This is a genomic window from Streptomyces sp. NPDC006997, from assembly GCF_040635175.1.
Taxonomy (GTDB): Bacteria; Actinomycetota; Actinomycetes; order Streptomycetales; family Streptomycetaceae; genus Streptomyces.
Genome location: NZ_JBEYHH010000048.1, coordinates 1 through 44,727 on the forward strand (window position 1 = coordinate 1; position 44,727 = coordinate 44,727).

Genomic DNA, 44,727 nt, shown 5'->3' on the forward strand with positions numbered 1-44,727 from the left:
GTCAAGGTCGGCGGCTTCCGGATCGAACTCGGCGAGATCGAGGCGGCGCTGGCCGCCTGTGACGGCGTACGCGCCGCCGTGGCCGCCGCGCCCGGAGACCGGCACCACCGCCGCCTCGTCGGCTACGTCGTCCCCGACCAGGCAGGGGACCAGGAGGAGTTGCTGGCCCGTGTCCGTGCCCACGCCGAGCAGCACCTCCCCGCCTACATGGTCCCCCCACTCCTGCGCACCATCGACGCCGTCCCCCTGTCCGCCAACGGCAAGGTCGACCGCGCCGCCCTCCCCGACCCCACCACCCCCGGCACACACGTGCCGGAACCCGCCGCCCTCGGCCCCACCGCCGCCACGCTGGCCACGCTGGCCGCGGAGATCATCGGTATCGACGGGATCGACCCGCACGCCGACTTCTTCACCCTCGGCGGCGACTCGATCATGGGCGTGCAGCTGGTGTCCCGGGCCGGGGCACAGGGCATGGACGTCACCGCGGCGGACCTGTTCCGGCACCGTACGATCGCGGACCTGGCCGCCGTCGTCGACGAGCGGGCGGCCGGGACGGCGGCGGCCGGGGAGGACGAGACGCTGCCGCTCACGCCGTACCAGCGGCACCTGTTCGAGCTGGCGGCCCCCGAGGCGCCGACGACCGCGCACCGGTTCACCCTCCCCGTCGCTCCCGACTTCGCGCCCGAGCGGGCCGAGGAGATCCTCGCGCTGCTGCGGCGTCGGCACCCGGGGCTGCGGATGCGGTTCGCCGAGGGGCCGGACGGCTGGTACCAGAGCGAGGTCGGCGCGGCGGACGAGACGGGCGCCGCGGCGGCGTACGTACCGCTGATCGACCTGTCCGCCCTGCCGCCCGAGCGGCGGGCGTCGGCCATGGAGCAGCTCGGCGACGACATGCGGGACGAACTCGATCCGGCGGCCGGGCTCACCGTCAAGGCGGCCCTGTTCGACCTCGGCCCCGGCGACCGTCGGCTGACGTGGCTGTCCCACGCGCTCGTCACCGACCTGCGCGGTGTGCAGCTGCTGCTGAGCGACTTCTCCACGGCGGCCGAGCTGCTGCGCGACGGTCGTCCCGTCGACCTGCTGCCGCCGACGCGGCCCTTCGCGTGGTGGGTGCGCGCGTTCCCCACCGTGCCCGCCAGCGGGGAGACGGCGACCCCGGCGGACGGGCCCGTGCACCGGTTCGCCACCGTGCTGGAGCGCGACGCGGCCGAACGGCTGCTCGGCGCGGCGGCGTCGGCGTACCGGCTGACCGGCCGTGAGGTCGCGCTCGCCGCCCTCGCCCGTGCCGCGTTCGAGGCCACCGGCCGGCACGCTCACGGCTTCGCCGTGGAGGACGACGCCCGGCCGCTGAACCTGGGTGACCTGGACGTCAGCGGGAGCGTCGGCGCGTTCTCCCGTGTCCTGCCGGTGACGGTCGAACGCCACGCGCCCGGCAAGACCGCGGCGCTGCTGACGGCTGCCAAGGAACGGCTCCGTGCCGCCGTCCGCGACGACAGTCTCCGCCCCGACGGCCCCGACCCGGCCCTCCTGCTCCTGCGGGACCTGGACGAGCTGGCGGAACTGCCGCGCCTCGGGCACCCCTTCGTCCCCGACGGGCCGGTGGCGCCGCCGGTGTGGGACCCGGGCACGGCACCCGGCCATCCACTCGTCGTCACGACCTACCGCCTCGACGGCCGGTGGTACGTCGACTGGGCCTGCCGGGGGGACGCGGCGCGCGCCCTGGCCGAGGACCTGGCCGCCCGTGTCGACGACGCACTGCGTGACATCGCCGAGCACTGCGCGGCGGCGGACAGCGGCGCGGTCAGCCCCAGCGACTTCCCGCTGGCCGACCTCGACCAGACCGCGCTCTCCGCCCTGGCCGCCGCCCTGGACGGCGACGACGACTTCTCCCCGAACGACGGCAGCGACCGCGAGGTGAACCGATGAGGCTCGACGGCATCGAGGACGTGTACGAACTCTCCTCCGTCCAGGAGGGACTGCTCTTCCACAACCTGTTCACCCCCGGCGCGGGGGTGTACCTGGAGCAGATCACCCTCACCCTGCACGGCAGCCTCGACGTGGCCGCCTTCCGCCGCTCCTGGCAGACCATCGTCGACCGGCACCCGATCCTGCGCACCAGCTTCCACTGGGAGGGCGTCGGCAAGGCGCTCCAGGTGGTCCACCGCACGGTGGCGCTGGACATGCCCGAACTCGACTGGCGCGACGCCACGGCCGAGGAGCAGCGGGCCCGCTACGAGCGGTTCGCGCTGGACGACCGGATGCGCGGCTTCGCCTTCGACAAGGCCCCCCTGATGCGCACCGCCCTGCTGCGCACCGCCGACGACACCTGGACGTTCTTCTGGAGCTTCTCCCACCTGCTGCTGGACGGCTGGTCGTTCGGCCTGTGCTTCTTCGAGCTGACCCAGCTCTACAACGGGCTCGCCCAGGGGCGGCACCCCACGCTGGAGCGGCCCCGCGCCTACCGGGACTACGTCGCCTGGTGGAAGCGGCGCAGCACCGAGCAGGCGGAGAAGTTCTGGACCCGCCACCTCGCCGGGTACGAGCCGCCGCGCCGCTCCCTGGAACTGGGCAGTGTCGACCGCCGCCCGCCCGGCCCCGGCGAGCCCAGCCACGGCATGTTGCCCGACCGCGACCTGGTCGCCCTGGTGCCGCGCCTCGGCGAGGTGGCCCGCGAGCACGGGCTGACCGTGAACACCATCGCGCAGGGCGCCTGGGCGCTGCTGCTCAGCCGCTACCTCGACCGCGACGACGTCATCGCCGGGTCCACCGGCACCCAGCGCCCGGCCGGGCTGCCGGGGGCCGAGCAGATCATGGGCCCGATGCTGGCCACCATGCCGGTGCGCGCCCACGTGGACCCCGACGCGGAGCTCATCGGCTGGCTGCGCGCCCTCCAGCAGGAGATGGCGGAGGCCAGGGAGAACGCCGACATCGCCCTGCCCGAACTGCGCCGCCTCGCCCACCTGCCGGGCAGCGTCCCCCTGTTCGACATGGACCTGGCCTACGAGAACGTGCCCGTGCCGGACATGACGCTGCACGGCGTCCGGATCGGCGAGTCCACCTACGACGGCCGACCGCACTTCCCGATCACCATGATCATCATGCCGGGGGAGCGGCTGCCCGTGCCGCGACTGGTCTACGACCGCACCCGCTTCCCCGACCGCGCCGCGCAGCGGCTCATCGACCACTTCTACACCGCCCTGACGGCCATCATCGACGACCCGCACCGCCGCCTCGGCGACATCCCCGTACTGCCGGACGCCGAACGCGCGCAGCTCGACGGGTTCACCGCCACCGAACCCGTGCCGGTGCCGGGCACCCTGCACGAGACGTTCGCCGAGCGGGCCCGCAGCCACCCCGACAAGGTCGCCGTCGTGTGCGGCGCCGACCAGCTCACCTACGGCGAACTCGACCGTCGCGCCAACCGCCTCGCCCACCGCCTCACCGGCCTCGGCGCGGGCCCCGGCGCCACCGTCGGCCTGGCCATGGAGCGGTCCACGGACATGCTCGTCGCCGTCCTCGGCGTCCTCAAGGCGGGCGCGGCCTACGTCCCGCTCGACCTGACCCACCCCGCCGAACGCCTCGCCTACACCCTGCGCGACGCCGAGGTCAGCGCCCTCGTCACACATGCCGCGGGCCGCGACCGCGCCCCCGTCTTCGACGGCCCCCACGTCGACCTCGACGCCGACGCCGCCACCCTCGGCGCGCTGGGCGACGAGCCGCCCGCCCAGCGCGCCGACGCCGACTCACCCGCGTACGTCATCTACACCTCCGGCTCCACCGGCCGTCCCAAAGGCGTGGTGGTGACCCACCGCAACGTGGCCCGGCTGGTCGCCGGGGCGGGGACCCGCTTCGACTTCCGGGCGGACGACGTGTGGAGCATGTTCCACTCCTACGCCTTCGACGTCTCCGTCTTCGAGACCTGGGGCGCCTTCCACCACGGCGCCCGCCTGGTCGTCGTACCCCGGGACGACGCCCGCTCCCCGCAGGCCCTGCACGCCCTGCTGCGCGAGCACGGCGTCACCGTGTTCAGCCAGACACCGTCGGCGTTCCGCCCGTACATGACCGTCGCGCTCGACGCCGCCGACGACGGGCAGCCCCCGCTGCGGTACGTCGTCTTCGCCGGTGAGCCGCTGGACGCGCCCGTGCTGGCGCCCTGGGCCGAGCGGTTCGGCCTGGACCGGCCGCGGCTGGTCAACATGTACGGCATCACCGAGGTCACCGTGCACTGCACCTACCACGAGGTCACCGGGGCCGACCTCACCGGCGGCATCCCCAACAACATCGGCCGACCGCTGCCCGACGTCCGCGTGCACGTCCTGGACCGGTACGGCAGGCCCGCGCCGATCGGGGTGGGCGGCGAGATGTACGTGGGCGGGCCCGCCGTCGCCCGGGGCTACCTCGGCCTGCCCGAGCTGACCACCGAGCGGTTCCTGCCCGACCCGTTCTCCACCGACCCGGACGCCCGCCTCTACCGCTCCGGCGACCTGGCCCGCTACCTGGAGAACGGCGACCTGGAGTTCCTCGGCCGGGCCGACCAGCAGGTCAAGATCCGCGGCTACCGGGTGGAGCCCGGCGAGATCGAGACCGTCCTGCGGGAGGACGACGCCGTACGGGACGTGGTCGTGATCGCCCGCGAGGACACCCCCGGCGACCGGCGCCTGGTCGCCTACGTCGTCACCGACGGCGAGGAGGACCCGGCCGCCCGGCTGCGGGACCGGGTGCGGGCGCGGCTGCCCGAGCACATGGTGCCCTCGGCGGTGGTCCGGCTCGACGCGCTGCCGCTGACCGTCAACGGCAAGACCGACCGCGCCGCCCTGCCGACGCCCGACGGGGCCCGCCCCGACCTCGGCTCCGCCTACGTGGCACCCCGCGACGAGCGGGAGGAGGCCATTGCCCGGGTGTGGTCCGAGGTGCTGGGCGTGGCCCGGGTCGGCGTGCACGACGACTTCTTCGCGCTCGGCGGGCACTCCCTGCTGGCCACCCGCGTCGCCTTCGGCGCCTCCGCCGCCCTCGGTGTCGAGGTGCCCGTCCGGCTGGTCTTCGACCGGCCCACCGTGGCGGCCATGGCGGCGGACCTCCCCGACACCGCCCCCTCGGCCGCCACGGGCGCGGAGACCGCCCCCATCACCCGGCGCGCCCGCGGCACCGCGGCCGGAGGGGGCACGGCATGACCCAGGACCTGTCCGCCGCCGTCGGCACCGATCTGCTGCCCTGCTCCTCCGGGCAGCACCGGCTGTGGCTGCTCGAACAACTGGAGCCGGGCAGCGCCGCCGCGCACGTCGAGCACGTCGCCGTCCGGATGCGCGGCCCGCTCGACCCGGACGCCCTGCACCGGGCCGTGAACACGCTGGTGGAGCGGCACGAGACCCTCCGCACCGCCCTCGTCGACGTCGACGGGGAGCCCGTGCAGGCCATCGCGCCCCGGCTGACCGTGCCGCTCACCCGGCTCGACCTCACCGAACGCCCCGACGACCTCGACGCCGTACTGCGCGAGCGGGTGCTCGGCCCGTTCACCCTGGACCGCGCCCCGCTGTTCCGGACCGCCCTGGCCACCCTCGGCCCCCACGACCACGCCTTCGTCGTCGCCTTCCACCACGCCGTGTACGACCAGTGGTCCGGCAGCGTCTTCCTGCGCGACCTGCTCACCTGCTACCAGGGCGGCCAGCTCCCCGAACTGCCCATCCAGTACGGCGACTTCGCCGCCTGGCAGCGGGAGCGCGCCGACGACGGCCGGGAACGGGCGGAACTCGACCACTGGGCCCGACGGTTGTGGGACCTGCCCGTCCTCGACCTGCCCACCGACCGGCCCCGGCCCCCCGTACGCGCCCACCGCGGGGCGACCGTCACCGGCGAACTCCCGGCCGACGTGGTGCGCGCCCTGGGCGAGCTGAGCAGGGCGCACGGCGCCACCCCGTTCATGACCGCGCTGGCCGCGTTCGGCGCCGTCCTGCACCGCTGGAGCGGCCAGGAGGACATCCCGGTCGGCACCCCGGTCGCCGGACGCGACCGGCCCGAGGTGCAGGACCTCGTCGGGTTCTTCGTCAACAACCTCGTCCTCCGCACCGACCTGGCCGGTGACCCGTCCTTCGACCGCCTCGTGGAACGGGTCCGCGGCACCTGCCTGGACGCCTACGCGCACGCCGCCGTCCCCTTCGAACGGCTGGTGGAGCACCTCGCGCCCGGCCGGGACCTGTCCCGCAGCCCGCTGTTCCAGGTGATGTTCGTCTTCGGCAACGTCCCCATGCCCGCCACCGACGAGCCCGGTCTGCCGCGCCTGGAGATGCTGCGCACCGACACCGGCGCCGCCAAGTTCGACCTGTTCTTCGCGCTCGTACCGCAGGGCGACGTGATGCGCGCCGTCCTGGAGTACGACACCGACCTGTTCGACCGCTCCACCGCCGAACGGCTCCTCGACCACTACGGCCGACTGCTCGCCGCCGCCGTACGCCGGCCGGAGCTGCGGCTGTCCGAACTGCCGCTCGCCTCCCCGGAGGAGGAGACGCGGCTGCGGGAGTGGGGGACCGGGCCGGTGCGGGCCCTGCCCGAGGCGGGCGTCCTGGAGCGGATCACCGCCGACGCCGACCAGGTGGCCGTCAGCTCCGGGTCCGAGCACCTCACCTACGGCCAACTGCGCGCCCGCGCCGACGAGATCGCCGCCCGGCTCGGCGCGACCGGCGTCACCCCCGGCTCCCGCGTCGCCGTCGCCCTGCCCCGCGGCCCCGAACTCGTCGCCGCCCTCCTCGGCGTCCTGCGCGCGGGCGCCGCCTACGTCCCCCTCGACCCCGCCCACCCGGCCGCCCGCACCCGCCTCGTCCTCGACGACGCCGCCCCGTGCGCCCTGCTGACCACCAGCGCGCTGCACGCAGGGCTCCCGGCCGACGGCATCCCGGCGGTCCTGCTCCTCGACGCCCCCGCCGGTCCACCCCCGCGCGTCGGACCGCCCGGCTTCCCCCGCCCCGACGACCCCGCGTACGTCGTCTACACCTCCGGCTCCACCGGCCGCCCCAAGGGCGTCGTCGTCCCGCACCGGGCGCTGACCAACCTCCTGCTCGCCACCGCCGACACCCCCGGGCTGCGGGCGGACGACGTGCTGGCCGCCGTCACCACCGTGTCCTTCGACATCGCCGCCCTGGAACTCTTCCTGCCCCTGGTCACCGGCGCCCGCGTGGAGATCGTCCCCGCCGACGAGGCCGCCGACGGCGAGCGGCTCGCCGCCCGACTGAACGCGTCCGGCGCCACCGTCCTCCAGGCCACGCCCAGCACCTTCCGGCTGCTCCTCGACGCGGGCTGGCACCCCGGCGGGCGGCGGTTCACGGTGCTGTGCGGCGGCGAGGCCCTGCCGTCCGACCTCGCGGCGGCGCTGACCGGGACCGGGGCCGACGTGTGGAACATGTACGGGCCCAGCGAGACGACCGTCTGGTCCACCACCCACCGGGTGCGCGGCGACGAGGACCCCGTCCCGCTCGGCCGACCCCTCGCCAACACCGTCGTCCGCGTCGCCGGACCCGACGGCGGGCCCCGCCCGCTCGGCGCCACCGGCGAACTGTGGATCGGCGGCGCCGGACTCGCCGACGGCTACCTCGGGCGGCCCGAGCTGACCGCCGAGCGGTTCGTCGACCGCGCGGACGGCCGCTGGTACCGCACCGGCGACCTCGCCCGGTACCGGGCCGACGGGCGGCTGGAGTTCCTGGGCCGCGGCGACTTCCAGGTCAAGCTGCGCGGCTTCCGCATCGAACTGGGCGAGATCGAGTCCGTACTCGCCGGGCACCCGGCGGTCCGGGAGGCCGTCGTCCAGGTACGCGAGGACGTCCCCGGCGACCCCAGGCTGGCCGCCTACCTGGTCCTCCACCAGGAGCCCCGCGAGGACACCGTCGCCGCCGTCCGCGCGCACGCCGCCGCCGCGCTCCCCGCGCCCATGGTCCCCGCCTCCCTCACCGTCCTGGACGCCCTCCCGCTGACCGCCAACCGCAAGGTGGACCGCGCCGCGCTGCCGGCCCCCGGCGCCACCGCCGTACCGCACCGGTCCGCCGTACCGCCGCGCACCCACGCCGAACGGGAGGTCGCGCGGGTGTGGTGCGACGTCCTCGGCCTCGACACCGTCAGCGTCCACGACGACTTCTTCGCGCTCGGCGGGCACTCCCTGCTCGCCGCCCGCGCCGCCGCCCGGCTGCGCGCCCGGTGCGGCATCGACCTGCCCGCCCGCGCCGTCTTCCAGCACCCCGTGCTGGCCGACCTGGCCGCCGCGCTGCCCACCCCGGACGAGGACACCGCCGCCACCGCCGCCGTACCCGCCCTCGACCGCGTCCCGGAGACGTCCGGCCCGCACGCCGGGGCGTGTCTGCTGCCCGCCTCGTTCCAGCAGCGCCGGGTGTGGTTCCTGCACCAGCTCGACCCGGACAGCGCCGCCGCGTACGTCATGCACGGCGCCCAGCGCCTCGACGGCCCGCTCGACGCCGACGCGCTGCGCGCGGCCACCGAAGTGCTCGCCCGCCGCCACGAGACGCTGCGCACCTCGTTCACCGTCCGCGGCGACGAACCGGTCCAGGTCGTCCACCCCGACCCCGTACCGCTGTTCGAGCTGGTCGACCTCACCGACCGGCCCGACGACGCTCCGCGCGTCCTGCGCGAGCGGGCCACCGCCCCCTTCGACCTCGCCGCGCCGCCCCTCGCCCGCGTCACCCTGCTGCGGCTCGCCCCCGACCGGCACGTCCTCCAGCTCGTCGTCCACCACGCGGTCTGCGACCGCCTCACCGTCGACGTCCTCACCCGCGAACTGGCCGCCGCCTACACCGGCGAGCAGGCCCCGCTGCCGGAACTCCCCGTCCAGTACGGCGACTACGCCGCCTGGCAGCAGCACTGGCTCGCGAGCCCCGAACCGGCCCGGCAGACCGAGCACTGGCGCGAGCGGCTGGCCGGGCTGCCCGTCCTCGACCTGCCCACCGACGCGCCCCGGCCCGCCGCCCCCCGCCACACCGGCGCGACCGCCACCCACGACCTGCCGCCCGACCTCGTCCGACGCCTCACCGCACTGGCCGAACGGCACGACGCGACGCTGTTCATGGTGCTGCTCACCGGCTACGCGGTCCTGCTGTCCCGCTGGAGCGGCCAGGACGACTTCGCCGTCGGCACGCCCATCGACAGCCGGACCCGCCCGGAGCTGGAGAACCTGGTCGGCTACCTCACCAACAACCTGGTGCTGCGCACCCGCCTCGACGGCGACCCCACCGTCGCGGAGCTGCTGGCCCGCGTCCGGGAGACCTGCCTGGACGCCTACGCGCACGCCGACGTGCCGTTCGAGAAACTCGTCGAGGAACTGCGGCCCGACCGGGACCTGGCCCGCAGCCCCCTGTTCCAGGCGATGTTCATCGCCGTCCACCTCGACGCGCCCGGCCTCGCCCTGCCCGGCGTGCGCGCCGAACCGCTGCCCCCGGCCGCGGAGTCCGCGAAGTACGAACTCACCTTCACCACCTACCCGCACGACGGCGGCCAGCGCGTCGTCGCCGAGTACCGCAGCGACCTGTTCCAGGCCGCCACCGTCGAGCGGATGCTGCGCCAGTACGCCACCGTCCTGGACGCCCTGTGCGACGCCGACCGGCCCGTGGCCGCCCTCGACGCGCTCCCCGCCGACGAGCACGCGCTGCTCTCCGCCTGGGGCACCGGACCGGCGCTGGACATCCCCGGGACGTCGCTGCCCGGCCTGCTCGCGCCGTCCTTCGCCGCGCACGCCGACCGCGTCGCCGTCAGCGACGGCGCCCAGCGCCTGACGTACGCCGAACTCGACGCCCGCGCCCACCGGCTGGCCCGCGCCCTGCGCGCCGAGGGCGCAGGTCCCGGCACCTTCGTGGCCCTGTTCCTGGAACGCCGCCCCGACCTGCTGGTGGCCCTGCTCGGCGTGCTGCGCTCCGGCGCCGCCTACGTGCCGATGGAGGTCAACTTCCCGCCGGAGCGCCTGCGGTACCTGCTGGAGGACTCCGGCGCCGGCATCGTCCTCACCCACGACCACCTCGCCGACGCGCTGCCGAAGACCACGGCCCGCGTCCTGCGCCTGGACACCGACTGGCCCGCCGTCGCCCGCCAGCCCGCCGACCCGCTGCCCGACGGCCCCGGACCCGACGACCTCGCGTACGTCATCTACACCTCCGGCTCCACCGGCCGCCCCAAGGGCGTCGCCCTGCCGCACCGGCCCGTGGTCAACTTCCTGCTCAGCATGGCGGACGAACCCGGCGTCCGCGCCGAGGACGTGGTCGCCGCGGCCAACACCGTCTCCTGCGACATGCCCGTCCTCGACCTCTACCTGCCGCTGCTGTGCGGCGCCCGTATCGAGACCGTCCCGCTGGCCGACGTACTCGACGGCGAACGGCTCAGCGAGCGGCTGCGCGCGGCGGGCGTCACCTACCTCCAGGGCACGCCCACCACCTGGCGCCTGCTCCAGGAGACCGGCTGGACGCCGCCGCCCGGCTTCACCGCCCTCGCGGGCGCCGAGAAGGTCCCCGCCGACCTCGCGCACCGGCTCACCGGCGCGGGCGCCACCGTCTGGCACCTGTACGGGCCCACCGAGACCACCGTCTGGTCCACCGTCCACCGCGTCGGCCCCGGCGACGACCCGCTGCCGCTCGGCCACCCCGTCGCCAACACCGACCTGCTGGTCCTCGACACCGCCCGCCGCCGCACCCCGGTCGGCGTCCCCGGCGAGCTGTACATCGGCGGCGACGGACTCGCCGCGGGCTACCTGCACCGACCCGACCTGACCCGGCAGCGCTTCGTGCCCGACCCGCGCGACCCCGGCCGCCGCCTGTACCGCACCGGCGACCTGGTCCGCTACACGCCCGACGGGACCCTGCGGTTCCTCGGCCGCACCGACTTCCAGGTCAAACTGCGCGGCTTCCGCATCGAACTCGGCGAGATCGAGGCCCTGCTGCGCGAGCACCCCGACGTTCGCGACGCCGTGGTGACCGTACGCGAGGACACCCCCGGCGACCCGCGCCTGGTCGGCTACGTCGTCCTCGAACGGCCCGTACCGCACGAGGCGCTCCTCACGGACCTCGACGAGCGCGCCCGCACCCGGCTGCCCGCCCACATGGTGCCCGCCGCCCTGCTGGTCCTGGACGAACTCCCGCTCACCCTCAACCGCAACAAGGTCGACCGCTCCCGGCTGCCCGCCCCCGGCGCCCGCCAGCGCACCGGCCGCGGCGGCTACGTCGCCCCGCGCGACGCCCGCGAACACGCGGTCGCCGCCGTCTGGGCCGACCTGCTCGACCTCGACCGGGTCGGCGTCCACGACGACTTCTTCGCCCTCGGCGGCCACTCCCTGCTCGCCACCCGCCTGGTCACGGCGCTACGCTCGACCACCGGCGGTCCCTTCACCGTCCGGTCGGTGTTCGAACGGCCCACCGTCGCGGCCCAGGCGGAACTCCTCGCCGAGGGCGCCCACGTACCGCGCCCCCCCATCCCCGTACTCGACCGCGACCCCGGCCCGTACAGCCTCCTGCCCGCCTCCGCCCAGCAGCGCCGCGTCTGGTTCCTCGACCGGCTCGCCCCGCACAGCGCGGGCGCCTACCTCATGCGCGGCGCGCTGCGGCTGCGCGGCCGACTCGACGTGGCGGCGCTCCAGGGCGCCGTGGACCTGCTCGTCGAACGGCACGAGACGCTCCGCACCGGCCTGGTGACCGTCGACGGCGCGCCCGCGCAGCGCGTCTACCGGCGCGCCGACCTGCCGCTGCGGCACGTCGACCTCACGGCCGTCCCCGCCGACCGGCGCGAGGACGAGCTGCGCGCCCTGCTGCGGCAGGAGGCGGAACGGCCCCTCCCGCTCGACCGCGCGCCGCTCGCCCGGATCACCCTGGTGCGGCTGTCGGAGCGGGAGCACGTCCTCGCCGTCGTCACCCACCACGCCGTGTCCGACCGGCTGTCCACCGAGATCATGGTGCGCGAACTGGCCGCCGCCTACGCCGCCCTGGCCCGCGACGCCGTCCCGGAGCTGCCCGCCCCGCCGCTCCAGTACGGCGACTACGCGGGCTGGCAGGAGCAGCGCCTGACCGGCGCCCACCTGGACGCGCGGGTCGCCCACTGGAAGCGGCGGCTCGACGGGGTGCCCCCGCTGGACCTGCCCACCGACCGGCCCCGGCCCGCCCGGCAGACCTACCGGGGCGCCACCCGCTCCACCGCGCTGCCCCGCGCCCTCGCCGACGCGCTCGGCCAGCTCGCGGCCACCGAGGACGCCACGCCGTTCATGGCCCTGCTCACGGCGTACGGCGCCCTGCTGCACCGGCTCTCCGGACAGCCGGACTTCGCCGTCGGCACCCCCGACTCCGGCCGCACCCACCCCCAACTGGAAAACGTCCTCGGCTACTTCGCCAACACCCTCGCCCTGCGCTGCGACGCCTCCGACCGGCCCTCGTTCCGCACCCTGCTGCGCCGTCTGCGCGACACCTGCCTGGACGCCTACGACCACGCCGAGGTGCCCTTCGAACGGCTCGTGGAGGAGCTGCGACCCGCCCGCGACCCGTCGCGCAGCCCGCTGTTCCAGACGCTGTTCATCCTGATGCCGCTCCCGGCACCCGCCCTGGACCTGCCGGGCGTGACCGCCGAGCAGGTCGACATGCCGGGCGGCGGCGCCAAGTTCGACCTGACGCTGATCGTGCAGCCGGGCGCGGACGGCGCCGACGACCGGCTGCACCTGGAGTACAACGCCGACCTGTTCGACGAGGCCACCGCCGAACGCCTCCTCGACCGGTTCCTCACCCTCGCCGCGTCCGCCACCGCCCACCCCGACGAACCGCTCGCCGACCTGGCGCTGCTGTCGACGGCGGAGGAGGAGGCCCTGGACTACTGGGGCACCGGGGCGCCTCCCACACCACCCGGCCCGAGCGTCGTACGACGGTTCGCGGCACAGGCGGCCCGCGCCCCCGGGCGCCTCGCCGTCCGGTGCGCCGAACAGGCCCTCACCTACGGCGAGTTGAACACCGCCGCCGACCAGCTGGCCCACCGGCTGCGGGCCCGCGGCGCCGGACCCGGCAGCCGGATCGTGCTCGCCACCGAGCGGTCCGTGGACCTGTTCGTCGCCCTGCTCGGCATCCTCAAGGCGGGCGCGGCCTACGTCCCCGTCGACCCGACCCAGCCCACCGAACGCGTCCGCACCCTGCTCGCCTCCAGCGCGGCCGACCTGCTGGTCACCACCACCGCGACCGCCGCCCACCTCCCGGACGGCACCCCGCCCACCGTCCTGCTCGACGCCACCGACCCCCCCGACCCCACCCCCGTACCGGACCAGGACCCGGCACCCGACCCCGCCCCGCACGACCTGGCCTACGTCATCCACACCTCCGGCTCCACCGGCCGCCCCAAGGGCGTCGAGATCACCCACGGCGCCCTCAGCCGACTCCTCGACAACCTCGCCGGGCTCGACTGGACCGGCCCGGACGACCGGATGGCCGCCCCCACCACCTGCGCGTTCGACCTGTCCGTACCCGACCTGTTCCTGCCCCTGGTCACCGGCGCCGCGATCGAGGTCATCCCACCGGCCGAGACCCGCGACGGAGCCGCCTTCGCACGGCGCCTGCGGGACACCGGCGTCACCGTCATGCAGGCCACCCCCACCACCTGGCAGCTGCTCCTCGACGCGGGCTGGCACCCGCCCGCCCGGTTCACCGCCGTCTGCGGCGGCGAGCGCGTCCCCGCGGACCTCGCGCACCGCCTGCGGGACGCCGGGGCGACCGTCTGGCACATGTACGGCCCCACCGAGGCCACCGTCTGGGCCACCGCCCACCGCGTCACCGGCACCGAGACCCGGCTGCCCCTGGGCCACCCGCTGCCCGGCGTACGGCTCCGGGTCGCCGACCGCGACGGACGCCGCGTCCCGGCCGGGGTCACCGGCGAACTCCTGCTCGCCGGACCGCAGCTGGCGCGTGGATACCACGCCGACGAGGAGCAGACCCGGCGCCGCTTCGTCACCCGGAACGGCCACCGCTGGTACCGCACCGGCGACCTCGTGCGGCACCGCGCGGACGGCGCCCTGGAGTTCGTCGGCCGCGACGACACGCAGATCAAGCTGCGCGGCCACCGCGTCGAACCCGGCGAGATCGAGGCCGACCTGACCGGGCACCCCGACGTCGCGCAGGCCGTCGTCACGCCGTTCGAACCGGTCCCCGGCGACCAGCGGCTCGTCGCCTACCTCGTCCCGGCCGCGCCCGGGGCCCTCACCGACGGCGGCCGGGACGTCCTGCGGGCCGCCGCCACGCGGCTGCCGTCGTACATGGTGCCCGCGACAGCGGTGGTCCTGGACCGGCTGCCGCTCACCGCCCACCGCAAGGTCGACCGCGCCGCCCTGCCCGCCCCCGGCGGACCCGCACGCCCCGCCGGGGACACCGGACCCGCCACCCCCACCGAGCGGCGGCTGACGGCCCTGTTCGCGGAGGCCCTCGGCCTCGGCGCGGTCGGCGTCCACGACGACTTCTTCGCGCTCGGCGGGCACTCCCTGCTCGCCGCCCGGCTGCACGACCGCCTCCAGCGGGAGTGGCCCGCCGCCCCCGGCGTCCGCGCCCTGTTCGAGCACCCGACCCCGGCCGCCCTGGCCGCCGTACTCGACACCCCCGGGCACCCGACCGCCGAGGACGCGCGCCCGGACACCGACGTCACCCTCGACGACGACATCCGCCCCACCGCCTCCGGCGCGGAGGTCTGGCCGCCCCGCGAGATCCTGCTCACCGGCGCCACCGGCTTCCTCGGCGCCTTCCTCCTCGCCCGGCTGCTCACCGACACCACGGCGACCGTGCACTGCCTGGTCCGCGCCGCCGACCCGGAGGCGGCCCGGCAGCGGCTCGTGGACCACCTCACCGCGCTCGGACTGTGGGACGCCGCCTGGGCCGACCGCATCACCCCCGTCCCCGGCGACCTCGCCGCGCCCCGGCTCGGGCTCGCACCCCACCGGTTCCAGGCGCTGGCCGCCCGCGCCGACCTCGTCGTGCACGGCGGCGCCGTCGTCAACTACGCGCTGCCCTACGGGGACCTGCGCGCCGCCAACGTGCACGGCACCCGCGAACTCCTGCGGCTGGCCTGCGCCGAGCGGACCACTCCCTTCCACCTGGTCTCCAGCCGGGCGGTGTTCGGGCGGGCCCGCGGCGGCGCCCCGCTGCTGGAGACCGGACTGCCGTCCACACCGCCGTACGACGACAACGGCTACAGCCAGTCCAAGTGGACCAGCGAGCGGCTGGCCCGGGAGGCCGCGCTGCGCGGACTGCCCGTCGCCGTGCACCGGCCCGGACGCGTCGCCGGGGACAGCCGGACCGGACGGTGGCAGAGCCAGGACGTCGCCTGCCACCTGATGCGGGCCTGCGCCCTCACCGGCCTGGTCCCCGACACCGCCCTCGCCACCGACCTGGTCCCGGTCGACCTCCTCGCGGGCGCGATCACCGCGCTCGCGCTGCGCCGCGACGCCCTCGGCGAGACCTTCCACTACGCCCCGGCCGCCAAGACACCGCTGCGGCTGCTCGCCGACGCGCTGCCGCTGGCCGGACACCCCGCCCGCCTGGTACCGCCCGACCGGTGGCTCACCGCCGTACGGGACCTGGCCGCCCGGCACCCGGCCGACGCGGGACTCGCCCTGGTCGTCCAGGAGTACGCCCCGCTCGCCCACCCCGACGCGGACAGCTTCCGCGAACCGGTCCACGACCACGCCACCACCACCCGGCTGCTCGGCGCGGACGCCGCCTTCCCCGCGGTCGACGTCCCGCTGCTGGCCCGCTACCTGCGGGCGATGACCGACCCCACGACGTAACGGAGAACACGTGCCCACCCCACCGAGCCCCACCAGGCCCGTCCTGATCGCCGGAGCAGGCATCGGAGGACTCACCGCCGCCCTGGCCCTGCGGCGGCGCGGCGTGCCCGTCGCCGTCTACGAGCGGCGCCAGGCCGGCGAGATCGTCATGGCCGGCAGCGGACTGACCATCTGGAGCAACGCCACCACCGCCCTCGGCACCCTCGGCCTCACCGACACCCTCCTGGCCCGCGGCGAGAAGGTACTCGGCGGCGTCAGCGTCGACGCCCGCGAACGCCCCATCTACCGGATGCGCACCGCCCGGCACACCTGGCCGGGCAGCGTCCCCTCCGTCAGCATCAGCCGCGGCGACCTCATCGACCTGCTGATGGAGGCGTGCGAGACCGCCGGGGTCCCCGTGCACCTGAACCGTCGCTGCGTGGGCTACGAACAGGGCCCGGACGGCGTCGTCCTCAAACTCGACGACGGGCAGGCGGTGCAGGGCAGCGTGCTGGTCGGCGCCGACGGCATCCGCTCCGCGATCCTCGCCCAACTGCACGGCGAACCCCCGGAGCCGCTCTACACCGGCCGCTCCACCTACCGCGGCATCAGCCCCACCCCCGAGGGACTCGCCCCCGGCACCGTCTACATGTTCCACCACGCGCCGACCCGGGTCGGCGGCGGCGCCTGGCACGTCGGCGGCGGCCGGGTCGCCTGGACGCTGAGCCGCGCCGCCGACCCCGGGGAACGCGAGGAGCAGAGCGTGCTCAGGGAACGCGCCCTCGACCTCGCCCGCCCGCTGCCCGGGCTGCCCAGCAGACTGGTCGCCGCCACCGCCGCGCCCGCGGTGATCCGCACCGACATCTTCTACCACCAGTGGCGGGAGCGCTGGGGCGACGGCCGGGTCACCCTCCTCGGCGACGCCGCCCACGCCATGCCCACCGACCTCGGGCAGGGCGCCTGCCAGGCCATCGAGGACGCCGTGGTGCTCGCGGCCGCGCTCGCCGCCCACGACGACCCGGTGAGGGCCCTGCGCGTCTACGAGGAGCGGCGGCTGCCCCGGGTGCGCTGGGTGCGCGAGCAGGTCATGCGGCTGGTCCGCTGGCCGCAGATCGACAACCGGGCGCTGAAGTGGCTGGTGACGAAGGTCGTCGCACCGGCCGTGATCGCCGTGAAGCAGCGTTCCCTCTGGCGCGAGCTGCAGCGCCCGCCGCTGCCGTGGGACGGCGCGCCCGGCTCCGGGGAGGCACGGTGACCGACCGCCAGGACATCCCGCGCCCGGCGACCTGGCTCACCGAGGCCGAGCGGGCGTGGCGCGCGCGGGTCGCCGCCGTCGCCGAGAAGTCCGTCGCGCCCCGGGCCGCCGCCATGGACCGCGCCGCGGCCCTCGCCCCCGACCTCGTCGGGGAGCTGCGGGCCGCCGGGCTCATGGCGATCCACGTGCCCGAACGCTACGGCGGTCGCGGCGGCGGCCTCTTCGACGTCATCGTGGCCATCGAGGAACTCGCCCAGGCCGACCCCGCCGTGGCCGTCTTCGTCGACGTACAGAACGCCCTGGTCACGCAGGCCCTCCTCAGCCACGGCAGCGGCGACCAGAAGCGCACCCACCTGACCGCGCTGGCCGGGGGCGGCGTCGGCGCCTTCGCCCTGTCGGAGGAGCTGGCCGGGAGCGACGCGCTCGCCCTGGCCACCACCGCCCGCCCCGAGGGCGACGGCTTCGTCCTGGACGGCACCAAACGCTGGATCACCAACGCCGCCGAGGCCGACCTGTTCCTGGTCCTGGCCCGGGTGCCCGAACGCGGGCTGACCGCGTTCCTCGTCGACCGCCGCGCCGACGGCCTCACCGTCGGCGACCGCACCGCCAAGATGGGCATCCGCGCCACCTCCACCTGCGAGGTGCGCCTGGACGGCGTACACCTCTCCCGGCGTGACGTCCTCGGCGCGGTCGGCCGGGGCGACGTGGTCGCCGTACAGACCCTCGACGTCGGCAAGCTGGGCATCGCCGCCCAACTGGTCGGGCTCGCCCAGGGCGCGCTCACCGCCGCCGTGGCGCACGCCCGCGACCGCGTCCAGTTCGGCCAGCCGATCGGCGCCTACCAGGGGGTGCGCTTCCCGCTCGCCCGGGTCAGCGCCGAACTGGAGGCCGCGCGCACGCAGCTGTACAGCGCCACCCGGCTGGCCGAGCACGGGGCGGGGGGCGGCGAACTGACCCGCGCGGCGGCCGTCGCCAAGTACCTGGCGTCCGAGGTCGCCGAACGCGCCGCGTCGCTCGCCGTGGAGACCCTCGGCGGGCAGGGCTACGCCGAGGCCGGGGGAGTGGAGAAGCTGTACCGGGACGCCAAGGTCGGCAAGATCTACGAGGGCACCAGCAACATGCAGTTCCGGGCGATCGCGGCGCACCTGCTGCGCGGCGTCCCCGAACACACCGCCCGCGCGTCACACCCCGGGGACGACCCCGACGGCGCCGCGCACCCCGGGGTGTGACGCCGTGCGCCTGTTCTGCCTCCCCTACGCGGGCGGCTCCGCGCCGGTCGTGTACCGCGACTGGACGGCCCTCCCGCCCGGCGGCACCGAGGTGTGGCCGCTGGAACTGCCCGGCCGGGGCGCCCGGATGGCACAGACCCCGTGCACATCCGTCGACGCGCTCGTGGACGACCTCGTGCCCACCGTGCTGTCCGCCCTCGACGGCGGCCCGTACGCCCTGTTCGGGCACAGCCTCGGCGGCCTGCTCGCCTTCGAACTCGCCCGCCGCCTGGAACACGTCCACGGACGGCCCCCCGCGCACCTGCTGGTGTCCGGCTTCGAGGCACCCGACGCGCCCACCGAACCGGACCGCGACCACCTGCTGCCCGACGACGCCTTCCGCGCCCGGCTGCGGGAACTCGCGGGCACCCCGCAGGAGGTCCTCGACAACGACGACCTGATGGAGCTGCTCATCCCGGTCCTGCGGGCCGACTTCACCGCCTCCAACACCTACCGCCTCACCTCCCCGCGGTCCACCCTGACCTGCCCGCTCACCGTCTTCGGCGGACTCGACGACCCCGAGGCGCCCCCGCACACCCTGCGCGCCTGGCGGCACCGCACCCGCGGCCCCTTCCGGCTCCACCTGCTGCCCGGCGACCACTTCTTCCTGCACACCGAGAGCGTTCCGCTCACCCGGGCGGTCAGCGCCGCCCTGGGGACGGACGAGGCGGTCGTCGACCGACGCCGCGAAAGGAGGGCCTGATGCGCCCCTGGCTCTACAACACCCTCTACCGGCTGGGCATCGCCCCCTGGGACACCGGCGTACGGCCCCACCTCGTCGACCTCGTCGAGTCCGGCCGGATCAAGCCGGAGGGCGGCGGCCGGGTCCTCGACCTGGGCTGCGGCACCGGCGCGGAGTCCGTGTACCTGGCCGGGCGGGGCTTCGACGTCGTCGGCGTCGACTACGCCCGCGTCGCCCTGGACCGGGCCCGGGCGCGCGCCCGGCAGGAGGGCGCCGAGGACCGGTGCCGCTTCGTGCGGGCCGACATCACGTCGTACCCGCTGCCCGGCGTCGACGGCACCTTCGACGTCATCCTCGACTTCGGCGCCCTCGACGACATGACCGGCCAGCCCCGCGCCGACATGGCCCGCCTCATCCACCGGTACGCCCATCCGGGCACGGTGTTCGTGCTGTGGTGCTTCTACGCCCGCAAGGAGGACGTGCCGCGGGTGAAGTTCGCCGGCGTGTCGCAGCTGCACAGCATGATCGAACCCGGTGAGGAGCAGCGGCTGTTCGGCGACGGGTTCGCCGTCGAGCGGGTCGAGTCGCCGGAGCACACCGCGTGCTTCGTGATGACGAAGAGGTGACCGGCGCGGCGGGCGGCCGACGCGAACGCGCCCTCACCCTGGGCGTCGTCTGCTCGGCCCTGTTCCTCGCCCTGCTCGACAGCACGGTCGTCGGCCTGGCGCTGCCCACCGTCCGCCGTGACCTGGGCGCCGACCTGACCGGCCTCCAGTGGGTCGTCGCGGGGTACGTCTGCCCGTACGCGGCGCTGCTGCTGACCGGCGGGTTCCTGGGCGACCGGTACGGGCGGCGGCGGGTGTTCCTGGCGGGCATGGCCGTGTTCACCGCCGGGTCCCTGCTGTGCGCGGCGGCCGGGTCGGTGGCGGCGCTGGCCGCCGGGCGCGCCGTGCAGGGCGTCGGCGCGGCGGCGGTCACCCCGCAGACCCTGGCCCTGCTCAGCCAGGTGTTCCCGGGCGAACGGGAACGCGCGAAGGCGCTGAGCACCTGGTCCGCGGTGTCCGGCCTCGCGCTGCTGCTCGGCCCGGTGGCGGGCGGCTCGTCCGCCGAACTCCTCGGCTGGCGCAGCGTGTTCCTGCTCAACGTGCCGGTCGGTGTGTTCGCCCTCGCCGTCGGCCGCTGGCTGCCGGGGCCGGTCACGGCGGGCCCCGGACGCCCCCTGGACGGCAGGGGCCAGCTCCTGATCGCGGCGGGCCTCGGCGCGGCCACCTACGGGCTGGTGGAGGGCCCGCGGGCGGGCTGGTCGGCGCCGCCCGTGGCCGCCGCGCTGGCCCTGTCCGCCGCGGCGGCGCTCACCCTGCTGCGGGCGGAGCGGCGCACCACGCACCCGGCGCTGCGCCTGGACTTCTTCCGCGGGCGCGTCTTCACCGGCGCCACCAGCGTGACCTTCCTGATGGCCATCGCCCTCAACGCCGCCTACCTGGTGCTCAGTCTGCGGTTGCAGGTGCTCGACGGGGCCTCGCCCGGCCGGGCCGGGGTACGGCTGCTGCCGACCATGGCGGCCATCGTGGTCGGCGCCGTCGTCGCCGGACGCCTGGCCCGGCGTCCGGTGCCGTGGCGCCCGGTCGCCGCCGGGACCGCGCTGGCCGGGGCGGCGCTGCTGTCCGTGGCCGCCCTGGCGTCCGGGCACCCGTACGCCGTGTGGTGGCCCGGCGCGGCCCTCATGGGGCTCGGCATGGGCCTGGTGATGTCCCCCAACAACGCGGCCATGCTCGGCGGCGTCCGCCCCGAGGACACCGCCCAGGCGGCGGCGATGGGCGGCGTCGCGCAGCAGGTCGGCGCGCTGCTGGGTGTCGCCTCCCTGGGCGCCGTACTCGCCCCCGCCGCCCTGACCGGGCAGTCCTCCCTGACCACCGCGGCCCGCGCGGAGCTGACCGCCGGCCTGCGGCACGGCCTGCTGTTGGCCGGGCTGTGCTGCCTGCTGGCCACGACGGCGACGCTGCTGCTGACCCGGGGCGGACGGCGGGCCCCACGGCCCGACCCCGTGCCGGACCCGACGGACGTCGCCGATCACGCCTGACCGGTGTACACCCGCGTCACGCGCTCACCGATCCGCACGACGACCTCGTTGGCGATGGTGTCCAGCCGCCGCACCCACTCCGCCAGCGTCGGCTCCCCGTCGCACCCCGGGCCGAACAGCACCACCTCGTCACCGGGCGCCGCCGGGGTGTCGCCGAGGTCCACCACGAACTGGTCCATGCACACCCGCCCGGCGATCCGGTGCCGGGCCCCCGACACCCACACCGGCACGGTGTTGCCCGCCGCCCGCGGCACACCGTCGGCGTACCCCAGCGGCACCACCGCGAGACGGGTGCGGCGCGCGGTGCGGTAGGTGTGGCCGTACGACACCCCCTGGCCCGCGGGCACCCGCTCCACCTGGGCGATCCGCGCCCGCAGCGACATCGCGGGCCGCAGGTCGGCGTCGGTCAGCGGGTCCCCGGGCCACAGCCCGTACAGCGCGATGCCGGGGCGTACCAGGTCGAAGCAGGCGTCCGGCAGGGCGAGGGTGGCCGCGGAGCTGGCGAGGTGGCGGACGGCGCCGCGGACCCCGGCGCGCTCGGCGAACCGCACCGCGTCCCGGAACAGGTCGAGCTGGGTCAGACAGCGCCGGTCCCGGGGATCGTCGGCCGAGCCGAGGTGGGACCAGAGCCCCGCCACCCGCAGCGTGCCGTCCGCCTCGCCCTTGAGCGCGGCGTCGACCAGCGCGGGCCACTCGGCGAGCGGGCAGCCGCCCCGGCCGAGCCCGGTGTCCGCCTTCAGGTGCACCCGGGCGGTCGCACCGCGCCGCGCCGCCGCCCGGGCGATCTCCGCCAGGCGCGCCGGATCACCGGCGGACAGGTCGACGTCCCGCGCGATGGCCCCCTCCCAGTCGGCGCCCGGGCCGTTGAGCCAGGACAGCACCGGCGCCCCGATCCCGGCCGCGCGCAGCCGCAGCGCCTCGCCGACGGTGGCCGTGCCGAGCCAGCCGGCCCCCGCGGCGAGGGCGGCGCGGGCGACCGGTACGGCGCCGTGCCCGTACCCGTCGGCCTTGACCACCGCCATCACCTCGGCCCGACCCGCCGCACGGCGCAGCACCTCCGTGTTGTGACGGACGGCGCCGAGACTGACCTGGGCGCGGGCCGCTGGTACGTCACTCACGCGCGGCAACGGTAGGGCGCCCCGGGGCCCGCGGGCAGCCCCGGCCGCCCGGTCGGTCGGCCTGCCCGGTCGGGCACCCCGGGCGGGGCGTGCCCCCAGGTGCCCGGCGGCAGGTGAGAGCGCTTCCAGCCGTTCGCGGGCCGTGAAGTAGGGTGACGGCGCGAAGGGAGCGTGGGCGGTGCAGGAGCGGGTCACCATGGCGGACGTCGCCCGCGCGGCCGGTGTCTCGTCCGCCACGGTCTCCTACGTGCTGTCCGGCAAGCGGCCGGTCGCCCCGGAGACCCGCGCCGCCGTCGAGGCCGCCATCGCCGAGCTGGGCTTCACCGTGAACAGCGCCGCGCGCAGTCTGCGCACGGGCCGGTCCGCCCTGGTCGCGCTGATCGTGCCCGACATCGTCAACCCGTTCTTCGCCCAGCTCGCCGCGACGCTCCAGGAGGAGCTGCGCGGCCTGGGCATCCACGTCGTCGTCTGCAACACGCGGGCGCGCCGCGACGAGGAGCGGGCCCTGCTGGCCGAGGCGGTGCAGCAGCGGTTCGCCGGGGTGGTCATCACCCCGTTCCGTCTGCTGCCCCGGGACTTCGAGGCGGTGACCCGCGCGGGGCTCCCCGTCGTCGTCAGCGCGGACGTGCCGTTCGGCCCGGTCGACCAGGTGATGCCGGAGGCGCGGACGGCGACCCGGCAGGCCCTGGAGCGGGTGACCGCGGCACGCCGCCGCCGTATCGCCATGATCGCGGGCCCGCGCGACGCGACGGGCGGCGACCCGCGCCTGGAGCTGCTCAGGACGCTCGCCCTCCAGTTCGGCACGTCCCTGCCCCGTCACCTGGTGGTCCGCGGCGAGCACACCCGGGAGGCGGGCGCCGCCGGGTTCGCCGAGCTGATGAACCGGCGCTACCGTCCGGACGCCGTGTTCTGCGGCAACGACGTGATCGCCGTCGGCGCCATGGACAAGGCGCGGGAGCTGGGCGTCGACATCCCCGGCGACGTGGCACTCGTCGGCCACGACGACGCCGTCTTCGCCTCCCTGGTCCGGCCCCAGCTGACGACCGTCCGCTACCCGGCGGAGGAGGTCGGCCGGGCCGCCGCCCGGCTGCTGGGCGAGCGGTTCGAGGGCCGCGCCGTGCACCGGACGGTGCGCGTACGGGCGGAGTTCGTCGCCCGGGGCTCGGCCTGAGGGCTGTGGCGTAATCGATTCCGTAACGCGGCGTCAGCGGCCCACCCAACCCCGTACAGCAAATAACTCCCAGCTCGCAGCGGGGATTTGAGATTCTCACCCACTCCCCGCCCGCATCACGAAGCGACATAGAAACCAGTCGATCCTGTCGAATCCGTTGACTTCTGAGGATTCCTGTTGTGAAGGTTGCCGCCATCGCTCCACCGGAGCGGACCCTCGGCGCAAGGAGCAGTCACATGGCGATGCGCGATCGCACTTCCGTGCCCAGACGCTGCGTGATCGGCGGGGCGGTCCTGGCCCTCACCGTGGCGACCGGCTGCGGTGGCGGCGGCACGGAGGACGGCGCGGCGGACACGTCCTGTGAGCGGGCCTCGGGCAAGGTCACCCTGCAGTACTGGTCCTGGGTTCCCGGGATGCAACAGGCGGTGGACGCCTGGAACAGCGACCACCCGGACATCCAGGTCAAGTTGAGGACGACCCCGGCGGGCAACGCGGGCACCTACCAGAACCTGTCCAACGCCCTGAAGGCCGACAAGGCCCCCGACCTCGGCCAGATCGAGTACGACTCCCTCGCCAGCTTCCGGCTGAAGAACGGCCTGCGCGACATCGCCGAGTGCCCCGGAGTCACCGGCGCCGAGCCGGAGTTCGCCGACTGGACCTGGTCCCAGGTCGACTTCGGCGCCGACGGCGAGGACGGCGTCTGGGCGATCCCGCAGGACACCGGCCCGATGGCGCTGTTCTACCGCAAGGACGTCTTCGACCGGCTCGGCCTCAAGGCGCCCACCACCTGGCAGGAGTACGAGGCCGACGCCCGCGTGCTCAGGAAGGCGGGCAAGTACATCACCCACTTCTCCCAGACCGACCCCAACTGGTTCACCGGTCTGCTCTGGCAGAACGAGGCCACCCTCTTCGAACGCGACGGCGACACCTGGAAGGTCACCGTCGACCGCCCCGAGAGCCGCCAGGTCGCCGACTACTGGCAGAGGCTCATCGACGACAAGCTCGTCGCCACCGACCTCCAGGGCTTCTCACCCGCGCTCTACAAGGCGTGGAACTCCGGCGAGGTGGTCACCTGGGTCAGCGCCGCCTGGGGCTACAGCACCATCCGCGACAACGCCAAGTCGACCGCGGGCAAGTGGGCGGTGGCCCCCATGCCGCAGTGGCGGGAGGGCGAACAGCGGGCCGGGAACTGGGGCGGCTCCACCACCGCCGTCCTCGCGGGCAGCGAACACCCCGCCGAAGCGGCCGAGTTCGCGTTGTGGCTGAACACCGACGCCGAGGCGCTGGAGATCCTCAACCGCGAGGGCGGCCTCTACCCGGCGGCCAAGGCGGGCCTCGACCTGCCCGCGCTGGCCGAGCCGGTCGACTTCTACGGCGGGCAGAAGGTCTTCGACGTCTTCGCGCGGGCGTCCGCCCACGTGGACACCGACTTCACCTGGGGCCCGACCATGACCGACACCTACCGCTACCTCAGCGACGGCACCGCGGAGGCCACCGGCGGCCGGACCACCCTCGGCGAGGTCCTCAAGCGCACCGGCGAGCAGAGCGCCGACTCCCTGCGCGAGCAGTCCCTCGACGTCACCGGCGGCTGACCGGCCGCCCACGCTCCCCGCACCCCCGCCAGCGTCCTGGCGGGGGCCGACCCCCCCCACCGTCGAAGGCAGCCCGTGACAGCCACCCCCGCCCCGCCCACCCCGGTGCCCCGCCGCCCGCGCCGACTCCTCACCCCCTACGGCTTCCTCCTCCCGTTCCTCATCCCGTTCGTCCTGTTCACCCTGGTGCCGGTCGGCTACGCGTTCTGGCAGAGCCTGCACAGGACCGAACGCACCGGCGGCACCTTCGGACGCACCCACTCCGTCTTCGCGGGCTTCGAGCAGTACGCCGACGTCGTCCGGGAGCCGTTCTTCGCCGACAGCCTGCTGCGCGTCGGCGGGTTCGCGCTGGTGCAGATCCCGGTGATGCTGCTGCTCGCCCTGGTCCTCGCCCTGCTCCTGGACTCGGCCGTCGCCCGCCTCAAACGGTTCTTCCGGCTGGTCTACTTCGTGCCGTACGGCATCCCCGGCGTCGTCGCCGCCCTGATGTGGGCCTTCCTCTACGACCCCCGGCTCTCCCCGCTCGTGGACCTGCTCAAGTCGGCCGGGGCGGACATCGACCCGCTCGGGCCCGGCCTGGTGCTGTGGTCCATCGGCAACGTCGTCACCTGGACCTACACCGGCTACAACATGCTGATCCTCTACTCCGCGCTGCAAGCCCTGCCGACCGACGTCACCGAGGCGGCCCGCGTCGACGGCGCGGGCGGCTGGACCGTCGCCTGGCGCGTCAAGGTCCCGCTGATCCGGCCCGCGCTGGTCCTCACCGGCGTGTTCTCCGTCATCGGCACCTTCCAGCTGTTCACCGAACCGCAGGTGTTCCGCTCCATCTCCACCAGTGTGACCAGCACCTACACCCCCAACATCGCGGCGTACTCGCTCACCGCGGGCGACCACTACAGCCAGGCGGCGGCGCTGTCCGTGCTGCTCGCCACCGTCACGTTCGTGCTGTCGTTCGCGTTCCTGCGCCTGACCGCGAGGAGGCAGCGATGAGTCTGCTCACCCGGACCGAGGGCGCCCACGCGGTCGCCCCCGTACGCCGCCGCCCACCCGCGCGGGGACGGCTGTCCACCGTCCTCGCGGTGGCGTTCCTGGCCGCGACCGCCTGCTACATGCTGCTGCCGGTCTACTGGCTGCTGGTCTCGGCGACCAAGAGCCAGAGCGACCTGGTCTCCACGCCGGGCCTGCTGCCCGCCGACTGGCACCTCGGCGACAACCTCACCGCGCTCTTCGACCAGCAGGACGGCGTCTTCGGCCGCTGGCTCCTCAACAGCCTGCTCTACGCCGGAGCGGGCGCGGCCGTCGCCACCCTGCTGGCCGCCGCGGCCGGATACGCCCTCGCCGTCTACGCGTTCCGGGGGCGCGAGGCGGTGTTCTCCGTCATCCTCGGCGGCGTCCTGGTGCCCGCCACCGCGCTCGCCCTGCCGCTGTTCCTCCTCTTCGCCGAGGTCGACGCCACCAACACCTTCTGGTCGGTGTTCCTGCCCAGCGTCGTCAGTCCCTTCGGCGTCTACCTCTCCCGCATCTTCGCCACGGCCTCCGTCCCCACCGAGGTCATCGAGGCGGCACGGATGGACGGCGCGGGGGAGGTGCGCATCTTCCGCACCCTCGCCCTGCCGATGATGGCGCCCGCGCTGGTGACGGTCTTCCTGTTCCAGTTCGTCGTCATCTGGAACAACTTCCTGCTGCCGCTGGTCATGCTCCAGGACGACGACCTGTACCCCGTCACGCTCGGCCTGTTCACCTGGCAGTCCCAGACCAGCCGCCTGCCCGAACTCCAGACCCTCACCATCGTGGGCGCGCTGGTCTCCGTCGTGCCCATCGTGCTGACCTTCCTGCTGCTCCAGCGGTACTGGCGCGCCGGACTCGCCGCGGGGGCCGTGAAGTCGTAGCCCCTCCCCGCGACCCCGTCACCCCCGGCCCAGGGTGCTCTCCCGCGCCACCAGCCGGTAGTCCGCCGCCACCTCCCGCACGCTGCCGCGCTGGCGCACCGAGTGCCGTACGCCGCCGAGCTGGGCGTCCAGCATGTCCACGGCCACCCGGGCGATCTGCGCCTTGTCGGGGGAGACGGTCGTCAGGGTGGGGGTGCTGTAGCGGCCGTCCTCGATGTCGTCGAACCCGGCGACGGCGACGTCGCCGGGCACGTCGAGCCCCGAGGACAGCGCGGTGCGCAGCGCGCCCAGGGCCAGCAGGTCGTTGAAGCAGAACACGGCCCGCGGCGGCTCGGGCAGCTCCAGCAGCCACCGCATGACCTGGGCGCCGTCGGCGCGGTGGTACGACGCCGTCGGCGGCGCGAGCTGGTCGTCGTACGCGATGCCCGCCGCCCGCAGCGCGTCACGGTAACCGGCGAGCCGCAGGTGGGCGGTGTTGGCGCTGGGGTTGTCCTGGCGGCCTATGGCGGCGATCCGGGTGTGGCCGCGGGCGATCAGGTGCTCGGTGACCTCCCGGGCGGCGCGCTGGTTGTCGATGGCGACGTGGTGGGTCGGGCCGTCCAGCACCCGCTCGCCGAGCAGGACCAGCGCCGTGGTGTCGGTACGGGCGGCCAACTCCTCGCGGCCCACGGTGATGGGACTGAAGATCAGCCCGTCGATGCGCTGCTCCCGTACGCCGTCCAGGACCTCCCGCTCCCGCTCCGGCAGCCCGTCGGTCTGCTCGATCAGGACGGTCCAGCCGCGCTCGGTGGCCGCCGCGATGACGAAGCGGCTGATCTCCGCGAAGTACGGGGCGTCCAGCTCGGGCAGGGCCAGCGCGATGACGCCGGTGCGTCCCTGGCGGAGGTTGCGGGCCGAGAGGTTGGGCCGGTACTCCAGCTCGGCCAGCGCGCGTTCCACCTTCTCACGGGTCGGCGGCGACACGTACGTGTAGCCGTTGACAACGTTGGACACCGTCTTCACGGACACGCCGGCCAACGCCGCGACGTCCTTGAGACTCGCCCCCACCTGCTCACCTCCACCGCACCCCGCGGGTGCTCCTGCCCCGATGACACGTCTCACCGTCGCACACGGCACCACGGCCCGCGGACGAGCCCGCGCCACGGCACCGCGGGAAACATTTTCGGAAGAACCTTGCCGCTCCCTATTTACGACGCTGTTTCAACGATGTAATCGTATCGGGCAACGACGGCCCGTGCCTCCCCGGCCACCCGAGCGGCCGTCAAGGGCGTGTTGCGCACGTCCCGTCGTCCGCCCGCTCGGCAGGCGGGACTCGGGCAACAGGCCCGTCACCCCTCCGCGCGATGGCGCGCGTTCCCCTGTCGCCAGCAGGGGCGCGCGCCACCGTGCGGGCGAACCGAAACCCAGGGAGCGCAGCTTCATGCCCACGGCCCGTCTCACCCTGGATCCGGCCTTCCGGGTCGGATCCGTCGACCGACGACTGTTCGGCTCGTTCGTCGAGCACATGGGCAGATGCGTCTACACCGGGATCTACGAGCCCGGCCACCCCACCGCCGACGCCGACGGCTTCCGCACCGACGTCCTGGACCTGGTCCGCGAACTCGGCGTCACCGTCGTGCGCTACCCCGGCGGCAACTTCGTCTCCAACTACCGCTGGGAGGACGGCGTCGGCCCGCGCGAGTCCCGCCCCCGCCGCCTGGACCTGGCCTGGCGCAGCGTGGAGTCGAACGCCTTCGGCCTCAACGAGTTCATGGCCTGGGCCGCCAAGGCGGGCGTCGAGCCGATGATGGCCGTCAACCTCGGCACCCGCGGCACCGCCGAGGCGCTCGACCTGCTGGAGTACACCAACTACCCCTCCGACACCACCCTGTCCGAGCTGCGCCGCTCACACGGCGTGCACAAGCCGCACGACGTGCGCCTGTGGTGCCTGGGCAACGAACTCGACGGCCCCTGGCAGATGGGCCACAAGACGGCCCACGAGTACGGCCGGACCGCCGCCGAGACCGCCCGCGCGATGAAGCGGTTCGACCCGTCCCTGGAACTCGTGGCCTGCGGCAGCTCCAACGCCTACATCGACACCTTCGCCTCCTGGGAGGCGACCGTCCTGGAGCACACCTACGAGTTCGTCGACTACGTCTCCCTGCACGCCTACTACGAGCCCACCGGCACCGACACCCGCTCCTTCCTCGCCAGCGCCGCCGAGATGGACCAGATGATCTCGTCCATCACGGCCACCGCCGACCACATCGGCGCCAAGGTGCGCAGCGGGAAGAAGATCAAGCTGTCCTTCGACGAGTGGAACGTCTGGTACCAGAGCCGGTTCGGCGGCGAGCGGTCCCTCGACTGGCGCCCCGCGCCCGAACTCATCGAGGACCGGTACGACGTCACGGACGCCGTCGTCGTGGGCAGCCTGCTGATCACGCTGCTCCGGCACGCCGACCGGGTGGGCGCCGCCTGCCAGGCGCAGCTGGCCAACGTCATCGCCCCGATCATGACCCGCCCGGACGGCCCCGCCTGGCGGCAGACGATCTTCCACCCCTTCGCCCGCACCGCCCGGCACGCCCGCGGCACGGTCCTGCGCGTCGAACCCGACTCCCCGCTGGTGGACACCGACAAGTACGGCGAGGTCCCCGCTCTGTGGGCCACCGCGACCCACGACGAGGAGACCGGCGAGGTGGTGCTGTTCGCCGTCAACCGGCACCCCGACCAGCCCCTGACCCTCACCGCCGACCTGCGCGCCCTCGGCGGCGCGGCCCGCGTCGAGGAGCACCTCGTGCTGCACGACGACGACCCGGCGGCGGTGAACACCGCCGACCAGCCCGACCGCGTCCGCCCACGCCGGGCCGCGGACACCCGCGCGGCCGAGGGCGCGCTCACCGTCGACCTGCCCCCCGTGTCGTGGACCATGGTCCGCCTGGCCACGCGCTGACCCCGTTCCGTTCCCCTTCCGTTCCGATCCCCCCGACCGATCCGACCGCCACGTCCCGGGCCCGGCCGCGGGCCCACACCCGAGGAGCACCAGAATGCGTACCACCACCACCCCCGGCCGCCCGTCCCGCAGAACACTGCTCGGCGCCTCGGCCGCGGCTGCCGCGGGGCTGCTCACCGCGTGCAGCTCAGGCACCAAGATCGGATCGGACCAGGGAGGCGCGACGGCCCCGTCCTTCAGCGGCGGTGCGTACGACGGCCCCAAGGTCACCCTGGAGTACTGGAACGGCTTCACCGGCGGTGACGGCCCGCACATGCAGGCCATGCTCGCCTCCTTCAACCAGCGCTTCGGCGACCGGATCACCGTCAAGAACACCACCCGCCAGTGGGCCGACCTCTACCCGGCGATGCCCACCGCGATCGCCGCGGGCAAGGGCCCCGACGTCGCCGTGATCCACAACGACCAGATCGCCACCTTCGCCGCCCGCCGCACCCTCATGCCGCTGGACGACGTCGTCTCCGCGCTCGGCCTGAGCGAGGACGACTTCATCCCGGCGGTCTGGCAGGCGGGCATCTACGACGGCCAGCGCTACAGCGTCCCGCTGGACGTGCACTGCCTGGCCGACTACTGGAACGGCCGCCAGCTGACCAAGGCCGGTCTCGAGGACGCGCCCGGCGACCGCGACGGCTTCGAGGGCGCGCTGCGCGAACTGAAGTCCAGCGGCGTCGCGCACCCCTTCTGGATGCCCAACAAGTGGCCCGCGCACCTGATGTTCATGACCCTGCTGTGGCAGTTCGGCGGCGAACTCTACGACCAGGAGGGCACCCACGCCCTGTGGGGCTCCGACGCGGGCGCGGAGGCGCTGAACTGGATGGTGGCGCAGATCAAGGGCGGCTACAGCCCCGAACAGGTCGCGCAGGACGCCCAGTACAACGCCTTCAAGAACAACAAGGTCAGCTTCACCTGGGACGGCATCTGGCAGATCAACGACCTGAAGGAGACCGCCAAGAGCGTCGACTGGCGGATGTCCCCGATCCCGAACATCGGCGGCACCAAGGCGGTGTGGACCGCCGGCCACAACTTCGTCATCACCTCCCAGGCCGGACGGGACGAGAACAAGGCGCAGGCCGCCAAGTTCTTCATCGACTACATGAGCGAACGCTCCACCGAGTGGGCCAAGGCGGGCATGATCCCCGCCCGCAACAGCGTCCGCTCCCAGCCCGAGGTGGCCGGGCTGCCGCAGGTCCCGTTCGCCGAGGACGTCGACGTCTTCCGCTTCCTGCCCGCCCTGCCCGGCCTCGGCGACGTCCAGACCAAGGCGCTGGAACTGGCCGTGCAGCAGGCCGTCCTGGGCACGAAGTCCGTCACCTCGGCACTGGACGAGGGGGTGCGGACCGCCAACAAGGTCCTCGCCGAGAACAAGCAGAAGTACGCGAAGTGAGGCGGGCTCGGTGCAGCGGCTGAAGACCGGGCCGTCCGCCACGCGGGACCGGCGGACCCGGGGCGGCGCGCAGCCCCGGGCCGCGCGCTACCAGTGGTGGACCCCGTATCTGTTCATGGCGCCCTACCTGGCGCTCTTCCTCACCTTCGTGGTGGCTCCGATCGTCTACGGGGTGTGGATCAGTCTGCACGCCTGGGACATCAACGTGCCCGTCAAACCGTTCGTCGGCCTGGACAACTACCGCGAACTGTTCGACCCGGACAGCGTGGACGGCCCCCGGTTCTGGCGGGCGATGAAGGCCACGGGCGTCTTCACGGTGCTCTCCGTGCCGCTGCTGCTGATCGTGCCGCTGCTGACGGCGCTGCTGATGAACGGCAGGTTCCGGGGCCGCAACCTGTACCGCGCGGTCTACTTCGCGCCCTACGTCCTCGGCGTCGCCGTCGTCGGTCTGCTCTGGCGGTTCCTGCTGGACGGCAACATCGGCCTGGTCAACCACTACCTCGGCGCCCTCGGGCTGCCCGACGACATCCAGTGGACCACCGACACCCCGGCCGCCTGGTGGGGCCTGGTCCTGGTCACCGTGTGGTGGACGCTGGGCTTCAACTCCGTGATCTACCTGGCCGGACTCCAGGACATCCCCGCCGAGCTGTACGAGTCGGCGCGCGTCGACGGGGCAGGCGCCTGGCAACGGTTCCGGTACGTCACCCTGCCCGGGCTGCGGCCGGTCGCCCTGTTCGTGGTCAACTCCACGCTGCTGGCCTCGGCCAACATGTTCGGACAGTCGTACCTGATCACCACCGGGGCGCCCGCCGACGAGACCAAGACCGCGATCTACCTGATCGCCGAGACCGGACTGCGGCGCTTCGAGATGGGCTCGGCGTCCGCGATGAGCTTCGTGCTCGCCCTGGCACTGATGGCCGCGAGCGCGCTGGTCTTCCGCGTCTTCCGCGAGCGGCAGGAGGACCGATGACCGAGATCCGCGTCCCGCAGTCCCGGCACCCCGTGCCCGTGAAGGAGCCGGACACCGCGTCAGCCCCGGCGACCGTCGCCCGGCGGCGGCTGCGGCGCTCCCTGCTGCACCTGATCCTCGCCGTGGTGGCCGCGCTGTACCTCAGCCCGCTGCTGTACATGCTGGTCACCTCGTTCAAGACGCCCTCCGACGCGGGCTCCACGACCCCGGAGTGGATCCCGTCACCGGCCACCCTGAACGCCTACCGCGACGTCCTCGGCGCCACCGACAGCCCCGTGCTGCGCTGGCTGCTGAACAGCCTCGTCGCCGCGTCCGCGCACACCCTGCTGGTGCTGGTCACGGCGACCCCGGCGGCGTACGCCCTGGCCCGGATGCGCTTCCGCGGCCGTACGGTGATCTTCACCGCCGTCGTGGCCACGCTGTTCGTGCCGCCGATGGTGCTGCTGATCCCCAACTTCCTCATCGTCAACGAGTTCGCCTGGGTGGACAGCCTGCCCGCGGTGATCGTGCCCGGCGCGGCGAGCGCCTTCGGCGTGTTCTTCCTGCGGCAGTTCTTCCTCACCCTGCCGGGCGAGCTGGAGGAGGCGGCGGAGATCGACGGCTGCAACCGCTGGCAGATCTTCGTCCGCGTCGTCCTGCCGCTGACCAAGCCCGCCCTGGTCACCCTGGGGATGCTGTCGTTCCTCGCCAACTGGAACGACTTCCTGTGGCCGCTGTACGTGCTGCTCAGCCCGGAGGCGCTGACCCTGCCCGCGGGCCTGGCCAACTTCCAGAGCGCCAACAACATCCACTACGACCTGCTGATGGCCGGGGCCGTCATCGCCAGCGTCCCCGTGCTGCTGCTGTACGTGGTGGCCCAGCGCTGGGTGATCGAGGGCGTATCCCGGTCGGGCCTGAAGGGCTGACCCGACCGGGATCCCCGGGAGGCTCAGGCGTCGCCCATCACCAGACCCTCGATGGTGTGCTTCTGCGTGATGGGCGTCAGCTCCTCCACCACCGGACAGCCGAGGTGACGGCGCACCCGCTCCGGCAGCGTGTCCCAGAAGCCCCGCGTGACCGCCAGGTCGTGCCGCTCGCCGTTGTCCGCCTCCGGACCGTCCACGCCCAGCACCAGCACCGGACGGTCCAGGTCGGACCGGTTCGCCGTACCCCGGTGGATCGTCAGGGCGCTGCGCGCGGAGACGTCGCCGCGGCGTGCAGGCTGCTGGCGGACACCGGCGGGCGCCTCGTCGACGGCCTCATCATCAGCCCGTGGTCGGTGAGCCCCGAGGACCTGACCGCCCGAGCCCGGGACGTGCCCGTCGTCCTGCTGGGGGAGCGGGACCCGCACGGCGCCGCGGACCGGGTCGCCGTGGACAACGTGCTCGCCGCCGACCAGGCCACCACGCACCTGATCGAGACCGGCCGCCGCCGCGTCGCCGCCATCGGCCTCCAGCCGCACCTGCGCAACGGCACCGCCGACCAGCGGCTGGCGGGCTACCGCAGCGCCCTCGCCCGCGCCGGTCTGACCCCCGACCCGGCCGCCGAACGCGAGGTGGCCGCCCTGCACCGGCGGGACGGCGCCGAGGCGATGACCGCCCTGCTGGCGTCCGGCGCCCGCCCCGACGCCGTGTTCGCGTTCACCGACGAACTCGCCCTCGGCGCCCTGCACGTGGCCCACGAGGCGGGCCTGGACGTCCCCGGCGACCTGGCCGTGGTCGGCTTCGACGACATCGAGGACGGCCGCTACGCCCACCCGCCCCTGACCACGGTCGTCCCCGACAAGCGGCAGATCGCCGAGCGCGCCCTCCAATGCCTGGCGGACCGCGTCTACAGCCCCGCGCCGGGCGTCCCGCCCCTCGACGTCGTGGTCCCGCACCGGCTGGAGATCCGGGGGAGCACGGGGCGCGTCATGCCGTGAGCGGACCGTCAGCCGGTCTCGCGGGCACGCTCCGGAAGGCCGGTCCCCGCGCTGCCGAGGAGGCGGCGGCGGGCGGGCGGGTGCAGATGGGCGCGGGTCAGGTCACCGTCGTAGTGGGCCCGCAGCAGCGGATGCGTCACCCGGCGCCACAGCGGCGGGCACCACGCCAGCACGATCATGGTGGCGTACCCGGAGGGCAGCTGCGGCGCCTCGTCGAAGTGGCGCAGGGTCTGGTAGCGGCGCAGGGGGTGCGCGTGGTGGTCCGAGTGCCGCTGGAGCTGGAAGAGGAACAGGTTGCTGATCGTGTGGTCGCTGTTCCAGCTGTGCCGGGGCGCCACCCGCTCGTACCGCCCGTCGGCCCGGCGCTCCCGCAACAGGCCGTAGTGCTCCAGGTAGTTCACCGTCTCCAGCAGACAGAACCCGAGCACGGCCTGGAGGAGGAGGTAGGGCAGCACCCGCGGGCCGAAGGCGGCGGTCAGGACGGCGAACAGCGCCACCGACATCGCCCAGGCGGTCAGGATGTCGTTGTGCCGGCTGACCACCGGCCGCCCGCGCCGCGCCAGCCGCCGCTGTTCGAGGTGCCAGGCGGAGCGCAGGCTGCCCAGCACGGTCCGCGGCAGGAACCGCCAGAAGCTCTCGCCCATCCGGCTGCTCGCGGGGTCGTCCGGGGTGGCGACCCGTATGTGGTGGCCGTGGTTGTGCTCGACGTAGAAGTGGCCGTAGAAGGTCTGCGCGAGCGCCATCCGGCTCAGCCGCCGCTCCAGCAGCTCCCGCTTGTGGCCGAGTTCGTGGGCGGTGTTGATGGCCACCCCCGAGACGACCCCGGTGGTCGCGGCGAGGCCGAGCCCCTCGACGACGGACAGCCCCCCGTCCGCCCACCGGCCGCAGGCCCACACCAGCGCCCCGAACTGGAGGGGCAGGTAGAGGTAGGTGCACCACCGGTAGTAGCGGTCGGCCTCCAGCCGGGACATGGCCTCCTCGGGCGGGTTGGCGCCGTCGGGACCGATCAGCTGGTCAAGCAGCGGGACGAGGACGAACGCGAAGAACGACCCCCACCACCAGAACACACCCGCTCCGGTGACGGCGACGAGGCCACCGGCCTGGAAGGGCAGGGTCGGCACGGCGAGGGCGAGCAGCCACAACGGCCGCCGGGGATCCCGCCAGAGGCGGGCGTCGTTCGTCGCTGGTTTCATGACGGCTCCTTGGGGAGGAGGGAACCAGGGGGCGGCTCTGACGGTGACACGTCATGGAGTACGTTGACAAAGGGGGCGCCGTGTCAACGTTCTGACGGCACATCAACGATGAGGTCGGGGGGAACGGAGAGGGAAGGGGAAGAGGAACCGATGCGCAGGAAGACGGCCCCCGCCGTGCCGGAGCACCGCCCCGACCCGCCCCGGGTGGCATGGCGCAGGCAGATGCGCGAGCGGGTGCTCGCCGAGGCCCGCGCGCTCGCCGCCGAGGGCGGCTGGGACCGGGTCCGGGTCGCCGACCTGGCGCTGCGCGCCGAGGTGTCCCGGCCCTCGATCTACAAGGAGTTCGGCGACCGGGCGGGCATAGGGCAGGCCCTGGTGCTGCGCGAGACGGAGGCGTTCCTGCTCGGCCTGGCCGCCGTACTGCACGCCCGGCGGGACGACGTCGGCGCCGCGTTGGAGGCGGGCGTGGCCCACGCCCTGGCCGAGGCGGGCGACAACCCCTTCGTCGGCGCGGTCCTGACCGCCGCCCGCGGCGGCACGGACGCGCTGCTGCCGTTCCTGACCAGCCGGCCCGAGCCCGTCTTCTCCAACGCCTGGCGCCTGCTGGCGGACTGGCTGGGCGAGGTGGCGCCGGGCACACCGGCGGACCGGCGCCTGGAGGCCGCCGACCTGGCGGTACGGCTGACACTCAGCCACATGCTGCTCCCGTCGCCCCGGACCGCGGAGACCCCGGCGCGGGTGTCACGGGCGGTGTGCGCCGTACTCGGCCTGCCACACCTCCCTCCTGCCGCGACCGGCACGTGACGGTCCGCGGCCCCGACAGGCACAGCCGCCGCCCACGCTGTCAGGTTCCCCGGGCCCCCTGGTGGTTGCCCACGTACTTCCCGAGGACACCCGCCGTCGGCCGCCGGCTCGGGCGTACGCCGGATGGTCGGCCAGCGCGGCGGGCGCGGGCGTCAGCCCGGCCCGAAGACCTCCCGGGCGGCCTGGTCGGGGGCACCGGACCGCGGGTCCGTCACCAGCACCACCTCGTCCCCGGCCCGCAGCCGGGTGCCGGGGCTCAGGGACAGCAGAACGCCGTCCCTGATGACCAGGGAGACCCAGACGTCATCCGGCAGGGCCAGATCCGTGACGCCCGTGTCCTCGGCCGCCGCGCCGGGCTGGACCCGGTAGCGGCGCACGCCGGTCGGAGGAGACCGGAAGCGGACACCGAGCGGCCACGGCCTGAGCGCCCTGGCGTGGAGACGGATGCCGCAGCGCCGCGCCAGCCACGGGATCAGCGTTCCCTGTCCGAGGATGGAGACCGCGACCACCACGAAGACGATCGCGTAGGTGTCCCGGCCGTGGGCGGCGTGACCGGTGACCAGGAAGCTGCCCAGCAGGATCGGCACGGCCCCCTTCAGTCCGGCGAGCGCCAGGAACACCCGCTCACCCCGGCGCACCCGCACCGGCAGCAGCATCGGCAGCATCACCGCGGGACGCACCAGGACCAGCGTCACCACCGCCATGAGGACACCGTCGACGACGGTTCCCACGCCCTCGAAGTCCGCCAGGGTGACCGTCAGGCCCAGCGCGGTGAAGGCCACGAGCTCGCCGAGGCTGGCCAGCGCGCCGTGGAAGCGCCCGATTGCCCGCTCGAACGGCAGGTCGCTGTCCGCGAGCAGGACGCCGGTGGCGAAGACCGCCAGGAACCCGGAGCCGTGCGCGACGGTCGCCACCCCGTAGACCACCAGGGCGCCCGCCAGCACCGCGAGCGAGTACAACCCGCCCTCGGGAAGGCGCACCCGGCGCAGCAGCCACCGCAGACCGAGACCGCCCGCGACGCCGGTGGCGGCGCCGACGGCCAGCTGCACGGCGAAGACCAGGGCGACATGCCCCACCGCGGCCGAACCGGTACGCCCGCCCAGCTCCAGCACCCCCGCCAGCAGGGCGACGCCCGCCGGATCGTTCAGTCCCGCCTCGCCGTTCAGCAGGGTGCCGCTGCGCCCTCGGACCTCCTTGCGGCCCAGGGCCGAGAAGACCGCCGCCGGGTCGGTCGGCGCCAACGCGATACCGAGGAGCAGCGCGGCGTGCCAGGAGAAGCCCAGCAGCAGATGCGCCAGCGCGCCGGTCGCTCCGGCGATCAGGACAGTACCGGCCAGCCCCATCCAGGACGCCGCCGCCAGGGACGGCCGCAGCCTCCGCCAGCCCAGGGACACGCCTCCGTCGAGCAGGATGAAGACCAGCGCCACGGTGACCAGTTGCTGCGTGATGTCGAGGGGGACCGCGGGGAGCGGGGGAACCAGCTCCGACACGGCGATCGCGGCGAAGAGGAAGAAGGCGGGAGCGGGTACCCGGACGCGCTCGCTCACGGGATGGAAGACGAGGGCGGCGGCCACCACCGCACCCGTGGCCAACAACACCCAGCCGAACGACTCCAGCTCGTGCGTCATGCCGGCCACCCCCCACCGTTCCCGGCCACCGGAGGGGCATCGCGGCAGCCGCTCACGGGTGACGCGATGCCCGCCAGCACTGCTGGACGGGCGGAGGACGGCCACCTGCCCGAGCATCGCAGCCGTGCGCCCCCGTCCGACGGACCGACAGCGAGGCGGCGACGCGCCGAGTGAGGGAGCGCGGTGGCCCGGAAGGTGACATGGCCGGTCGTACTCGTCCTGGCCCGCGGCGCCCCGGCGGCCGGGATCCCGCGGGGGCGGACCGTGGCCCCGCGCTTCCTGCTGCGCATCGTGCTCCCTCCAGCCGTCGTCAGGCCGCCCATGCCCCCTGCGTACGAGGCGGCCTGCCGTGGTGCGATGTCGGGCAGTGGTACCGCGAGGTGACGGAACTCGAAACGGTCGTCCCCACTCACGGTGGCGGCGAGGACCGGACCCCGTACGGGCACCGTGTACCCCGGGCCACCGGCCGGGTGGTCTGAGACCACCACCCCGGGGAAGGCGCCCCTGACCGCCGTCGACTCCTCCGCACTCCCACTCCTCACCACACGAGCACGATGCTGGCGCCCCCTGCGTACCCGTCGGGGCGGACTTCCACACGATCACCGACTCGTCGGGGAGGACGACAACGGGCAGTCCGCTCCCCAACCGACCGGTCGCGGACCGGACATCAGACGCACGGGCGGGCCCTCCCCGGAACCGTCCGGCTGGTGCGTACGGTGGACGGATGCAGATGCTCCCGGAGCCCGTACGTCGGCTGGCCGCCTGGTGTGTCGTCATCCTGCTGGTCGTCGGTGTCGTCTACGTCGGCGTCCAGGTGTGCGTGGCCCTCCGACTGGCTGTCGTTCCCGTGCTGCTGGCCCTGCTCGGCACCGCGTTGCTGCTCCCCGTGCACGGCTGGCTCATCAGGGCCAAGGTTCCCCGGTCCCTCGCCGCCGGGCTCACCTGCGCCGCCGTCCTGGCGGTGGTCGGCGGCGCCGTGTACATCGTCACGGCCACGCTGGTGGAGACCTGGGACCAGATCGTCGCCTCACTGCGCAGAGCGGTGCGCGATCTGGCCGATCGGTTCGGCGCGTCCGACACCTCGTTGGACGATCTCGCCAGCGATGCCCTGGACCTGCTCGACAGGTTCGGCGGAACGGCCGCTTCCGGCGTCATCACCGGTGTCAGCCTCGCCACCCAGGTGCTCGGGATGGCGGTGCTCGCCCTGCTGCTGGTCTTCTTCTTCCTGCGCGACTCCGACCAGGCCACCGACACCCTGCGGTCACTCGTCCCGCGCGGCAACGCGGACATCGTCGAGGCGATGGCCCGGCGTGCGTTCGAGGGTGTCGAGGGGTTCATGCGGGGCACCACCGTGGTGGCGCTCATCGACGCGGTCTTCATCACCGCCGGTCTGCTGGTCCTGCGCGTGCCCGGGGCCCTCGGGCTCGGCGCCATCGTCTTCCTCGGCGCCTACGTCCCCTACCTCGGCGCCTTCGTCTCCGGGACCGTGGCCGTGCTGGTCGCACTCGCCGACCGGGGGCTCGCCATCGCGCTCTGGGCCCTCGGAGTGGTCCTCGTGGTCCAGGTGCTCGAAGGGAACGTCTTCCAGCCGGTGGTCCAGAGCCGCACCGTACGGATCCATCCGGCGGTGGTCCTGGTGGCTCTCACCGCCGGCGGAGCGGTGGCCGGGATCGTCGGAGTACTCCTCGCGGTGCCGCTCACCGCCGCCGTTTTCGGAGTCGTCCACGAACTGCGCGCGCACTACGCGTCTCCCCCGGAGCCGCTCCCCGCGGGGAACTCCACCGAGCCACCCGCGAGCACGTAGACCCGACTGGAGGCGTTGGTCCGGAGTCGGTCCGGACATGGTCCGGATCTTGCTCTGCCCACGTTCGCCGACGCGATCACCCTTCTCCTCATGGGCCTCGAACCGCGGGCGGAGTAGGCCCGCGGAGCCCGGACCGGGCGGGTCAGTCCCGCGTGAGCTGGGCCATCAGGTGCTCGCCCTCGGAAATGACCCAGTACTCGGTGAACCGGCCGCCCCGCAAGCGCAGCAGATCGTGCCCGGAGAACTCCACGGGCGTACCCGCGGGCGCGGTGGCGCCCGGCAGGGCGTACTCCCCACCGGCGTAGGCACCGCGGCCGGTCCAGCGCGCCGCCACCAGGTCGCCGGTGGTCACGGGACCGAGCTCCAGGGTGAAGGTCAGGCCGGTGAAGGGCAGCCTGCCCTGCCGCACCACGTCGGCGAGCTGCTCCGGCCCGTGCACCAGCCCGGGCCGCCCGGGCCAGTTCCCCACGAAGTCGGGGCTGACCAGGCTCGCGGCGGCCTCCGCCAGGGTCCCTTCCTTCCCGTTCCACAGCTCGGCCAGCCACCTGCGGTAGCGCTCGGCCGCTGTCGTCTCCCTGCTCACGGGCTCCATCCCCTCGCCGACGACGCCTGAGACGGCGGCGGCGCTCCAGCCGCCTCCGCGCTTCTGCTCCGGTATGCACCACTCTTCACGCTAGCGCGGGTCTCTGCCACCGGTCCAAGGAGGAGGGCGTGCCTCGTCATCAGTGCGGAGGGCAGGACTTCACTCGATGAAGACCTTCACGGAGTCGGGGCTCCCGCTGTTCCGGTTGACGCCGACGAAGAAGTCGCTCCCGATGTGGGTAACGTCCTCGATCTCGTCGGTCAGGTTGTTCCCCGGGATTCCGATGCCGCTCTCCACGTCACCTCCGGACCAGTTGTACTGGTACACCCAGTTCCACCCGGTCTGGGGCGTTGAGGTGTTGATCGACTTGGTGTTCCAGATGTAGTTCTCGGAGCAGTCGATGCCTTGGTCGGAACGATTGTCGTGACTCGTCAGGTTGGTCTTCACCAGCGTCCAGCCACTCGTCAGCGCCCCGGCACCGGGGTGGGTCCACAGGTACCCCGCGCGGCGGGCGGCATACTTGCCCGCTCCGCCGGCCGCCGTCGCGCTGTAGCAGAAGCCGCTGATGTTGCCGATGGGCAGATGGACTACCTCACTCGCCCCAACAGATCCCGACGAGCTGAGGTGAATGACCGTCACATCGGGGCTCGGGTACGCCGACTGACTTCCCTGGGTGGCGATCAGGGCAGGTCCCCGGCCCTGGTAGTTCTTGTGGTAGGCGAGGTCGTTGCCGTGGCCGAGTGCCGGTATGGAGGTCGGCGCACCGGCGCAGGTCCAGCTGGTACCGTCCCAGGTCGAGCCGTCGCGCACCCATCTGGACAGGACCGGCTCCGCGCCGCCCGCCTTGGTGAAGACGATGTAGAGCTGGCCGCCCGGCCCCGCGGCCATGCCCTGCATGACGGTGCGGCCCGCCTTGCAAGCACTGCTGTTCGGGATGCTCAGCCGTTCCGCCCCACTCCTGTCCGTAGCGGCGTGGGCGGACGTTGTCGAGGCGATGGCGATTCCGGTCAGGAGTGCCAGTACGGACGCGAAACTCAGTGGTTTCTTCACTCGGTGTCTCTCCTTTGTGGATGACGCGAGGAGGCTCGCATGTGCCGTGTACCTCGCACCTGAGGTGACGTCAGATCGCTGCGGGCGGGTTCCGTCCTCGCGTCACGTCGTCTGAATGTCGCGATCACTGACGTGGGCCGCGGCGGTAGCACGGTGTCCGGGCCCGGGGCGGTGGGCGGCTGTCGCCGATGCCGTGTCAGGACTGTCCCCGAGGGTGCCGGGGCCGGACGGGCCCGGTACCGCCGCCAGAGGGCCGCCGCGGCCTCGCCATGTCCGCCCCGCCGTAGGGCCCCCGATCGGCCGAGGCGTGGAAGTTCCTCGTCACCCGGCGAGAGGCAGGCAACCTTGCGGCCTCCGGCGGCAACTGACCACGGGAGGCCGCAGTCACACGCGCCTCACCCGAACCAGCCGTTCGCCGACCACCCAAGGACCCGCCGTGGCAGCCTCCTCACACCGCCGACCCCGCGACCGCAAGCGCCGTACGGCCCTCCTCTCGGCGGCGGCCGTGGCGACCGTCGCACTCGTCGTCGCCGTAGCCCTGGCGACCCGCCCCGGCGACCGCACCGACGACGGCGTGCAAGCGGCGGCGACACCCGCCGCCACCGGCACGCACGGAAGCGCCCTCCCACAACCCACGGCGACGGCCACCCGCCCGAGGGCCGAGACCACGAAGGCGTCGCCCACCGCGACGACGAAGCCCCCGCGACCGTCGGCCGGAACCACCGACAACCACACGACCCCCACGGCACCGATGGCGGGACGCGTCCGCCCCCACACCGGCTAGCGTGTCGCGAAAGCCCCGCCTGCCGCCCGACGCCTGGCACGCCCCAGCGGCGTCGACTCACACAGTGGCCCGGAGGTCCCGGGCGTACTGCTCGATGGCGCGCCGGTAGCGGCGCACATACGGGTCCTCGCTGGTGGTGGCGACCAGGGTGAGCAGCAGGCGCATGGCCTCGTGGTGGTCGTCCGTGTGAAACAGGGCCATGGCGAGGAAGGTCCGCAGGGCGCCGTCGTCGGGGAACTCGGCCACGGCCCGGCGCAGGGTGCCGACCGCCTCCTCGTACCTGCCGAGGACGCGGTACGTGCTGCCCAGCCCGAGGAACGCGCCGCGACGGTCCTCCGCCGTGAGCCCGGGCCCGTCGAGCCCGCGCTCGTAGAAGGGGACGGCCTCGGCCTCCCTGCCGAGCACATCGTGCGCCCAGGCGGTCTGGTAGGCCACCTCACGGTCCTCGGGATACCGGGCGGCCAGCGTGAGCAGCCGCTGACGGGCCTGCTCGTGCCGCCCCTGTTCCCGCAGCCGTACGGCGTCCGCGAGGAGTTCGTCCCTGGTGGCGCCGGCCATGTCGATCTCATCCATGGGCCCATCGTGACGCTTTGCCGACAGCTGGGCGAACACTTCCGCGGCCCCCTGTGGGAACCACTACCGCCGGAACCACCATCACGCCGTGATCGGATACGCCCGCGCACGGCGGAGCGCGTCGGTGACGATCTCGGTGAACCGGCGGTGGGAACGGGTGACGACCTCGCTTGCCTCGCCGTCGTGGGGTACGCGTTCGGCGGTGGTGTCGCCTACCAGACAACCCCGCGGCACGCCCATGTCGGAGATCAGCTCGTCCAGGCGCGCGGGACGGGTGAGGATCCCGCGCAGCCCGGCCAGCAGAGGGGAGCGGTGTCGAGCGCGGCGACCAGGTGCCGCTCGTACACCTCCCGGTACAGCCGGACGGCGTCGAGAGAGCAGCGGCGCTTGTCGCCGAACGTCCCGTAGAGGCTGCCGCGCTCGACGGCCAGCGTGTCGACCAGGTCCTGGATCGACGTCGCGCCGTAGCCGCGGGACCAGAACAGCTCAAGTCATCACAGGAGGGACGCGCGTGGCGTGCAGGGCAACGTCATCCGCCTCGGCCGCGAAGCCCTACGTGCCTGCTCCGGCCGACTGTGTCGAGCAGCACTCAGCTACTCCTCCGGCGCACCGACTACGCGGCACTCGACGCCCGCCCCCGCGAAGCTCAGGGCGATCTGCTCGGGAGGGTGACGGACCAGAGGACGTGAGGCGACGGAGGAAACCGCACGATTGGTTTATTGCTGGTAGCGCTACGTGATGGCATGGGGCTGTAACGCTACTGTGGGTTGACCGTGGAGCGTCGATGGCGGCACCGTGGTGTGACGGGACGCCCTGAGTGCCCTATTCCCTCTGGGGTATCAGTCCAGTTGGTCTCGTATGAGCCTCGTTACGGCCCAGACAGTGGACATGCTGTGTGGGCTTTGGGTTGCTTTGCCGGGTATGCGGGCACACATATCAGGTGCTGTTGTTTGCTGTTGGTTAACGATAAGGTACCTCCTGGACGGTTTGTTCCAGGTGCTCCGGTGGTCACCATGAACGGCGCGGGGTACGGAGAGCGGGTGAAGGGGAGGTGCGGTGGCCCAGCAGGAGCGTGCAGTCAAGACCCGTCGTGCTGTGCTTGAAGCTGCGGCGGTGGTGTTTGCTGAGCATGGTTATACGGCGGCGACGGTGGCGGACATCCTGCGGACAGCCGGGGTGACCAAGGGGGCGCTTTACTTTCATTTTGATTCCAAGGAGGCGCTGGCACGGGGAGTGCTGGAGGTCCAGATGGACCATGTGCTGCCAGAGCGTGCGATCAAGATGCAGGAGGTCGTGGACCTCGCGATGACCGTGGCGCACCGGTTGCCGGAGGACCCGCTCCTGCGAGCGGGGGCACGGTTGTCGACGGACCCGGTGGGGCGCCGACAGTACGGCAGCGCGTGGCCGCTGTGGGTGGGGGAACTGAGCGGCATCCTGGGAGAGGCGCACCGGCGCGGGGAGACGCTGGCGCATGTGGTGCCGCGTGAGGTCGCGGAACTGATGGTGAGCTCGCTCAACGGGGTGCAGCTGTACGCGCAGATGGAAAGTGGCCTGCGGGACGTGGAGTACCGGGTGTCGGTACTGCTCAAGCACTTGCTGCCGTCGATCGCCTCGCCTGCGGTGCTGATGCGGCTGGACGTCGCCGAGGACCGGGGGGCACGGGTGCTCGCCGAAACCGCGGAGGACCAGGACGCGGGGGACCACGAACGGGGGCGGGGGCAGTTGGCGGTCCCGGCCTGAGCAAACGCGGTCGGCCGCGTAACTGCTCCAGCCCGACAGGGTGGGTGAACGGAGCAACCTCTCGGCGTGCCTGAACTGGGTCTGTACGGTGAGTGGGTCTGTTCCGTACTCCGGGTCTGTTCCGTCGCAAGGAGGTCTCCGCCCACAGCACCTGCTGGGCGAAAGCGGGCCCGCCCCGGCCGAGGGTTGCGTCCTGGGAAGTGGTGTACGGGTTCCCACCTGATCCGGGCGTTTGTCCTGGCGTCGGAGTGAGGGCCCGGATATGAGAACGGCCACCGGCTGATCTTCGAGATGTCGAAGCTCGAAGGAGATCAGCACGATGACCGCACCCGACAGTCTGCCCCTGCACGCCCTCGCCGAGGAGAATCTCGCCGCGGCGAGTCCCGATCTGCTGCGCGCGATGATCAAGACGTTCGCCGACGCCCTCATGTCCGCCGAGGCCGACGCCCTCTGCAACGCCGAATACGGGCAGGTCAGCGACGAGAGGGTCAACCACCGCAACGGCTACCGCCCGCGCGAGTG

30 protein-coding genes and 2 pseudogenes are annotated in these 44,727 nt (G+C 73.8%); 22 read left to right on the forward strand and 10 right to left on the reverse strand.

What is annotated here, in order from left to right; genetic code table 11:
* The 8 genes from ABZ659_RS32120 to ABZ659_RS32155 form a co-directional block, all read left to right on the forward strand.
* Positions 1-1,926 (forward strand): phosphopantetheine-binding protein (locus tag ABZ659_RS32120; protein ID WP_360227177.1); only part of this gene is annotated, 1,926 nt, incomplete at its 5' end.
* On the forward strand, positions 1,923-5,171 hold the full coding sequence (locus ABZ659_RS32125) for an amino acid adenylation domain-containing protein (protein WP_360227180.1): 3,249 nt from the start codon (positions 1,923-1,925) through the stop codon (positions 5,169-5,171). The genes ABZ659_RS32120 and ABZ659_RS32125, both read left to right, overlap by 4 nt.
* The gene (locus ABZ659_RS32130; protein WP_360227183.1) at positions 5,168-15,772 is read left to right on the forward strand and encodes an amino acid adenylation domain-containing protein; all 10,605 of its coding nucleotides are present in this window, start codon (positions 5,168-5,170) and stop codon (positions 15,770-15,772) included. Before ABZ659_RS32125 ends, ABZ659_RS32130 begins: the two co-directional genes overlap by 4 nt.
* A gap of 10 nt (positions 15,773-15,782) precedes the next feature.
* Positions 15,783-17,006 carry an NAD(P)/FAD-dependent oxidoreductase gene (locus ABZ659_RS32135; RefSeq protein WP_360227186.1) on the forward strand — a complete coding sequence of 408 codons (1,224 nt, stop codon included), beginning with the start codon at positions 15,783-15,785 and terminating at the stop codon, positions 17,004-17,006.
* Positions 17,003-18,235, forward strand: a complete 1,233-nt coding sequence (locus tag ABZ659_RS32140) for an acyl-CoA dehydrogenase family protein (RefSeq protein WP_360227189.1) — start codon at positions 17,003-17,005, stop codon at positions 18,233-18,235. The genes ABZ659_RS32135 and ABZ659_RS32140 overlap by 4 nt, the downstream gene beginning before the upstream one ends.
* Before the next feature lie 4 nt (positions 18,236-18,239).
* Positions 18,240-18,977 carry an alpha/beta fold hydrolase gene (locus tag ABZ659_RS32145; RefSeq protein ID WP_360227192.1) on the forward strand — a complete coding sequence of 246 codons (738 nt, stop codon included), beginning with the start codon at positions 18,240-18,242 and terminating at the stop codon, positions 18,975-18,977.
* The gene (locus ABZ659_RS32150; RefSeq protein WP_360227195.1) at positions 18,977-19,582 is read left to right on the forward strand and encodes a class I SAM-dependent methyltransferase; all 606 of its coding nucleotides are present in this window, start codon (positions 18,977-18,979) and stop codon (positions 19,580-19,582) included. Before ABZ659_RS32145 ends, ABZ659_RS32150 begins: the two co-directional genes overlap by 1 nt.
* Entirely contained in the window at positions 19,558-21,036 is a 1,479-nt protein-coding gene (locus tag ABZ659_RS32155; RefSeq protein WP_360227198.1) for an MFS transporter, read from the forward strand. Before ABZ659_RS32150 ends, ABZ659_RS32155 begins: the two co-directional genes overlap by 25 nt.
* On the opposite strand, the gene alr is transcribed toward ABZ659_RS32155, so the two are convergent.
* Positions 21,027-22,154, reverse strand: a complete 1,128-nt coding sequence (gene alr / locus ABZ659_RS32160) for an alanine racemase (protein WP_360227201.1) — start codon at positions 22,152-22,154, stop codon at positions 21,027-21,029. The genes ABZ659_RS32155 and alr overlap by 10 nt on opposite strands.
* Positions 22,155-22,332: 178 nt before the next feature.
* On the opposite strand from alr, the gene ABZ659_RS32165 reads away from it, so the two are divergent.
* The 4 genes from ABZ659_RS32165 (at position 22,333) to ABZ659_RS32180 (ending at position 26,806) form a co-directional block, all read left to right on the forward strand.
* Complete coding sequence (locus tag ABZ659_RS32165; protein ID WP_360227204.1) at positions 22,333-23,325, forward strand: LacI family DNA-binding transcriptional regulator; 993 nt, start codon at positions 22,333-22,335, stop codon at positions 23,323-23,325.
* 236 nt (positions 23,326-23,561) lie between these two features.
* Complete coding sequence (locus ABZ659_RS32170) at positions 23,562-24,917, forward strand: sugar ABC transporter substrate-binding protein (RefSeq protein WP_360227207.1); 1,356 nt, start codon at positions 23,562-23,564, stop codon at positions 24,915-24,917.
* Positions 24,918-25,022: 105 nt separating this feature from the next.
* On the forward strand, positions 25,023-25,907 hold the full coding sequence (locus tag ABZ659_RS32175) for a sugar ABC transporter permease (protein ID WP_360227258.1): 885 nt from the start codon (positions 25,023-25,025) through the stop codon (positions 25,905-25,907).
* A complete protein-coding gene (locus tag ABZ659_RS32180; RefSeq protein ID WP_360227210.1) occupies positions 25,904-26,806 on the forward strand; it encodes a carbohydrate ABC transporter permease in 903 nt (300 codons plus the stop codon). Before ABZ659_RS32175 ends, ABZ659_RS32180 begins: the two co-directional genes overlap by 4 nt.
* Positions 26,807-26,824: 18 nt before the next feature.
* Here ABZ659_RS32180 and ABZ659_RS32185 read toward each other — a convergent pair whose 3' ends face one another.
* Positions 26,825-27,853 carry a LacI family DNA-binding transcriptional regulator gene (locus ABZ659_RS32185; RefSeq protein WP_360227213.1) on the reverse strand — a complete coding sequence of 343 codons (1,029 nt, stop codon included), beginning with the start codon at positions 27,851-27,853 and terminating at the stop codon, positions 26,825-26,827.
* A gap of 373 nt (positions 27,854-28,226) precedes the next feature.
* On the opposite strand from ABZ659_RS32185, the gene ABZ659_RS32190 reads away from it, so the two are divergent.
* From ABZ659_RS32190 to ABZ659_RS32205, 4 genes are all read left to right on the forward strand, one after another.
* Complete coding sequence (locus tag ABZ659_RS32190) at positions 28,227-29,735, forward strand: alpha-N-arabinofuranosidase (RefSeq protein ID WP_360227216.1); 1,509 nt, start codon at positions 28,227-28,229, stop codon at positions 29,733-29,735.
* Positions 29,736-29,829: 94 nt separating this feature from the next.
* On the forward strand, positions 29,830-31,176 hold the full coding sequence (locus ABZ659_RS32195) for an ABC transporter substrate-binding protein (RefSeq protein ID WP_360227219.1): 1,347 nt from the start codon (positions 29,830-29,832) through the stop codon (positions 31,174-31,176).
* 10 nt (positions 31,177-31,186) lie between these two features.
* Positions 31,187-32,146, forward strand: a complete 960-nt coding sequence (locus tag ABZ659_RS32200; protein WP_360227222.1) for a sugar ABC transporter permease — start codon at positions 31,187-31,189, stop codon at positions 32,144-32,146.
* A complete protein-coding gene (locus tag ABZ659_RS32205; protein ID WP_360227225.1) occupies positions 32,143-33,051 on the forward strand; it encodes a carbohydrate ABC transporter permease in 909 nt (302 codons plus the stop codon). The genes ABZ659_RS32200 and ABZ659_RS32205 overlap by 4 nt, the downstream gene beginning before the upstream one ends.
* A 23-nt stretch (positions 33,052-33,074) precedes the next feature.
* Here the strand turns inward: ABZ659_RS32205 and ABZ659_RS32210 are convergent.
* Positions 33,075-33,374 (reverse strand): annotated as a pseudogene (locus tag ABZ659_RS32210) (phytanoyl-CoA dioxygenase); the annotation flags it as partial.
* On the opposite strand from ABZ659_RS32210, the pseudogene ABZ659_RS32215 reads away from it, so the two are divergent.
* Positions 33,345-34,046, forward strand: a pseudogene (locus tag ABZ659_RS32215) (substrate-binding domain-containing protein); the annotation flags it as partial. The pseudogenes ABZ659_RS32210 and ABZ659_RS32215 overlap by 30 nt on opposite strands.
* A gap of 8 nt (positions 34,047-34,054) precedes the next feature.
* Here the strand turns inward: ABZ659_RS32215 and ABZ659_RS32220 are convergent.
* A complete protein-coding gene (locus ABZ659_RS32220) occupies positions 34,055-35,239 on the reverse strand; it encodes an alkane 1-monooxygenase (protein ID WP_360227228.1) in 1,185 nt (394 codons plus the stop codon).
* Between the two features lie 150 nt (positions 35,240-35,389).
* Between ABZ659_RS32220 and ABZ659_RS32225 the strand changes: the two genes are divergently transcribed.
* Positions 35,390-36,043 carry a TetR family transcriptional regulator gene (locus ABZ659_RS32225; RefSeq protein WP_360227231.1) on the forward strand — a complete coding sequence of 218 codons (654 nt, stop codon included), beginning with the start codon at positions 35,390-35,392 and terminating at the stop codon, positions 36,041-36,043.
* Between the two features lie 152 nt (positions 36,044-36,195).
* On the opposite strand, the gene ABZ659_RS32230 is transcribed toward ABZ659_RS32225, so the two are convergent.
* Entirely contained in the window at positions 36,196-37,671 is a 1,476-nt protein-coding gene (locus ABZ659_RS32230; RefSeq protein ID WP_360227234.1) for a cation:proton antiporter, read from the reverse strand.
* A 724-nt stretch (positions 37,672-38,395) separates the two neighbouring features.
* On the opposite strand from ABZ659_RS32230, the gene ABZ659_RS32235 reads away from it, so the two are divergent.
* Entirely contained in the window at positions 38,396-39,475 is a 1,080-nt protein-coding gene (locus ABZ659_RS32235) for an AI-2E family transporter (RefSeq protein ID WP_360227237.1), read from the forward strand.
* A 142-nt stretch (positions 39,476-39,617) separates the two neighbouring features.
* Here ABZ659_RS32235 and ABZ659_RS32240 read toward each other — a convergent pair whose 3' ends face one another.
* Positions 39,618-40,058: a nuclear transport factor 2 family protein gene (locus tag ABZ659_RS32240; protein ID WP_360227240.1), complete on the reverse strand. Its 441-nt coding sequence runs from the start codon at positions 40,056-40,058 to the stop codon at positions 39,618-39,620.
* Positions 40,059-40,217: 159 nt separating this feature from the next.
* Positions 40,218-41,108, reverse strand: coding sequence for a hypothetical protein (locus ABZ659_RS32245; protein ID WP_360227243.1), 891 nt, complete (start codon positions 41,106-41,108; stop codon positions 40,218-40,220).
* A gap of 436 nt (positions 41,109-41,544) precedes the next feature.
* Here ABZ659_RS32245 and ABZ659_RS32250 point away from each other — a divergent pair, with 436 nt between their 5' ends.
* Complete coding sequence (locus tag ABZ659_RS32250; protein ID WP_360227246.1) at positions 41,545-41,892, forward strand: hypothetical protein; 348 nt, start codon at positions 41,545-41,547, stop codon at positions 41,890-41,892.
* 57 nt (positions 41,893-41,949) lie between these two features.
* Here ABZ659_RS32250 and ABZ659_RS32255 read toward each other — a convergent pair whose 3' ends face one another.
* The 3 genes from ABZ659_RS32255 to ABZ659_RS32265 form a co-directional block, all read right to left on the reverse strand.
* The gene (locus ABZ659_RS32255) at positions 41,950-42,450 is read right to left on the reverse strand and encodes a tetratricopeptide repeat protein (RefSeq protein ID WP_360227261.1); all 501 of its coding nucleotides are present in this window, start codon (positions 42,448-42,450) and stop codon (positions 41,950-41,952) included.
* A 96-nt stretch (positions 42,451-42,546) separates the two neighbouring features.
* The gene (locus ABZ659_RS32260; RefSeq protein ID WP_360227249.1) at positions 42,547-42,705 is read right to left on the reverse strand and encodes a hypothetical protein; all 159 of its coding nucleotides are present in this window, start codon (positions 42,703-42,705) and stop codon (positions 42,547-42,549) included.
* 8 nt (positions 42,706-42,713) lie between these two features.
* Positions 42,714-42,950, reverse strand: coding sequence for a helix-turn-helix domain-containing protein (locus ABZ659_RS32265; RefSeq protein ID WP_360227264.1), 237 nt, complete (start codon positions 42,948-42,950; stop codon positions 42,714-42,716).
* 571 nt (positions 42,951-43,521) lie between these two features.
* Between ABZ659_RS32265 and ABZ659_RS32270 the strand changes: the two genes are divergently transcribed.
* Positions 43,522-44,205 (forward strand): ScbR family autoregulator-binding transcription factor, encoded by a 684-nt coding sequence (locus ABZ659_RS32270; RefSeq protein WP_360227252.1) that lies wholly within the window; start codon positions 43,522-43,524, stop codon positions 44,203-44,205.
* Between the two features lie 319 nt (positions 44,206-44,524).
* A partial coding sequence (locus tag ABZ659_RS32275; RefSeq protein ID WP_360227255.1) for a transposase occupies positions 44,525-44,727 on the forward strand: 203 nt, incomplete at its 3' end.

Coding starts and splice junctions, on each gene's coding strand:
- ABZ659_RS32150 (WP_360227195.1), top strand. CDS start 18,977: ATGCGCCCCTGGCTCTACAACACCCTCTACCGGCTGGGCATCGCCCCC.
- ABZ659_RS32190 (WP_360227216.1), top strand. CDS start 28,227: ATGCCCACGGCCCGTCTCACCCTGGATCCGGCCTTCCGGGTCGGATCC.
- ABZ659_RS32180 (WP_360227210.1), top strand. CDS start 25,904: ATGAGTCTGCTCACCCGGACCGAGGGCGCCCACGCGGTCGCCCCCGTA.
- ABZ659_RS32205 (WP_360227225.1), top strand. CDS start 32,143: ATGACCGAGATCCGCGTCCCGCAGTCCCGGCACCCCGTGCCCGTGAAG.
- ABZ659_RS32225 (WP_360227231.1), top strand. CDS start 35,390: ATGCGCAGGAAGACGGCCCCCGCCGTGCCGGAGCACCGCCCCGACCCG.
- ABZ659_RS32235 (WP_360227237.1), top strand. CDS start 38,396: ATGCAGATGCTCCCGGAGCCCGTACGTCGGCTGGCCGCCTGGTGTGTC.
- ABZ659_RS32195 (WP_360227219.1), top strand. CDS start 29,830: ATGCGTACCACCACCACCCCCGGCCGCCCGTCCCGCAGAACACTGCTC.
- ABZ659_RS32260 (WP_360227249.1), bottom strand. CDS start 42,705: ATGGGCGTGCCGCGGGGTTGTCTGGTAGGCGACACCACCGCCGAACGC.
- ABZ659_RS32125 (WP_360227180.1), top strand. CDS start 1,923: ATGAGGCTCGACGGCATCGAGGACGTGTACGAACTCTCCTCCGTCCAG.
- ABZ659_RS32220 (WP_360227228.1), bottom strand. CDS start 35,239: ATGAAACCAGCGACGAACGACGCCCGCCTCTGGCGGGATCCCCGGCGG.
- ABZ659_RS32230 (WP_360227234.1), bottom strand. CDS start 37,671: ATGACGCACGAGCTGGAGTCGTTCGGCTGGGTGTTGTTGGCCACGGGT.
- ABZ659_RS32170 (WP_360227207.1), top strand. CDS start 23,562: ATGGCGATGCGCGATCGCACTTCCGTGCCCAGACGCTGCGTGATCGGC.
- ABZ659_RS32255 (WP_360227261.1), bottom strand. CDS start 42,450: ATGGCCGGCGCCACCAGGGACGAACTCCTCGCGGACGCCGTACGGCTG.
- ABZ659_RS32130 (WP_360227183.1), top strand. CDS start 5,168: ATGACCCAGGACCTGTCCGCCGCCGTCGGCACCGATCTGCTGCCCTGC.